This window comes from Methyloversatilis discipulorum, assembly GCF_018780585.1.
GTDB lineage: Bacteria > Pseudomonadota > Gammaproteobacteria > Burkholderiales > Rhodocyclaceae > Methyloversatilis > Methyloversatilis discipulorum_B.
The window spans coordinates 1-57671 of the sequence record NZ_JADMJL010000011.1 but is presented as its reverse complement, the minus strand read 5'-3'; the positions used below and the strand labels follow the sequence as shown (position 1 = coordinate 57671).

General features: G+C 64.3%; 50 protein-coding genes and 1 tRNA gene (1 of these 51 running past the window's edge). 12 read left to right on the top strand and 39 right to left on the bottom strand.

The window, feature by feature from the left end; all coding sequences use genetic code 11:
- Positions 1–530: the 5' portion of a selenoneine biosynthesis selenosugar synthase SenB gene (gene senB / locus IV112_RS04285; protein WP_304001180.1), read on the bottom strand. The gene continues 460 nt to the left of window position 1, outside the view; the window shows 530 of its 990 coding nt (coding positions 1–530); the start codon lies at positions 528–530; its stop codon lies off the left edge, out of view.
- Between the two features lie 13 nt (positions 531–543).
- Between senB and senA the strand changes: the two genes are divergently transcribed.
- Entirely contained in the window at positions 544–1755 is a 1212-nt protein-coding gene (gene senA / locus IV112_RS04280) for a selenoneine synthase SenA (protein ID WP_304001179.1), read from the top strand.
- Between the two features lie 11 nt (positions 1756–1766).
- Here the strand turns inward: senA and egtD are convergent, their stop codons facing one another.
- Entirely contained in the window at positions 1767–2732 is a 966-nt protein-coding gene (gene egtD, locus IV112_RS04275; RefSeq protein WP_304001178.1) for an L-histidine N(alpha)-methyltransferase, read from the bottom strand.
- A 94-nt stretch (positions 2733–2826) separates the two neighbouring features.
- On the opposite strand from egtD, the gene IV112_RS04270 reads away from it, so the two are divergent.
- Positions 2827–4167: an ATP-grasp domain-containing protein gene (locus IV112_RS04270; protein WP_304001177.1), complete on the top strand. Its 1341-nt coding sequence runs from the start codon at positions 2827–2829 to the stop codon at positions 4165–4167.
- On the opposite strand, the gene IV112_RS04265 is transcribed toward IV112_RS04270, so the two are convergent.
- The 21 genes from IV112_RS04265 to wecB all read right to left on the bottom strand — a co-directional run bounded on the left by IV112_RS04265 (position 4116) and on the right by wecB (position 32199).
- Entirely contained in the window at positions 4116–5849 is a 1734-nt protein-coding gene (locus tag IV112_RS04265) for a sulfatase-like hydrolase/transferase (RefSeq protein WP_304001176.1), read from the bottom strand. The genes IV112_RS04270 and IV112_RS04265 overlap by 52 nt on opposite strands.
- Positions 5846–6493 carry a class I SAM-dependent methyltransferase gene (locus IV112_RS04260; RefSeq protein WP_304001175.1) on the bottom strand — a complete coding sequence of 216 codons (648 nt, stop codon included), beginning with the start codon at positions 6491–6493 and terminating at the stop codon, positions 5846–5848. Before IV112_RS04260 ends, IV112_RS04265 begins: the two co-directional genes overlap by 4 nt.
- A 60-nt stretch (positions 6494–6553) precedes the next feature.
- Positions 6554–8284 carry a sulfate adenylyltransferase subunit CysN gene (cysN, locus tag IV112_RS04255; RefSeq protein ID WP_304001174.1) on the bottom strand — a complete coding sequence of 577 codons (1731 nt, stop codon included), beginning with the start codon at positions 8282–8284 and terminating at the stop codon, positions 6554–6556.
- The gene (gene cysD / locus IV112_RS04250) at positions 8285–9187 is read right to left on the bottom strand and encodes a sulfate adenylyltransferase subunit CysD (protein WP_304001173.1); all 903 of its coding nucleotides are present in this window, start codon (positions 9185–9187) and stop codon (positions 8285–8287) included. It abuts the gene before it with no gap.
- Between the two features lie 170 nt (positions 9188–9357).
- The gene (locus IV112_RS04245) at positions 9358–9771 is read right to left on the bottom strand and encodes a phasin family protein (protein WP_304001172.1); all 414 of its coding nucleotides are present in this window, start codon (positions 9769–9771) and stop codon (positions 9358–9360) included.
- Between the two features lie 494 nt (positions 9772–10265).
- Complete coding sequence (locus IV112_RS04240; protein ID WP_304001171.1) at positions 10266–10820, bottom strand: sugar transferase; 555 nt, start codon at positions 10818–10820, stop codon at positions 10266–10268.
- The gene (locus IV112_RS04235; RefSeq protein ID WP_304001170.1) at positions 10804–11751 is read right to left on the bottom strand and encodes a UDP-glucose 4-epimerase family protein; all 948 of its coding nucleotides are present in this window, start codon (positions 11749–11751) and stop codon (positions 10804–10806) included. Before IV112_RS04235 ends, IV112_RS04240 begins: the two co-directional genes overlap by 17 nt.
- A complete protein-coding gene (locus IV112_RS04230; RefSeq protein ID WP_304001169.1) occupies positions 11748–12938 on the bottom strand; it encodes a glycosyltransferase family 4 protein in 1191 nt (396 codons plus the stop codon). Before IV112_RS04230 ends, IV112_RS04235 begins: the two co-directional genes overlap by 4 nt.
- A gap of 3 nt (positions 12939–12941) precedes the next feature.
- Positions 12942–14411: a heparinase II/III family protein gene (locus IV112_RS04225; RefSeq protein WP_304001168.1), complete on the bottom strand. Its 1470-nt coding sequence runs from the start codon at positions 14409–14411 to the stop codon at positions 12942–12944.
- Between the two features lie 161 nt (positions 14412–14572).
- A complete protein-coding gene (locus IV112_RS04220; protein WP_304001167.1) occupies positions 14573–16714 on the bottom strand; it encodes a bi-domain-containing oxidoreductase in 2142 nt (713 codons plus the stop codon).
- A gap of 25 nt (positions 16715–16739) precedes the next feature.
- A complete protein-coding gene (locus IV112_RS04215; RefSeq protein ID WP_304001166.1) occupies positions 16740–18176 on the bottom strand; it encodes a hypothetical protein in 1437 nt (478 codons plus the stop codon).
- Positions 18176–19879 carry a glycosyltransferase family 4 protein gene (locus tag IV112_RS04210; protein ID WP_304001165.1) on the bottom strand — a complete coding sequence of 568 codons (1704 nt, stop codon included), beginning with the start codon at positions 19877–19879 and terminating at the stop codon, positions 18176–18178. Before IV112_RS04210 ends, IV112_RS04215 begins: the two co-directional genes overlap by 1 nt.
- Before the next feature lie 2 nt (positions 19880–19881).
- On the bottom strand, positions 19882–20697 hold the full coding sequence (locus IV112_RS04205) for a class I SAM-dependent methyltransferase (RefSeq protein ID WP_304001164.1): 816 nt from the start codon (positions 20695–20697) through the stop codon (positions 19882–19884).
- Positions 20690–21907 (bottom strand): oligosaccharide flippase family protein, encoded by a 1218-nt coding sequence (locus tag IV112_RS04200; protein ID WP_304001163.1) that lies wholly within the window; start codon positions 21905–21907, stop codon positions 20690–20692. Before IV112_RS04200 ends, IV112_RS04205 begins: the two co-directional genes overlap by 8 nt.
- 4 nt (positions 21908–21911) lie before the next feature.
- Positions 21912–22742 (bottom strand): class I SAM-dependent methyltransferase, encoded by an 831-nt coding sequence (locus IV112_RS04195; protein WP_304001162.1) that lies wholly within the window; start codon positions 22740–22742, stop codon positions 21912–21914.
- On the bottom strand, positions 22739–24808 hold the full coding sequence (locus IV112_RS04190) for an alginate lyase family protein (protein ID WP_304001161.1): 2070 nt from the start codon (positions 24806–24808) through the stop codon (positions 22739–22741). The genes IV112_RS04195 and IV112_RS04190 overlap by 4 nt, the downstream gene beginning before the upstream one ends.
- Positions 24801–25667, bottom strand: coding sequence for a class I SAM-dependent methyltransferase (locus IV112_RS04185; RefSeq protein WP_304001160.1), 867 nt, complete (start codon positions 25665–25667; stop codon positions 24801–24803). Before IV112_RS04185 ends, IV112_RS04190 begins: the two co-directional genes overlap by 8 nt.
- Positions 25668–25678: 11 nt before the next feature.
- Positions 25679–27694, bottom strand: a complete 2016-nt coding sequence (asnB, locus tag IV112_RS04180; protein WP_304001159.1) for an asparagine synthase (glutamine-hydrolyzing) — start codon at positions 27692–27694, stop codon at positions 25679–25681.
- Positions 27694–29844, bottom strand: coding sequence for a bi-domain-containing oxidoreductase (locus tag IV112_RS04175; RefSeq protein WP_304001158.1), 2151 nt, complete (start codon positions 29842–29844; stop codon positions 27694–27696). Before IV112_RS04175 ends, asnB begins: the two co-directional genes overlap by 1 nt.
- Positions 29841–31091, bottom strand: a complete 1251-nt coding sequence (gene wecC, locus IV112_RS04170) for a UDP-N-acetyl-D-mannosamine dehydrogenase (RefSeq protein ID WP_304001157.1) — start codon at positions 31089–31091, stop codon at positions 29841–29843. Before wecC ends, IV112_RS04175 begins: the two co-directional genes overlap by 4 nt.
- Complete coding sequence (gene wecB / locus IV112_RS04165) at positions 31081–32199, bottom strand: non-hydrolyzing UDP-N-acetylglucosamine 2-epimerase (RefSeq protein ID WP_368500317.1); 1119 nt, start codon at positions 32197–32199, stop codon at positions 31081–31083. Before wecB ends, wecC begins: the two co-directional genes overlap by 11 nt.
- 798 nt (positions 32200–32997) lie before the next feature.
- On the opposite strand from wecB, the gene IV112_RS04160 reads away from it, so the two are divergent.
- Positions 32998–33288 carry a hypothetical protein gene (locus IV112_RS04160; RefSeq protein ID WP_304001155.1) on the top strand — a complete coding sequence of 97 codons (291 nt, stop codon included), beginning with the start codon at positions 32998–33000 and terminating at the stop codon, positions 33286–33288.
- A gap of 3 nt (positions 33289–33291) precedes the next feature.
- Here IV112_RS04160 and IV112_RS04155 read toward each other — a convergent pair.
- Positions 33292–33367, bottom strand: a tRNA-Ala gene (locus IV112_RS04155).
- Between the two features lie 120 nt (positions 33368–33487).
- On the opposite strand from IV112_RS04155, the gene IV112_RS04150 reads away from it, so the two are divergent.
- Entirely contained in the window at positions 33488–34204 is a 717-nt protein-coding gene (locus tag IV112_RS04150) for a DUF3108 domain-containing protein (RefSeq protein ID WP_304001154.1), read from the top strand.
- On the opposite strand, the gene IV112_RS04145 is transcribed toward IV112_RS04150, so the two are convergent.
- From IV112_RS04145 to IV112_RS04130, 4 genes are all read right to left on the bottom strand, one after another.
- Positions 34191–35171 carry an L-threonylcarbamoyladenylate synthase gene (locus tag IV112_RS04145; protein ID WP_304001153.1) on the bottom strand — a complete coding sequence of 327 codons (981 nt, stop codon included), beginning with the start codon at positions 35169–35171 and terminating at the stop codon, positions 34191–34193. The two genes, IV112_RS04150 and IV112_RS04145, sit on opposite strands and share 14 nt — an antisense overlap.
- Before the next feature lie 4 nt (positions 35172–35175).
- On the bottom strand, positions 35176–36321 hold the full coding sequence (locus IV112_RS04140; RefSeq protein ID WP_304001152.1) for a 5-(carboxyamino)imidazole ribonucleotide synthase: 1146 nt from the start codon (positions 36319–36321) through the stop codon (positions 35176–35178).
- 123 nt (positions 36322–36444) lie between these two features.
- Complete coding sequence (gene purE / locus IV112_RS04135; protein ID WP_304001151.1) at positions 36445–36951, bottom strand: 5-(carboxyamino)imidazole ribonucleotide mutase; 507 nt, start codon at positions 36949–36951, stop codon at positions 36445–36447.
- 161 nt (positions 36952–37112) lie between these two features.
- Positions 37113–38426 (bottom strand): DEAD/DEAH box helicase, encoded by a 1314-nt coding sequence (locus IV112_RS04130; protein WP_019918114.1) that lies wholly within the window; start codon positions 38424–38426, stop codon positions 37113–37115.
- A gap of 416 nt (positions 38427–38842) precedes the next feature.
- Between IV112_RS04130 and IV112_RS04125 the strand changes: the two genes are divergently transcribed.
- A complete protein-coding gene (locus IV112_RS04125) occupies positions 38843–39406 on the top strand; it encodes a sigma-70 family RNA polymerase sigma factor (protein ID WP_304001150.1) in 564 nt (187 codons plus the stop codon).
- Positions 39403–40110 carry an anti-sigma factor gene (locus IV112_RS04120; protein ID WP_304001149.1) on the top strand — a complete coding sequence of 236 codons (708 nt, stop codon included), beginning with the start codon at positions 39403–39405 and terminating at the stop codon, positions 40108–40110. Before IV112_RS04125 ends, IV112_RS04120 begins: the two co-directional genes overlap by 4 nt.
- Before the next feature lie 215 nt (positions 40111–40325).
- Here the strand turns inward: IV112_RS04120 and IV112_RS04115 are convergent, their stop codons facing one another.
- Positions 40326–41129: a DUF3014 domain-containing protein gene (locus tag IV112_RS04115; RefSeq protein WP_304001148.1), complete on the bottom strand. Its 804-nt coding sequence runs from the start codon at positions 41127–41129 to the stop codon at positions 40326–40328.
- Between the two features lie 327 nt (positions 41130–41456).
- Between IV112_RS04115 and IV112_RS04110 the strand changes: the two genes are divergently transcribed.
- A complete protein-coding gene (locus tag IV112_RS04110; RefSeq protein ID WP_304001147.1) occupies positions 41457–42980 on the top strand; it encodes a GGDEF domain-containing protein in 1524 nt (507 codons plus the stop codon).
- A 25-nt stretch (positions 42981–43005) separates the two neighbouring features.
- Here the strand turns inward: IV112_RS04110 and IV112_RS04105 are convergent, their stop codons facing one another.
- The 7 genes from IV112_RS04105 to IV112_RS04075 all read right to left on the bottom strand — a co-directional run bounded on the left by IV112_RS04105 (position 43006) and on the right by IV112_RS04075 (position 48059).
- Positions 43006–44736, bottom strand: coding sequence for a GGDEF domain-containing protein (locus IV112_RS04105; RefSeq protein WP_304001146.1), 1731 nt, complete (start codon positions 44734–44736; stop codon positions 43006–43008).
- A 220-nt stretch (positions 44737–44956) separates the two neighbouring features.
- A complete protein-coding gene (locus IV112_RS04100) occupies positions 44957–45154 on the bottom strand; it encodes a CsbD family protein (RefSeq protein ID WP_019918505.1) in 198 nt (65 codons plus the stop codon).
- A 72-nt stretch (positions 45155–45226) separates the two neighbouring features.
- Positions 45227–45790 (bottom strand): ferritin-like domain-containing protein, encoded by a 564-nt coding sequence (locus IV112_RS04095; RefSeq protein ID WP_304001145.1) that lies wholly within the window; start codon positions 45788–45790, stop codon positions 45227–45229.
- 32 nt (positions 45791–45822) lie between these two features.
- The gene (locus IV112_RS04090; RefSeq protein ID WP_304001144.1) at positions 45823–45996 is read right to left on the bottom strand and encodes a DUF1328 family protein; all 174 of its coding nucleotides are present in this window, start codon (positions 45994–45996) and stop codon (positions 45823–45825) included.
- Positions 45997–46205: 209 nt separating this feature from the next.
- Entirely contained in the window at positions 46206–46517 is a 312-nt protein-coding gene (locus tag IV112_RS04085) for a DUF2149 domain-containing protein (protein ID WP_304001143.1), read from the bottom strand.
- A complete protein-coding gene (locus IV112_RS04080) occupies positions 46514–47047 on the bottom strand; it encodes a MotA/TolQ/ExbB proton channel family protein (RefSeq protein WP_304001142.1) in 534 nt (177 codons plus the stop codon). The genes IV112_RS04085 and IV112_RS04080 overlap by 4 nt, the downstream gene beginning before the upstream one ends.
- 28 nt (positions 47048–47075) lie before the next feature.
- Positions 47076–48059, bottom strand: coding sequence for a tetratricopeptide repeat protein (locus tag IV112_RS04075; protein ID WP_304001141.1), 984 nt, complete (start codon positions 48057–48059; stop codon positions 47076–47078).
- A gap of 165 nt (positions 48060–48224) precedes the next feature.
- On the opposite strand from IV112_RS04075, the gene IV112_RS04070 reads away from it, so the two are divergent.
- Both IV112_RS04070 and rnk read left to right on the top strand, forming a co-directional pair.
- Entirely contained in the window at positions 48225–48542 is a 318-nt protein-coding gene (locus tag IV112_RS04070; protein WP_304001140.1) for a cupin domain-containing protein, read from the top strand.
- Between the two features lie 367 nt (positions 48543–48909).
- A complete protein-coding gene (rnk, locus tag IV112_RS04065; protein ID WP_304001283.1) occupies positions 48910–49335 on the top strand; it encodes a nucleoside diphosphate kinase regulator in 426 nt (141 codons plus the stop codon).
- A 36-nt stretch (positions 49336–49371) separates the two neighbouring features.
- Here rnk and IV112_RS04060 read toward each other — a convergent pair whose 3' ends face one another.
- The 3 genes from IV112_RS04060 to IV112_RS04050 all read right to left on the bottom strand — a co-directional run bounded on the left by IV112_RS04060 (position 49372) and on the right by IV112_RS04050 (position 52904).
- A complete protein-coding gene (locus IV112_RS04060) occupies positions 49372–50403 on the bottom strand; it encodes a CobW family GTP-binding protein (protein ID WP_304001139.1) in 1032 nt (343 codons plus the stop codon).
- Positions 50404–50510: 107 nt separating this feature from the next.
- Entirely contained in the window at positions 50511–50705 is a 195-nt protein-coding gene (locus IV112_RS04055; protein ID WP_024300478.1) for a YbdD/YjiX family protein, read from the bottom strand.
- Positions 50706–50837: 132 nt separating this feature from the next.
- A complete protein-coding gene (locus IV112_RS04050; protein WP_304001138.1) occupies positions 50838–52904 on the bottom strand; it encodes a carbon starvation CstA family protein in 2067 nt (688 codons plus the stop codon).
- 582 nt (positions 52905–53486) lie between these two features.
- Here IV112_RS04050 and IV112_RS04045 point away from each other — a divergent pair.
- The 3 genes from IV112_RS04045 to IV112_RS04035 are packed head-to-tail and all read left to right on the top strand — an operon-like array spanning position 53487 to position 57617.
- On the top strand, positions 53487–54836 hold the full coding sequence (locus tag IV112_RS04045) for a cache domain-containing protein (RefSeq protein WP_304001137.1): 1350 nt from the start codon (positions 53487–53489) through the stop codon (positions 54834–54836).
- Between the two features lie 13 nt (positions 54837–54849).
- Positions 54850–55476 (top strand): response regulator, encoded by a 627-nt coding sequence (locus IV112_RS04040; protein ID WP_304001136.1) that lies wholly within the window; start codon positions 54850–54852, stop codon positions 55474–55476.
- 26 nt (positions 55477–55502) lie between these two features.
- Entirely contained in the window at positions 55503–57617 is a 2115-nt protein-coding gene (locus tag IV112_RS04035; protein ID WP_304001135.1) for an FUSC family protein, read from the top strand.
- Positions 57618–57671 lie beyond the last annotated feature (54 nt).

Sequence of the window (57671 nt, the reverse complement as noted above, 5' to 3'; positions counted from 1 at the left end):
TGGTCGATGCGGATATCGGTGCGCATGCGCAGCCGGCGCACCGCATCGAACAGCGTGTCCGGCGCCTTCTCGATGCGCAGGTGGCCTATCATCAGCGCGCGCAGATGGCGCGTCGGCGGTGCAACGCGTGCGCGCACCGGCGTCGATTGCAGCAGCACGCTGCAGCGTGCGCGCAGCGCCGGCGGCAGCGCACGCGCGCCGAGCGTGTTCAGCGTGATCAGGCGATCGGCAATGGCGAGCGAATGCCGGGCCGAGGCGTCGCAGTCGATGTCGCGGTACAGATCGGTGCCGGTCAGCGCGAGCAGCAGCGGACGCGACGGGTGTGCCTTCCGCCACGCAGTGGCGGCTGCGGCGGAACGGCGGGCGTGCAGTGCGATCATCAATACCTCGTCGCCGCCCTGCCAGTCGGATACCAGCCGCACGTCAAAACGCGGCCGCAGCATGGCGGCCCAGCGACGTGCGGTGCGCCAGTTGCCGTTGTTGGCGTCGGCCAGCGCCGGCGTGACGATGACGATGGATGGACGGGACATGGACGTGTGTTCGATGGAGGCCTCAGATCAATCGGCGGTCGCGCGTCGCGGAGACCGCACGGCTCTCGCGGCAGCGCTGCGCGCGAGCCGCGATGACACGCTGGCCCGTTTCGCCGACTATCGGCGCGCCCGCCCGACACTGCGCATTCCGGTCCACGAAACGCTGAATCCGCCGCTGTGGGAGCTGGGTCACATCGGATGGTTCCAGGCGTGGTGGACGCTGCGCAATCCGCTTTATCTGAAGGGCGTGCGTGCCGACCCCGACGTCGCGCGCACGCCGCCGCTGCGGGCCAACGCCGACGCGCTGTACGACTCCAGCCGCGTGCCCCACGCGAGCCGCCCCACCCTGCCGCTGCCGGACGCCGATACGACGCTGGACGATCTCGCCCGGCAACTGGACGGTGTCCTTTCGCTGCTGGCAGGCGTGCCGGACGATGGCGACGACGCGCTCTACTTCTTCCGCCTGTCGTTGCTGCACGAGGACATGCACCACGAAGCCGCGCTGTACATGGCGCAGCAGCTTGACATCGCGGTGGACGACCCGCGCTGGCAGCCGACAGCGGCCGGCGCACGCGACACGCTGTCGGTGCCCGCAGCCCGCCACCTGCTCGGCAGCAGCGAAGACGGCTTCGCCTTCGACAACGAACTGTGCGCGCACACGGTGAACGTGCCGGCGCTGGACATCGACAGCGCCGCAGTGAGCTGGCGCGACTACCTGCCCTTCGTCGATGCCGGCGGCTACGAAGACCCGCGCTGGTGGAGCGCCGACGGCTGGCGCTGGCGCATGGCGCAGGGGCGCACGCAGCCGCGCTACCTGAGACGCACCGGCAGCTGCTGGGAGCGCTGCACATACGGTCGCTGGCAGGTGCTGGGCGCGGACACCGCAGCCTGCCACCTGAGCGCCTACGAAGCCGAAGCGTGGTGTCGCTGGGCCGGCCGCCGGCTGCCGACCGAAGCGGAGTGGGAGTGTGCTGCACTGAGCGCGCCGGATCGCTTCCGCTGGGGCGCCGTATGGGAATGGACGGCCAGCGACTTCCTGCCCTACCCCGGCTTCGCGCCGCATCCCTATCGCGACTATTCGGCGCCGTGGTTCGGTGACCGCCGCGTGCTGCGCGGCGCCTCCTTCATGACGCAGCCGCGCATGCGCGACCCGCGCTACCGCAACTTCTTCCGGCCCGAGCGCGACGACGTGCCGGCCGGCTTCCGCAGCTGCGCGATCCGCTGACACGGCACGTCTCAGGCGCATGCGAGGAACACGCCGAACCGGTCGCACGCGTCGGTCCAGCAGCTCATGTCGCGGAAACCGGCTTCGCGCAGCAGCGCGTCGAAGCGCTCGCGCGTCCATTTCCATGAGTGTTCGGTGAGGATGCGCTCGCCAGCGGCGAAACGGCGCTCGCCGCCCGGCCAGTGCACGGTGAGCGACTGGCGCGCCTCCAGGTGCATTTCGATGCGCGAACACGCCGGATCGAAGAAGGCGACGTGGCGCCAGTCGGCGATGCGGAAATCGGTGCCGGCGATGCGGTTCAGATGGCGCAGCACATTCAGGTTGAATGCGGCGGTCACCCCGAGCGCGTCGTCGTAGGCGGCGTCGAGCACGGCCTTGTCCTTGACCAGATCGACGCCGATCAGCAGCGCGCCGCCGCGGGCCACCGTGCGCGCTTCGCGCAGCAGGCGCAGCGCCTCGTCCGGCGCAAAGTTGCCGATGCTGGAGCCAGGGTAGAACACCAGCGCCGGCCCGTCGTACACCGCGGCTGGCAGTGCGAGGGCGGCGGAGAAGTCGAGGCCGACACCCACCATGTCCATGTCCGGATGGGCGCGCTGCAGGCACTCGAGCGAGTGCTTCAGGAAGTCGACCGAGATGTCGACCGCGACGTAGCGGTGCGGCGCGAACAGCGGAAACAGCTTCGCCGCCTTGGCACAGCTGCCGGCACCGAGGTCGATCAGATCGTGCGCCGGGCCCGCGTGCGCGCGCAGCCGCGCTGCCATGTCGGCGGCGTGGGCGTCGAAGATGGCGGCCTCGGTGCGCGTCGGGTAGTACTCGTCCAGTTCGGTGATCGCCTCGAACAGCCGCGAACCCAGTGCGTCGTAGAAATACTTCGGCGACACCCGCGCCACCGGCGCCTGCAGACCGCCCCACAGCGCCGGCATCTGCCCCGCGTCGTCGACCGGCTGCAGCTGGATGAAACGCGGCGTGCGCACCATGGTCCATTCCCCTCGTATTCTGTGCACTGCGCGGGCGGCCGATTGCCCGCAGTGGATCCCGCCGGCGCGACCGGCCACTCGCCAAGGATGATACGTGCCCTCCAGACCGCGCGCCGGCCTGCTGTTCGCCTACGACTGGGATCGCATCGGCTTCGCGCGCTCAGGCGCGGGCCACGACTTCGACCACGCGGGCTTCGATCTGTTTTCGTTCCCGTCCAGTCTGCGGTTGATCGGTTTCGACCTCGAACGCTTCGCCGAGCGCACCGCGGCGCGCGCACGACGGCGCGGCTGGTCGGCAGTGCTGTCGCACCAGGAGGCCTTCGGTGCACTGGCAGCCGCGCTGGTCGCAGAAAGGCTGGACCTGCCCTGCGCGCCGCCCGAAGCCATCCTGGCGGCGCAGCACAAGCTGCACGCGCGGCGCGTGCTGCAAGCCGTCGCGCCAGAGGCCTGCCTGCGTTTCGCCGCGCTGGACATGGCGTGTGGCGACGACGTGCCGACAGGGCTGCCGGCCGGCTTTGCCTACCCGGTCTACGCGAAGCCGATCAAGGCGGCCTTTTCCGTGCTGGCGCGCGAAGTCGGCAGCCGCGAGGTGCTGCAGGCGCACACCCGCTTCGACGTGGCCGAGCGCTGGATCATCCGACGTTTGATCGAACCTTTCGACCGCGTCTGCCGCGCGCGTCTGTCCGCGGCCGGCAGCGCGCACCGCATGCTGCTGGAGGAGCCGATCGATCCGGCGACGCCGCAGTTCAATCTCGACGGCTGGGTGTTTGACGGACAGGTGCATGCGCTGGGCGTGGTCGACGCCATCATGCACCCGGGCACCCAGGCCTTCATGCGCTGGGAACTGCCCAGCCGGCTGCCCGCCTCGGTGCAGGTGCGCGCGCTCGACGTGGCACGCCGCTTCCTTGGCGCGATCGGCTACGACCACGGTTTCTTCAACCTGGAGTTCTTCTACGACGATGCGCGCGACCGGCTTACCGTGATCGAGTGCAATCCGCGTCTGGCGTCGCAGTTTTCCGACCTCTACCTGCGCGTGCACGGCATCGACGCCCACGCCTGGTCGCTCGCACTGGCGCACGGCGAGGACCCGCGCCTGCTGCGTCGTGAGACGCCACGTGCCCGTGTCGCGGCCAGCCTGGTCTATCGCGCCTTCGACACGGCCACCGTGCCGCCGATGCCCGACACGGCGCGGCGTGCGCGCTTCGCCGAGGCCTTTCCGGACGGCCTGCTGTTCGCTTTCGGCCGCCGCGGCCGGGCGCTGCGGCGCGACCTGAAATGGACCGGCAGCCACCGCTACGGCATCGTCCATCTGGACGGCGCCGACGCGGCCGAACTGCGCGCACGGGCGGAAACGGCCAGTGACCTGCTCGGCTGGCGCGCGCCCTATCGCGACGACGCAGTGGAAGCAACACCGGCCGCGCTCGACGTCGCCTGAGCGGTCAGCGCCGAAGACTGCGAGGCGAGGCCGAGCCGCGCGATCGGCAGATCGCCGGACGCGCGCAGCAGCAGGGTCGTCAGGTCGTGCAGACCGCCGACGGCTGCGCGCGGCGGCGTCAGCCCGGGCTGGAAGCCCTGTGCGACGAAGCGCGCGAGCAATTCGGGGTCGCGCGACACGATGTGCACCGGCACGTCCCACGACGCGCCTTCGCCGCTGACGCCGGCCACCGGCTGGTGATCGCCGGCCAGCACGTAGAGCGTGTCGCGCGGTGGCGCCCGTCGCAGGTGGTCGCCCAGCCAGCGGTAGGTGTACTCGATGGTTCCGATGTAGTCCGGGAACATGTTCAGCCAGTCTGGCTTCTTCGCCAGCGCGCGTGCCGCATCGACCGGATCGAAGGGCGTGTCGCCGAGCAGGCGGTCGATGTCGGGCTGGAAGGGCGGCACCGGCGAGAACGGCAGATGGCTGGTGATGGTCGGGAAGAACACGAAGCGCGGCGGCGCGTCGGCCTCACGCGGGTGCAGCTGTTCGAATCGCTCGGCCGAATACTGGTCAGGAATCTTCCAGTAGCCTATTTCGGGACCCGGGTAGCGCAGGTCGCGGCCGTCGATGAACACGTCGTAACCGTAGAACACGCGTTCCGGCCACTCCCAGAACAGCGCCGGATAGAAGCCGTACGTGCGGTAGCCGTTGCGCCGGAACAGGGTGATCAGCGTCGGTCGCTCGGTCGTGACCAGCAGGTCGTGTCGCCGCGGGTCACTCAGATCGAGGCCGGAGAGCATGCCGAGCTGTGCAAGATCGGACGCGCCGCCGAAGGTGGGCGAGCGCATGAAAGCCGACACCACCTGCCAGCCGCCGGCAGCCAGGTCCTGCGCAAGACGGTCGCGCGCCGGCTGCAGCAGACGCGCCGCCTGCGCATCGTCGTAGACCACGGCGCCGTAGGACTCGAGCGGCATCAGATAGACGTCGCGACCGCGCAGCGCGCTCAGCGCACGGCCCGGCGGCTGCGCCAGCGCGTCGTTCAGCGCCGGCACCTGCGGCAGCGCGCGCGCCACCGCCTCCGGCGACATCAGCGTGGCAAGCAAAGTGGCCTGCCGCCAGTAGGTCGGCGTGATCGGCCGCGACACCACCGGCCAGGTTGCCTCGACGCCGGCCAGATTGGCGGCCACCAGCAGCATCGCCAGCGCGGTCGCGACGCGCGACCAGCGGTGACGCAGCGCATACGGAACCGCCCGGTGCGCGATCTGCCCGACCAGCGCACGCGCGCCGCGCCACAGTGCCCAGCTGAGCAGCGAAATCGCTGCCAGCGCACCGACGCTCACCCACCAGGGCAGGCCCTGCGCCGTCACCCAGAGAAAGCGTGGAATCTGCTGGCCATCCCAGAACAGATTGACCGGCCGGCCAAACAGGCCGGGCACGGTCACGTCGGCATAGCGACCGAGCGCGAACAGCAGGAACAGCGCAGTAAAGACCGTAAGTGCGCGAGCCGGCAGGCGGCCATAGCGGGCAACTACCACCATCAGTGCCAGCCACAGGCCGACGAACTCCGGCGACAGCCGGTGATCCGGCACGATGAAGGGCGTGGGCCACAGATTGTTGGCGCTGAGCAGCGCGTTGCCGAGCAGCAGCGCGGCCAGCGCGACGATGGCCTGCTGCGGGCCCGACGCGCGTCTGTCGGTCATTCCGGCACGCGGCCGCGGGCCAGATAGCCCATGCCGTACTGCGTGATCGTGATCGACCAATCGACCAGGCGCGGTGCGATGCGATCCCACGGCGCACGCAGCTCGCCCGGCGCGCCGTTGTAGCCGTGGTTCTTCAGATAGACCCAGAGGTTGAGCGGCGCCAGCCAGCGCGGGAAATACTTGATGCCGGCGATTGCCACCACGGTGCCCGGTCGCGCGCAGGCCAGCAGGCTGTCGATCGCGCTATGCGAGCGCAGGATGTCGTGGGTGTAGTGGAACAGCAGCGCATCGACCCGGTCCGGCAAGCGCAGGCCCTGCGCCGCGGTTTCGAACAGTTCGACGTTGTCCCAGCCGGCCTCTGCCACGCGGCGGCACGCCTGCGCCAGCATGTCCGGGCTCTGGTCGAAGCCATAGACCCGCCCGGTATCGCCGACGGCAGCCCGCAGCAACGGCAGGCTGAGCCCGGTGCCGCAGCCGACGTCGAGCACCGACTGACCGGCTTGCAGGCCGAGCAGTGCAATCGCGCGTTCGCGGATCGGCCAGGTCGGTCCGCAGGTGGCGTCATAGCCGGCGGCACGCCTGCGGTACTTCTCGATCGACGCGGCGCGGACCGCGTCCTCGTCTGCGGGAGGTTGGGCGCTCATCGCGGCTCCGGCGTCGGTGGGAGGGAGGGCCGGGCGCGCAGCGCGCGTCCGGCCTGTCGCTCAACTCAGACGTCCGGCGCGGCGCAGGGTTTCGACGATCTGTTCGACCACTTCTTCCGCCGCGCCGGCAGCCAGCACGAGACGCTGGCCGCTGGCGTCCAGCGCGGCCTGCGCGGCGCCGGCGTCGATCTTCAGTTCGACGTGCTCGCCAGACGGCAGTGCGGCAACCAGGCTGTCCGGCTGCGCCGAGTCGGCGTCGATCACCACCACCAGACCGGCATCGAGCAGGATGCCGGCGATGCGCGGCAGATCTGCGGTGGCAGCCGGCAGCGTGATGGTGTGGCGGCCGAGCGACATGAGTTTCTGTTCAAGCTTGTCGGCGGCGATGCCTTCGCCTGCCCACAGCAGCAGCGGCGACTGCTGCTTCAGTGCAGCGCGTGCAGCGCGACCGGTTTCCAGGCGCGTCCAGCTCAGGTCGCGCGGTCGGCTGCGAGCGCCATGCAGCAGGCCGGCGCCGACCGTGTTGTTGGTCAGGCGATCGATCAGGATGAAGCTGCCGGTATCACGCACCGACTCGTACGGATCGAAGGCAAGCAGTCGGTCCGTGAGCAGCGACACGCGGCCGATCTCGTTCAGTGCAAGCGCGGCGGTGGCGGAGCGCTCCATCGTATTCACGTTCACACGGTATTCGATCGCATTGACGGTGGCGCCGACCGTACGGGTGCCGCACTTCATCAGATAGCTGCGACCGGTGGCCATGGCTTCATCGCTCATCCACACCAGCGTGGCGTCGAAGCTGTCGCCGATCAGTGCCGGCGTATCAGCGGCGACGATCACGTCGCCGCGCGAACAGTCGATCTCGTCGGCGAAGGTAACGGTGACCGACTGGCCAGCCACCGCTTCGCTCAGATCGTGCGTCGACAGCACGATGCGCTCGACCGTGGTGTCGCGGCCGGACGGCTGCACGCGCACGCGGTCGCCGGGACGCACGGTGCCGGAAGCGATCTGGCCGGAGAAACCGCGGAAGTCGAGATTCGGGCGATTGACCCACTGCACCGGCAGACGGAACGGACGCGCCTGCAGGTCGTCCTCGATCTGCACGGTTTCCAGGTGGTCCATCAGCGCCGGACCGGCGTACCACGGCGTGGCAGCGCTCTTCTCGATGATGTTGTCGCCCTTCAGCGCGGACATCGGGATGCACAGGATGTCGGAGAGGCCGATCTGCGCAGCGAAATCCCGGTAGTCCTTCTCGATGCGCTCGTACACGTCCTTCGAGTAACTGACCAGGTCCATCTTGTTGATGGCGACGACGACGCGCTTGATGCCGATCAGCGACACCAGGAAGCTGTGGCGGCGGGTCTGCGTCTGCACGCCGTGACGGGCGTCGACCAGGATGATGGCCAGATCGGCGGTCGAGGCGCCGGTGACCATGTTACGCGTGTACTGCTCGTGGCCCGGCGTGTCGGCGACGATGAACTTGCGCCGGTCGGTCGAGAAGAAGCGGTAGGCGACGTCGATCGTGATGCCCTGTTCGCGCTCCGCGGCCAGGCCGTCGACCAGCAGCGCGAAGTCGAGGTCGCCGCCCTGTGTGCCCACCTTCTTCGAGTCGGCTTCGAGCGCGGCCAGCTGGTCCTCGAACAGCATTTTCGATTCGTACAGCAGGCGACCGATCAGCGTGCTCTTGCCGTCGTCGACACTGCCGCAGGTGATGAAGCGCAGCAGGCTCTTGTGCTCGTGCTGGCGCAGGTAGGCCTCGATGTCCTGCGAAATGAGGTCGGAAACGTGTGCCATTTAGAAATAACCCTCTTGCTTCTTCTTTTCCATCGAACCGGAGGAATCGTGGTCGATCACGCGGCCCTGGCGCTCCGACGTCGTGGTCAGCAGCATTTCCTGGATGATGTCGGTCAGCGTGGCAGCGGTCGATTCGACCGCGCCGGTCAGCGGATAGCAGCCCAGCGTGCGGAAGCGCACGCTCTTCATCTGCGGCGTCTCGCCCGGACGCAGCGGCATGCGCTCGTCGTCGACCATGATGAGCGTGCCGTCGCGCTCGACCACCGGCCGTTCGGCCGCGAAGTACAGCGGGACGATGGGAATGTTCTCGAGGTGGATGTACTGCCAGATGTCCAGTTCGGTCCAGTTCGAGATCGGGAACACGCGGATCGATTCACCCGGATGCTTGCGCGCGTTGTACAGCTTCCACAGCTCCGGGCGCTGGCTCTTCGGGTCCCAGCGGTGCTGCGCGGTGCGGAAGGAGAAGATGCGCTCCTTGGCGCGCGACTTTTCCTCGTCGCGACGGGCGCCGCCGAAAGCGGCGTCGAACTTGTACTTGTCCAGCGCCTGCTTCAGGCCCTCGGTCTTCCACATGTCGGTGTGCAGCGCCGAACCGTGGTCGAACGGGTTGATGTTGCGTGCCTTGGCGTCCGGATTGATGTGCACCAGCAGGTCCATGCCGAGCTTGCGCGCCATTGCGTCGCGAAACTCGTACATCGCCTTGAACTTCCAGGTGGTGTCGACGTGCAGCAGCGGAAAGGGCGGGACCGACGGATAGAAGGCCTTGGCGGCGAGGTGCAGCATGACGGCGCTGTCCTTGCCGACCGAATAGAGCATGACCGGGTTTTCGGCCTCGGCCACCACTTCGCGCATGATGTGGATGCTCTCGGCTTCCAGCCGTTGCAGGTGCGTCAATGTACTCATCGTGTTGGGGAACCGGAAGGTGCGGAAATAGCGGGCCGCACGGCGTCGGACAGGCCGCCCGTGCGAAAGGGTCAGGATTTTACCGCGGCGCGGGGGTTCCCGGCGAATGCCGTGCAGGTCGCCACCGACAACCGCCGGAACGCATCGAACGGCGCCGCTCGGCGCCTCGGTCAGGCGCTCTGCGAGCGGCTGCGCGCAATCATGCCGCGGCGGTCGGGAAAGTTGATCACCACCGACCGGTGACGCCGGTCGGCAAACAGCACGTTGCCGCTGCTCAATGCCTCGGTCAGCGCCGGCGCCTGCTGCACCACCGAATCGCAAGCCAGGTCGACCAGCTCGTTCTGCACCTGCGACATGATGTGATAGGACTGCCGCGCGTGCTCGGCCATCTCTTCGAGCAAGGCACCGTAAAGCTGCGGCAACTGCCACAGCGCAGACATCGCCTCGGCGACTGTCTGCGGCGGCTCGATGGCCCGCATCTGGGTGGTCAGCGCGGAACTGACCGACTCGGCCTGCAGCTTGAGCAAGCGTTCACCGCCGTCGGCAAGGATGCTGACCAGACGCTTCGGCACGTCTGCAGTCACGGTCTCCTGAGCGTCGTACGCAATCTTCACTGTAACCCCCTGATTCGATCCGCCGTGCTGCCATGAAAAGGGACTTCCCCCGGCAGCACCCACTGCGCACATCATAGGCCGCTCGCGTCCGGATGCATAACCTCGCGCTGGGGTACCGCGACCTTACACAGGTATCCCTCGGGTGATGACGACAAATGCGCCACGACGGATCGCCCCGCAAGGCAAGCCAGCAGACGGTGAGTTCCGATCAGGACAACCAGTAGAGCTGCCACGGGCTGGAAAGGCATCCTTAAGTTGCAACCGTTGCGGCCGAGCATGAGCTGCCGCGGTGACTTCCGCGACTAGGTCATGGCCGAGAGCTTCTTCCAGTTCCGCAAGCGCGAACACGCGATCCGCCTGGGATACTCCGCCCAGCCATTCCCGGCAGACATCGAACGCCAGTGCCTCTTTGATCAACGGGAACCGTCGAGAAAGCCGGGGACGATGCGGACTGCCCCTCCGTCTCACCGAGGCATGATCCGATCGCCGCTACCCGACCCACCAATCGTTCTGAGGATGTAAGTGAAGTAAGACGTCAAATTCATCTCCCTCAGCATAAGTGCATCGGTTTCTGCAAGCAGTCTGGGCGTGGACATATCTATTCCCTTGATCTGAGCCAGGCCGGTGATGCCTGGCCGCGCATCGAAAACCCCTCGCGATGCGCGTTCGGTAATCAACTCGGTCTGATTGAACAAGCATGGCCTCGGGCCCACCAGACTCATTTCGCCCTTGAGTACGTTCCACAACTGTGGCAATTCATCCAGCTTGGTGCGACGCAAGATACGCCCCAACCTGGTCACGGCCGACGCATCCGCCAAATGAGAGGCTACGGATGCCGTACCTGGCCGCATGGTCCGGAACTTCACCAGAATAAATGGAGTTTGATGACGCCCCACGCGCTCCTGCCGGAATAGCGGGGACCCGGTGTCAAACAACCCCAACAGCCACAAAGGCACCAGAACAGGTACCCCCAGAATCAGTCCTGCCAGGGAAAGAACAACATCAAACAAACGAGTCATGCGTCGCCATCTTCTCTAATTGCTGATCCATCGAAACGACTGGCCCCCACCCGAGCAGCTCTCGCGCCTTAGAACTATCGACCACCAAGGACCCCAATAACCGGTCGGCCACCGCGCTCTTGCCCAGCGCGCAGGCAACTACCCGCATCAAGCGCCTCGGCACCGGTATCAATCTCGGACGTACGCCGTATGCCTTCGCAACCTTGCGCAAGAGTTCGACTGTCGAAACATCCTCACCATCTGAAAGCAAGAACACCTCATTCGCAGCGCGAGGAGATCGCTCGGGATCTGCGCACAGGGCGATGAAATCGGTCAGATTGTCCAGCGCCAGCAGCGAGCGCAGATTGCAGACGGCCCCCAGCGGCAAGGGAATGCCCCTGCGCAGCCAACGCGCCATGGAGGCGAAGTTGCCTTTGACGCGCGGACCATAGACCAGGGGAGGTCGGATAATCACAACTTCAATTCCGGTTTCATGGGCCAGAGCCATCAAGCCTTGCTCGGCTTCAAGCTTTGACTGTCCATAAGCATCTTCGGGCGCAGGTTCATCGCTTTCCCGAAACGGCCGATCTGGTGTCGAACGCTCACCGTTTACCTTGATCGAACTGATGAAAACGAAACGTCGCACACCCACCTGCGCGGCCTGCCGAGCCAAGGCCAGCGTGCCCCGCACATTGACCTTGCGGAACTCCTCCAGTGGATTCGGAAATTCTTCATTCATTACATGTACCCGCGCCGCGAGATGAATAACCGCGTTGCAGCCAGAGAGAACCTCCATCCATTCGGATTGGCCATCAATCTCGGGAATAATCACCTCGCCGCTCATTCCGGCACTGCGCCTGACCACTGGAACCATCTGATGGCCGCGTGCGCTCACCACCTCACACAATGAACGACCCACAAATCCAGCGGCCCCGGTAATCAGCACTTTCACGGATTACCGCCACGGCCAACCGAAACAATGTCCATGGCCAGTTCCCGCATGATTGCCCGTCTTTGATATTTACGGACGAAATCCTTGCGACCGACCAGCCTCATCTGCAGTCGGGCTAAAGCCTGAATAGCTCCATCCACGTCGCACGGCGGAAAAACTTGCGCATTTTCAACTTCTTCACTGATGAATTTGGCGGCATATCCCGCCACACCTGCGCAGATCGGCTTCCCGGTCGCCGCATATTCGAAAATTTTGGAGGGCAGAACCTTACGGAATGCATTGTGATCGTTCAGATGAAGAAAAAGCACATCAGCATTTTGATAGGCCACAATCAGCTCATCGCGATTGACCGGATCCAGCAAGGTTACGTTATCGGCCTCATGTTCTTCCAGCGCCTTTTTCAACTGGTTCTTGCGACCACCATCTCCTATGACCGTGAAGTTCGCACGTTCCCGCAACGCTCGTGCCAATCCGGGCAATATTGAATGCAGCCCCTGCCCCTCCCCTAGATTGCCCGCATACAGCACTGAAAGCGGCCGATCCAACGACGAAATTCCGTCTGTAGGCGCCAGTGTAGACACGATGAACTCATCGTCAATTCCATTGGGAAAGAACGAAAACTGCTGCCTGGAATATCGCTGTGAAAAGTAGGGTTCGAATCCGCGCGACACCAGATTCACCTTGGCTGCAGTACCAATGGCATAACGTTCCAGAAACGAAAAAAGCCCTCCGAGCGGAAGGGCCAACCACCGCGGCAGTATGTCCCGGATCGTATCGACAAAGATGTCACGAATGTCCAGATACAGCGGCGCCTTCTGACTGCGGGCGATACGGGCGCCAAGCACGGCGGTCATCAGTCTGGATGACGTAGCGAAGACCAGATCGTATTCGTGATTGCTCACATACGCGTGCACCCTGCGCGCATAGGTCAGAAAGACCTTCGATTGATCCCGCATTCCGCTCTTGTGCGATGGCAGAAGAATCCGGCGAACGGAGATCCCCTCAGCGTCTTCGATCTCTGGGGCCTCTGCACTGTAGCTGGAGTAGCGATTCGGCATGGTGGTGATGACGTCGATCTGGGAGCCAGCCGGAAGCTGCGCCCGCAGGGCCCGGATCAGTGCCGCCGCACGGAACGAGCCCGCGCACAGGTCCGGCGTGTAATAGAAGCTCAGGAAAAGGATGCGCATGTGTCAGGCCGGCCAGGTGAGTCTGGTCAAGAACTGCGTTGGCAATGGTCCCTCATAGACTCCCGAGAGGCAGACGTTAGCCTCTGAAACGCCGAAACGTGGGTGCCAGGATCCGCACTTCACTGACCAGCGCAGCCGGTCGTCACCTACGAAGTCAAGCGCGAACACGCCCCTGTTGCACAGGACCACGAAAACATTGGGGCCGGCTGCTTGAAGGTGGATGCTCGGGTGAAAGTGAAAAAAGACCTCAACCAGATGGTGGCCGTCCCCCTCAACGACGTCCTTCACTTCAAAACCTTGATCGCCCAATGCCCAGTACCGTCGGTGAATGGGATGGCCGCAAATTCGCCGGTATCCGTCGTGCGCAGCCTGCAACTGGCATTCTGGCAACGCATCAAATCGCTCCACTGTAACGCGGGCCCTGCGTGCGACCCGAAAACCGGACCAGACCTCGGATGAATCGACGCCGTCCAGCCGCAGGGTATTGTGAGCCGCGGTTCCTCGCTGCCGCAGGCGCTCCGTCCCGAGGCCATAGACGGACGTTCCCGAATTGACCAGAACACGCCGTCCATGGAGCGAAAACTCGAAACTCAGGCTGTCGGCATGCGCGTGACCGGGCAAATAGTCAGGCCCAATCGCCGCGACGTCCGCGAGCACAACGGCGCCGTTTCTCTCCAGTCGGGCATAGCCGCTCGCCTCAAGCAAGCGGGAGCCGGCCCCTTCCGGTCTCTGCACAAAACCGAGGCCAGCCGCATAGTGCTCCAAGTCTTCGAGACGAGGTGCCACGCCGAAGGCTGCGTCATTAAAAAAGGAGATTCCTCCATCTGGATGGCACATCACTCTGAGCCAATCGAACATACGCGCCGTAGCATCCTGCCAGGCGTCAGGAGGTTGCATTTGGAACGCCGAATGGAGATTCATGAGGTCCAGAAGGCCTTCGAGGATCAGGCCGTGATACATGGGACTCAGTTCGAAATGCCCCCCGTCGGGCAATATCTGCTCCTGAATCTGCCGATCAAGCAGCTTTCTCCCGAGTGAGAACCACTCCAGAGCCTCCTTTCCTGAAAAAAACAGCCCCGCAAAAACCAGTGCTTTGGCGTTTTCGAACAGGTGATTGCCCAACAGGTGGAATTCAAGCCTCCGGCGCAAGTGCCGGACCTGAACTGCGAGGCTGTGAGCCGCCTGCGAGCTCAGGTCATGCCCCGCCAGCGCCCACTTGATCCAGTTCACGATGCGCAGGGAAAGTGGGTAAGGCTCCCAGCCATTTCCATGTACTGGAGGATTCTCGCAAATCCAGCGTTGGATCACGCCGTCATGCCAGGCTCTCCGCTCTTCGGCGTCCCTCGCATTCAGGTCATCGAAGTAATGCAGGTTATAGAGCCAGAGCTTGTCGAGATCGGTGCCATTCCAAGCATCGGGAAATGTGAGCGCTCTTTCGTCATTCAGAAAACGAAAGCGCGTCGGCCCCAGCATTGCGGGCTCCCGCCAACGATGCACGTGCCAATGTCCCCCAACAAGTCGCCGTGGAGGTGGAACGCGCAGATCCGGTCGCGGCCGATGCAGACGGTGACGGATACGGCCAGCGATCTGCGCCGGCCTGAGATGCTTCAGCGTATGGTAGTAACGAAACAACATCAAAGCATCGCAGCGTCCATCACCTCAAGACTCACCCGCGCAACTTCAAGCAGTTCGTCGAACGGGATAGGCGCCTCCCCTCCGTTGCGAACGGCCTCGACGAAAGCGCGGACACACGCCGCATTCCCCTTATCCTGGCGCCAAAGATTCATTTTTCTGAACGCAGGCCAACCCCAGCCCGTCAACTTCCGGAAATTGTCCAGCTGGAGTATCCGCCCTCCGCAGAATGCCTCGATGCGCTCCTTCGGGAAGGACTTGTTCCCATTGGCGAGATAATGCACGGTGCCGAAAGAGCCATCAGCAAAACGCAGCGTAAAGCTCATCTTGTCCTCATGCACAGCAACGGCTTCGCCTCCCCCGATCATCGTGGCCTGACATCCCGTCACCGGATGACCCACGAGATGGCGCAGGAGGTCGATGAAGTGACAGGCTTCTCCGACGATGCGCCCGCCTCCGACGTCGGGATCCTGGGTCCAGTGCTCCGGCGGAATTGCGCCTGCATTCACCGTCACGATGAAGGACTTCGGCTCCTTGACGGAGTCAAGCAGTTCCTTCATGCGCACAACTTGAGGCGCAAATCGACGGTTGAAACCTACGGCCAGGATTTTCCTCTCCTGAGCATCTGCACGCTGGTAGGCGTCCGTAATCTCGTTCAACTGTTGGCGGCTGAGCGCGAGCGGCTTTTCCACGAACACGTGCTTGCCCGCCCTCAGCGCAGCGCACACCTGGCGAGCGTGTGCATCATGGCGAGTGGCAATGGCAACGACATTCACCTCCGGATCGGCAAAGATGGCATCGAGGTCTGTGGTCGCGCTCTCGAAACCGTTTCTGCGTCCAACGTGAACCCCGCTGACGCCCCCCGCTGAGGCCACCCGCTTCAATCTTGCCCCGGCATCGCGGAAAGAGGGCACCAGCACTTGCCCAGCATAGTTTCCCGCACCGATGAAACCCACTACAGGCCCATCGCCTTTTGGCACTGTATCCGACAGGGCAACCGTGCGAGCGATCACCTTCCGCGTCGGTCTTTCCGCTTCGGCCGGGTAATCCAGAACGATGCCCAGCGACGGCCCTGCGCCGCCCACCAGTGCATAAGCCTCCTGGAAGTCGGCCAAGGCGAATCGATGCGAAATCAGAGGGGTCACATCAATGCGCCCTTCGGCGAGCATGTCCAGCACCGCTTCGAAGTTGCGCTGTTCCGTCCAGCGCACGAAGCCCAGCGGATAGTCCTGGCCCTTCTCCTCATATTCCGGGTCATATCGCCCCGGCCCATATGAGCAGGACACCTGGAAGCTCAGTTCCTTCTCGTAAAAATCAGCACGCGACAACTCAAGGCCCGTCACTCCCACCAGCACGATGCGACCACGCTTGCGGCACATCTGCGCCGCTTGGTGAACCGGCTCATTGCTCTTGGTCGATGCCGTGATGAGCACCCCGTCCACACCACGACCGCGCGAGAAGACCTGCGCTGCAGCAAGAACATCCTCGCCGCGCGAAGGATTGACCGTAGTTGCACCGCATCGCCGGGCAAGGGCCAGCTTCGAGTCGTCGAGATCGACGCCCAGAACCCTGCAACCATGCGCTCGCAACAACTGCACCGTGACCAGACCGATCAGTCCCAGCCCGATCACGACGAAGCCCTCACCCAGAGTGGGTCGGGCCAGTCGGATACCCTGAAGGGCGATCGCACCGATCACGGTAAAGGCCGCCGCTTCGTCGGTCACGGCTTCCGGTATCCGCGCCGCAAGTATCGCCGGAACGCTCACCACTTCGGCATGCTTTCCGTTGGACGCCACGCGGTCGCCGATCGCAAAACCTTGCACGCCTGGCCCGACATCAATAACAACACCGGCGTTGCAGTAGCCCAGTGCAAGCGGCTGGTCCAGCTTGTTCTGCACAGCCGTTAGCGTCGGCATCAGACCATCTGTCCTGATCTTGTCCAGCACCATACGCACTTTGTCCGGCTGCTGACGCGCCTTGTCCAGCATATTGGCCTTTCCGAAGTCCACCAGCATGCGCTCGGTGCCTCCGGATATGAGACTGGATCGGGTGCGGATCAGCAACTGGCCGGGGCCTGCCTTCGGGCACGGTATATCCGCCAATTCAACCGAGCCATTCTTAAGGCTTTGGAGAATCTGTTTCAATTTTGATATCTGTCAGCTCAGTTCATCAGGCGGGTTTGAATTGCTGCCTGGACCCGAGCAGTCGGCCGATGAGGAAAGAAATTATGATGAATGCCCAGGCCCAAATGAGGCCATAGCTGGCCAGTAGTCCGCCTCGAATGGAATCGATTGCGAGATAGATGCCGTAAAGCACAAGCACCGCCCCCATCAGGCTGCGCCATATGCGGCTGATGCCATCGGTCAGTACCGCCTGCCACATCACCCCCAGCGCGAGGCCGACGGTGACGCACAGCAACAGGGTCCAGATCACACCGACCTGACTGTACAGAGCGAACTGATAGGGCGCCCCGGCACTTCCGCCAGGCAGATCCGGATACATGTGCTTCCAGATCACGATATTGTCATCGGGCATCCCGCCAAACCCAAGGATGTCCTGACCGAAATCAAGGCCATAGTAATCGTGATGTTCCGGAAAAACGATCGGATAGTACATCGCTGGCAGTGATGTCCTCGTCATTGGCGCCAGCAGCACGTAGGACATCACGTGAGCACTTCTTTCGGTTCCGATGTACGAAACGACCTCCCTGCATACCTGTCTTGTCTTTTCTGGGGTACCTGTCTTCTCACAGGGCTTATGGCGAGCATCGTTGCTCCCGCTCTGCTCAACCAGAGCTTCGTTGGCGGTTCGCGATGTTTCCGAATAAATGGGCAACACGACCAACACGAAATACACCATGGCAAGCAGACCTGCGGTGGTAATAAGCAACCACGTCAGGCGCCTTGTCCATGCTCCGGCAAGGACACGGTGTAGCAGCACCGCGCCGAAAATGAGAATGAGGGAAACGATCAGCGCTTTCTTCTGGAACAGGAAAAGAGTCAGTGCAACGACAATAGCCAGAGGAAGCAGGCGCATCACCAAGACTTTCCACCCTCGCCCCGGAATAGCCAGAATCAGCCATGTGGTCGAAACCGGGAGAATCAGATAAAGATTAACGAAGCTGAAATAGCCCAGGGTAGCGAAGAGCATCCAGCGTCCCTCAACCCATGCACCGTAGTCACTCCACGCGCCCAACCGAGCAAAGGCTCCTGCGCGAGTCAGGTCATGTGCGCCAACGCCCGCTGCTGCTGCAAAAAGCAGAAACGGAATCCAGACCGGAATCTCCTTGTCACTGCTTCCGACAAGCCGTCGCAGCAAGCTGGAAACGCCCTCCAGCCTGATTCGCATGGCCGCAACGAATCCGAGTGAGAGCAAGGCAGGAGCCCCGAGCAAAAGCGCCCACAGAACCGCCGCCTGTCGGAGCGAATACTCCGTCGGCACGATCGCCCCGGAAAAATACTCGACAAGGGCCAACGCCGGCCTGTGACCGGAGTAGAAGAAGATCGCCGCAATCAGGCAGGTCACCGCGTAGACGGACAGATGAGCCCAGAGTGGCGCGTATCCCACGAGAACACCCAATGATCCCGCGTGATTCCTATGGTCCATCAGGACTGCTCCGCCCGATTCAAACCATCCAGGATCGCCTGGACATGATGACCCCATGTGTACCTGTCCAATGTGCGCCGCCGCGCATTCTTACCCAGAGCCCCCCGCCAGTCCGGGCGCTCGACCAGGAATCTGATGCCCTTGATCAACTCCTCCAGATTCCCCGGTTCGCAAAGGACGGCCAGTTCCCGACAGTCGGCACCGGCCTCACCGGTGGGCAGTGCACCAGCATCGAGTCCCGGCGAGAGGACCTCTCCGATCTGGTCCAGGTTCGACGCGACGATGCCCTTCTCCATGGCCATGTACTCGAAAAGTTTGGTCGGCGAACCGAAGAACCGGGTCCCGTCTGGATTGGGCACATGAGGTGAAACGAGAATGTCCGCTGTCGCCAGATGCACGGCGGCCTGATCCTGGGGCACCAGCCCGGTCAATGTGCACACGTCCTGTGCGCCCGCTTGCTCGATAATGGCGCGCACTTGCGGCATCTTCAGACCGTCTCCGACGAGCAGGAAATGCACCTTGTGGTCTGCGAGCCACTGACGTTCCCGGAAATGAAGATAGGCGATCGCCTCCGCCAGCATCTCTGCACCGTGCCACTGTCCGAAAGTGCCAATAAAAGCGAGCACGGTTGAATCAGACGCAATGCCATAGCGCAACCGAAGCGACGCCCGCTCACCCGGTGAGAAACGCTGGGGATCGAACACCCTTGGATCAATGCAATTGGGATAGCAGACGATGCGCGCGGGTTCGATCCCCCGCTCTATCAGTTCATCGCGCAGAACTTCCGAAATGGTCACCACCAGATGCGCGTGTCGCAGCATCGACTCCTCGGCCATTTCCGCGAGCTTCTGAAACTTCATGCCCCGACCCCAGTGCTTGGCCACCCAAACCTCGGAACCGTTATATTCGACCACTAGCGGCAGACGATGACGACGTGACAGCGTAACGCCCAGGTAGTTGGCGGCGGAGAGGCGCTGATAGATCAGATCAGCCGAGGTTACTGCCGCACCGGCTTCCAGCGTGCGCTCGAAGCCATGCTGAAAACGGTAGTTGTTGAGTTCATAGGGCAAGCCAAATGCTCTGGGCGGCTGTACCGCCAGGACGTTCACGCCGTCATCGATCATCACTGGTGGCTCAGCAGACGCGAAGGTCAGCGGATGACCCAGGCGCCTAAGCCCATTGACCACGCCGGCGATATGGCCGACAGACCCGCCAGCCTTGATGCCGAACCATAGATTGGTTTTCAGATAGAGCACCGCCCCCTGCACGGTCAGGGCGCGAGGCGTAATACGGGGCTGCGCCAGCAAGGCAGACAGCTCGCGCCGAGAACGATACGCCGCCCACAGACATGCCAGGCTCGCGGCCGCAAAACGCAGGCCGTCTCGGGCGATATGCCATCGGCTTATCGTCTCGCGACGGAGATCGGGATGTACGACGCATATCGAACGCGATCGCGTACAAGCCGCGAGCAGCTTGAGCACCGGCAACAGCGCGGCACTGTTCTCCTCCTCTATGGGCATCACGATCGGGTCACCACGCATGCTCCAAAGCTGGCGCAACAGCCCCACCATGCCCTCAGAGCGCAATTGAGCAATAGTGATTGTCTTGGTGTCCTGGCTGAAGAGTCCGCGTACAGCGCGCTCGAAAGAGGCTGACAGGGGATACGCCGTCAGGATCAGCGAAACGTGAGTATCGAAAGTCATTGTCATTTGAAAGCCGCATGCGGCTTGAATCCTTGGTAAGTGACGTACCAGCCCATGCGTGGCTCGAGCCGTTTAAGATGGTTTCGCGCCAGTCGCCCCACGAAGGATGGCCAGAAGTGGTCCTCGTGCAGCTGATGGATCGACAGGTCATGCTGCTCGAAAACCTTCATGAGACGACATACCTCGGCCTTGCTATATAGCCGCACGTAAGGTTTCGTGGTGATGCCGTCGGCGCCCATCTCAATGGTGGCCAGCAGTCCATCGTAGCCTCTTGTAAACAGCCATCCGTTACGAAGGCCGTTAGCCAGCAGCTTCCAAAACAGATGGAAGGCCGACCACTTGTAGTACAGCGCGATCATCACGCGCCCGCCTGGTTTCAGCACTCGATAGATTTCGCTGACGACCTGATCAATCTCCGGAATGTGATGCAGCACGCCGAACGAGTAGACGCAGTCCATCGAGTTGTCCGGAAACGGCAGGCGGGTCGCGTCCTGTTCGTGCAGATCGACCGTGATGCCGCGCAACGTCGCATTCAGTGCGGTCAGCTTTAGATGATTCGCGGTGATGTCCACGCCGTGGCAGACAGCACCCGCCTGCGCGAACTGCATCATGTCAGTGCCCTGTCCGATACCGATCTCCAGCACGTGCTTCCCGGTGAAGCGCTCGTACCTGAAATAGTCGTGCATCCAAGGCTGCTGAAGATATCTGTCGCGCGCAACAGCATCAAAGTAGTCGATGGACTGTTTATCCCCCGGAAGTTCGCCGCACGCGCGCGCGTTCCACTGCTTCTGGGCCTCGACCCGGGCGTCTTCATGCATTTCTGTTTTCCCTGTGTGCGCTGCGATGACGGGCAGCCAAAGTCCAGACCATCCCAAGAATGGTCAGATAGGCAGCCGAAAGTGACACCATCGCTCCCACACCGCCGCTCATGGGGATCAGCCACATGGCCATAGCCAGTTCCACCACCAGTCCCGCAAGCCAGATCCAGATCAGGGCGAGCGGGATGCCCACCGACGCAAGATACTGGGAAAGTATGCTCGTCAAGCCAAGAGCCCAAGCACCCGGGAGCCCCCACAACAACATCGTGGAAGCCCCTGCGAAATGTTCTCCATAGACGATTGTGATCGCGCCATGTCCCAGCCAAGCGGCAATGGCACACACCAGGGCGAGGGCAAGGGCCACCAGACGAAGCTGAGACTGCATCAAATCGTATGGCTGCTCCGACCGCATGATCCGGGGCAACAGAACCAGGGCAATCGTGCTCGGAATGACAATGATGACATCAAGGAGCTGTGCGGCAATGGACCAGATGCCCAGCGCCTCAGCATCCATGTATTGCCCAAGCAGCAGGGCGTTCAGTCGCAAGACTGCAAATCCGATCGCTGTCGCCAGATAGGCACGCATGGCGTAGCCAAAGCCGTCCTTTATCAGACGAAAGCTGGCCTGCCCCTCTCCGCCCAGTACCCGCAATCGGTAATACAGCGGCAGACAGATCAGCGCAGCAACAATGCTCATGCCAACAAGCAGCGCCTGTGGCGTACGCCAGTACCACGCCGCAAAGGACAATGTCGCAAGTCCCAGATACCGGCTGGCCAGTTCAAAACCGTTGTATTCGCCGATGCGGCTATCCGCCACCAGCAGATTCGTGCCCAGCAGGAAATACAGCCCCGACGAAATCATCAGCAAGGCCGGCAGAAGCAGCGGCCATGTGTCTCGCAGAAGTCCGCCGGTCAGCCAGAGGAACAAGGTCAGCAGGCCGCCGAGGACGACGCCCCCGAAAAGTGAAGTCCAGAAGGAATTCGCGGCCAATGTAGACAGGCGCACATGCCCCTTGGCCAAGTAGTAAGTGTTGCTCGAGTGAAGGCCAAGGTTACCGAACTGTATTGCAAGCGCAGCAAGCGTCGTCCAGTAAAAGAAAACCCCACGTCCCTCCGGCCCGAGAAACCGTGCCGTGATGATGCTCGAAATGAAACCTGCGGCAATCAGCAATGCACGGACGACCAACGTCCATAACACTTCACGGGTCACGACATCAATCCTTGGCCTCGGTCTTCCTGCATTCGAAATACCAGGCACTCGCCAGCCAATGCGGCAAACGACTCGCGGAACGCACATTCCATCTGCAGAAGGCCTGCGATGGCGACAGAAGGTAGTTGGTAAAGGGTCCGGCAAGAAAAGACAAACTCTTTGATCCCGCCACCTCCAACCCCGCGCCACGGATCAGACTGATCATTTCGGGTCGTGAAAAGAACTGTACATGCCCGGAATCGGCGTTGTAAGGCAGATCGACCGGGGTCGAGTCCGTCATCCGACTCCATGCCCCCTTCATAATGAACTTGTTGAGCACCGCAACAGACAGGTCGGTCAGCCTGAGAAGCACAGGACCCAGAACCGGAACTCTGGACAAGGCGCTCTCGATCTCGAATGGCCCTCGTCCATTCGGGACGGACGCGAGCAACAGCCCACCCGGCACGAGCCGAGCTGCTGCAGCCGACAACACGGCAAGCGGATCGTCGATGTGTTCGAGTACGTCGGCGAGTACAACCACGTCGTACTGGCCTTCGCTGTATGGCAAAGTCGCAAGATCTGCGCACACGAAACGTAGTTCCTCACCGCCGAAGTTACGTTGCCCGTAGTCGATGGACGGCGCGTACAGATCGATTCCGACCACTCTGTCGCCTCGACGTGGCAGGAATCGCGTCACCGCATATCCGCTGCCACAGCCTGCGTCGAGAACGCGGAGATGGGGGCGTTGCGGCGCACGCAGCCCATCCATTGACGCGCGCAAGCACTCGACCTTGTGCCGGTGACCGAACACGTTTTCCGGCAAGAGGTCCGGATATACAAACGGGGCGAGGTTCATTCTGCCTCCAGCATTGCAGCGACCTGCGACAGGAGGCCCTCCGCCTCGTTCTCCTCGCCCAGAGGTGAAAGCATTACGTACATGCCAACCGGCAGCCGCGCACGGGTGCGCCAGACCAGTCGCGACGTTGCCCTTACGCGCCCGTAGCTGGGCGACATCCTGGCTGGTTCGAGCAGGGGTTCCTCCCCTCCTAATCCTTGCCAAGTCAAAAGGAAGCGCCGGCCATTGGATGCAAGCACTGCATTCCCGGAATCCAGTGACTCGACGCACACATCGGCGTGCAGATGTAGCGGAATCTGGATGTCGTGCTCGCCGTCCCCCAACAGCCGATCAGCCACCAGAAGCGTGTGCGAGGCTTTGTCCAGTACCCAGGCACGGCGAGGCGTGACCGGGCTCGTGAGGCGGTGGTAACCACTATGCTCGCCGCAGAACCAGCTCCGTTCTGCGTCGTCGTGCCAGCCCAGCGCACGCGGCAGGGCATCGTTGTGCAGGTTCCAGAGATAATCCGGACGGATGAAACGGTTGATCTCCTCCTCGTCGATGCGTGGGGTGTTGTGCAGGTCGGTCGAACGAAAACGGTTGCGTTCCTCGAAAGACGCCGTATACAGGTAGGCACCGCAGTCGCTCACGAGCGGTACGCCATCCAGAACGGCTTCGAACGACAGACAGTCGTTGTGCCCGTGCCCGCCTCTGCCTGCGAGGCCGAGCGGCCCGCAATCGATGAAAACGTGGTCCCGCGCACTGCGCATGACATAGAAGCCTCCATCTGGAAAGTCCCGCGACTCCGGGGGAGGTGGCGGGTTGGCGAGCCAGCGGCGTACCGCTTCGGCGCCAAACGTCCACACCACTTCGCCGACTGCAGCCGAGGCATCGTGACACAGGCCCGGCTGCTGCGCATACAGACCGATGAGGGTGTGCAGGTAACGGTGATCATTGATGTCCTGCATGCCGAAAGACAATGCACGCGCGTCGTCTGCATCGCCCCACAGCGGCACGCTGCCGTCTGGACGGCAGTAGGTGCGCGAGAATCGTGCCATGGCGCACAGCCGCTCGATATAGCTTGATTCCACCGCCAGCCCTTGCGCGGTACGGTACATCGCAGGCCACAGGAACAGTTCGGTCACCAACCGGTGGTACGGTACTGAGGCCTCGAAATCCACACCATCAGCGAACACCTGCCGCGGCATTTCCTCACAGAGGATCCGCCAGCCTTCGTTCTGCCAACGTTGCGGCCCGTGGCCTTCGCCGAAGAAAAGGCCACCCACAACGAGCGCGGCCGCGTCGGCGGTGTAATGGTTGCCGTTGACGTCGGAACGTTCGATATGGCGGTCGGTGAACTCCACGTGAAGGTAGAGGGCACGCAGGAAGCGAAAACGGAAATCAGCATCTCGCCAGGACGGCGCATCATGGAAAACATGGAAGAACCAAGTCCAACTGAGGACGCGCAGCGCCGCTTCCATGGTGCAGGACCAGTTGACCGAGGCTCCGCAGGGATTGGCACCTATCCATTGGTCAAGTACATCGCGCACGGCGGAGGCATAGCGATCCTCCCCTGTTAGAAGGAAGGCTTGCCCCACAGGCATGAGCCATTGTAGACGCGACAATTCCCAAGGCACCTTCACGTCGCTAGGACGGTCAGGATTGTTGTACTCGATATCGGCAAAATAGGCCGGAGGCCAGACACATCCCGTCTTGAAGTCGGTGTGCCAATCAATCCGACTGCCCAGTTCGACGGGGCCTGACCCCAACAAATCGACCCGGTGAGCCAACGCATCTTCCGCACGAGACAACAAGGTAAGGCGTTCGCTCGCGCCGCAAAACGTGTCGATGTCGATGGGATCGAGCGGCCTGCACCAAGCAGGAAACGGTCGCAGGGTCAGCCGCTGCCACAGCGCGTCAAGCGAGGAAGACCGCAGTTCCCGAAGCAGCAGACTCTGTGACATTCCAACGCGTCCAGGCAAACGCAAGCGCTCGGTCTGCGTACGCGCCATAGCCCGTACGCGAGCCACTATGACGCGCGGCGGCTTGCGCAGGCCACGGCGGATCTTGCCGATCAGATCAGCCATGGCCTTCCGTCCCTGCCCTACTGTTTGCAGACGGCGCCAGCACAACGGCCAGACACTCACGCATGTGAGGCCGCATCGACATCAACGTCAGCAGCGGATCGGATACGAAACGCTTGATCCACGGGCCCACGAAGGAGTAATTGAACTGCTCCTCGTCTACAACCGACAGACCGGCCAGATCTGCGAGCCGGTACAATTCATTCATTGTGTACTCGTGGTGATGTCCTAGGAAGGGCACTTCCGACTGGAAGATGTCTTCAATGGGAGGCAGTGGGGTACGGCCCTTCAATAAAGCGAGGCGGCGCGGCCAGAAGGCGATATTGGGCACCTCGACGTACAGACGACCGCTCGGCGCCATCATGGATTTCATGAATTCCAGAAAGCGTCGCTGAGAATGTGGGTAGTGTTCGAGCACCGCCATGGCGCTCACCACGTCGAAAAGGCGACCGCCCAATGGCCCCTGTTCGAAAGGATCGTGATCGATGATCTCCACGCCTTCGCCACGCAGGTAGGCGAACAGCGGCGAGAAGGAATCGCTGTAATAGCCTAGGGCTTCGGTCATCACCACGTCTATGCCGAGGCGCCGCAACGTGAGCGGGTAAGCACCGAAGAAGCCACCGACGTCGCAATAGGACATGAACGGTCCGGTCCGCCGCACCACATCGAAGGCGATCCAGTAACGCAATTCGGACAGGCGCAGGTAGCCGCCGATATCCGTCCTCTCCTCGCGCCAGCCTACGTTGTGACGCGACATTTCAGTCTGCATCGACGACGTCCAGAAGCGCAACACGTCGTTGACGCTGCTGAGATACATTCTGCGGAACTGCTCCCGGTCAACGAGTGCCACTTGCTTGGTCATCGTAATCGGCCTCAGTGGGTTCGTCGATCAATCCAGTAGTCATACCAGGACGTGAGGTTGAACAGCGTCCACAGGTACAGGCTGGTGTCGCGTCGCCCGCTGCGGTGATCGTTGAACAATTGCTTCACATGTCCGACGTCAAGGTGCCCCCTGCGCAGCAACGCACTGCTGAGTACTGCCTGTTCGGCCTGGCGGCCGAAATCGCCACGCAGCCAATCAGCCATGGGAGCACCGAAGCCCATCTTCTTGCGGTAAATGATGTTATCCGGAATCAGGCCTTCGACCGCCTTCTTGAGCAGATACTTGGCTTCGCCGTTGCGGGTTTTCCACGCTTCCGGAATGTCCATGGTGAACTCGACGAGTTCGTGGTCAAGAAAGGGCACTCGCGCTTCAAGCGACTCGGACATGGTGATCTTGTCCACGCGCATCAGAAGCAGTTCAGGCAAGCGCAGCTTGAACTCGTTGTAGATCATGCGCGTGAGCGCATCCTGACCTGGATGTGCCTCGTCGAACGGTCCGAGGAAGGAGGAGATCACGTTGAAGGTGTCGGTTTCGAGATAGCCCGGCGGCAGTAAACCGCTGTTGCGCACGGACTCGGGAACCTCCGCAGACCAGTCCGCGTTCGCATTGACCAGATCGCGCTTGAGAGTGTCCCAGAACACCGTGGCTCCGCTCCAGAAATGCTCGCGGTTACGTGCGGCGCGATCGATGATGTCGGCGTACAGCGCCAACCCCGGCTTGAGTTTCGCCGCCGCCTTGGCCGCACCGGCAGCCATGCGCTGCAACGGTTCGGGCACATAGCGCCTGAAAGGGGACCAGTACTGGTGATACAGCTTGAGATAACCCATGTAACTGGCATAGCCGCTGAATTGCTCATCCGACCCCTCGCCCACCTGGATAACGGTGACGCCGTTGTCGCGCGTGAGCTTGGAAACGAAGTACAAGGGTATGCACACCCAGTCCGCGATGGGCTCGTCTTGATGATGGATGAGCTGATCGAGATATCCGACCATGTCATTTTCGTCGATCAGTATCTGGTGATGGTTAGTCTTGAACTCCCGCGCCACCTGATCGGCATACTCCAGCTCATTCAGATGGGCGTAGTCCTTGAAACCCACCGTGAACGAATCCACCGGACGATCCATAAGGCGACTCATCAGCGCCACGTTGGTCGAGGAATCCACCCCTCCCGAGAGGAACACGCCAAACGGCACGTCAGACATCATGCGGCGCTCGACGGCCTTCTCCAGACGATGACGGATGCCGCTTACGTAAAAGTCCTCGGTGGCCGCCTCAGACAGCCCACGCACCTCCTCAGCAACGATCCCCTGACCGGGCACCGCGTCCCAGTATCGCCAAGCCTTGATCACGCCTTGACGATCCACCGTCATGGCATGGCCCGCAGGCAGCTTGTAGATGCCACGGAACATGGTCAGTGGCGCGGGAGTGGTGAGGAAGCTCAGGTAGTGGTACATCGCCACCGGCTCCACATCGCGGGGCACATCCGGGTGGGCGAGAATGGCCTTGATCTCGGATCCGAACAGAAACTGTTCCTGACCTGCGCGAAAATACAGTGGCTTTACACCGATGCGATCTCGCGCTAATGACAAAAGTTGTGCGCCCTCGTCCCAGATCGCAAAGGCGTAATCGCCTGCTACGCGTCTCAGAAGCCCGTCCAGCCCCCATTCCTCATAGCCGTGGACCAGCACCTCGGTATCGGAGTGATCGGTACGGAAACGATGTCCTGCGGTCTGAAGATCCCTGCGCAATGCCGCGTGGTTGTATATCTCGCCATTGAAGGTGATCCAGACACGTCCGTCCTCGTTCGACATCGGCTGCGTTGCCGCTTCGGACAAATCGATGATGGAGAGCCTGCGGTGCGCAAGACCGACCTGGCCGTCGGGCGAAACCCAATTGCTGCCGCCATTCGGACCACGATGGAACATCGTGTCCCGCATCGATGAAAGCACACCCTCGTCAAAACGTCCGGCTTCGCCCAAGCCCAGAATTCCCGCAATGCCGCACATTATTCAACCCACATTTCGTTGCCGCCAATCAGCCGCTCAATCTCGAAACTGATGCGACTCACCTGCAGTTGCTCTTCCAGACTGATCGGCCAGGGAGCGCCTTTAAGCAGGGTCGCAGACAACGCCTCGAGTTCCTCCATCTGCCCCTTCTGCACTGCGGTCGCCGACCAGCCCTTGTGTTTGCTGCCGTGCACCGAGACGGACTTGTAGTCGTCCATCATCAGCACCTTGCCATCAGCGAATACCTCCATCCTCTCCTTCGGATAGGACTTGTCACCGAGCGCTGTATAGGTAAGGGTGCAGACTGAACCATCCACATACTTAAGCGTCGCAACAAAATTGTCGTTGCGACGCCATTGCGGCGTACGGGGAGCAATCGAGTGGGCAGTGACGGCTTCAACCTCGGACGTACCGGTCAGGGCATTGAAGAGGTCGTAGATATGACAGGCTTCACCGATATTGCGACCGCCGCCTTCCGGACCATGAACCCAGTGATCCAAAGGAATGTAGCCGGCATTCATCCGATAGTTGGCGATGATCGGGGTTGTCCGGTCCGCGAGAATACGGCGCATGGTCTGCGTGGCGGGAGAGAAACGGCGGTTGAAACCCACCATGAGCAGCGGACCATCGGGGTGCTCGGTGTAGAAACGCTCGATCTCGGCGACCTCCGCTTCCTTCAGGGCAAGAGGTTTTTCCACGAACACGTGCTTTCCTGCGCGTAGTGCCTGCAGCACCATGGGGCCATGTAGATCATGTCGGGTGGCCACCATGACCAGATCGACGTCATCGTCCCCGAGGATGTCCTCGTAGGCGGAGGTGCAGTAGGCCGCCTCATACTGCGTGGCCACGGCACGGGCGTTAGCGCCGGTACGGCTCATCACTGCCTGCAAGGCAAAGCGATCCCTGAGCTTGACCATATTGGGCAGATGCATGCCTTGGGCAAAACTCGAGGCTCCCGCCAGAGCGACACGGATCCTGTCTGATCTGGCCCCGGGCTTACTCAACGCCACCCGTGTGACGCGAAGCCCTTCCCTCTCGGGGTACTCCAGCAGCACCAGCAGCGGCTTCTCGCCATCGCCCTTGAGCGCATCGTAGGCCTCGCCCGCCTTGTCTATGGGATAAGGCGGATGATAGAGATTGCCCAGTCTGACCCTACCCTTGGCAAGAAGGTCGATGTACGCCTGCATGTTGCGGTTTTCGGTCCAGCGCACATAGGCAATCGGATAGTCCTGCCCGCCCTCCTCGTAGAAGGGGTCGTAGCGCCCCGGCCCGTAGGAAGTGGAGATCAGGAAATCCAACTCCTTCTTATAGAAATCGCCCCGATTCAGGTCCAGCCCCACGTCGCCGACAAGTACAACGCGGCCCTTCTTGCGGCAGGACTGCATGGCCTCGCTGATCACCTGATTGCTTGCCGTGGCGGCCGTGACGATCACCGCATCCGCACCAAGGCCATCGGTATGCTTGCGGACACGCTCGACGTAGTTGTCGATAGCGGGGTTGATGCCGACATCCATTCCGTTGTCGAGTGCGAGCTGCACCCGTTTGGCATCAAGATCCACGCCGATAACCCGACAACCGTTAGCCGAGAGCATCTGGGCAGTAATCTGCCCCAGGATGCCCAGCCCGACGACGACGAAGGTTTCACCCAGCGTCGGTTGGGCTCGGCGGATGCCTTGCATGGCGATCGCGCCCAAAGTAACCGTCGAAGCGAGGCCCGAATCGAGCCCATCGGGAATCCTAACGGCCAAGTTGACCGGCACATCTATCACCTCGGCATGATTGGCAACACCGGCACCTGCGCACGCAACGCGATCGCCGACTGCGAAGCCTTCCACGTCATCGCCCAGTTCAATGACAATCCCTGCCGCGGAGTAGCCTGTCGCGCTGCCAGCAGAGAGCTTGCCTGTCACCCGATCCATGGTGCGCTTGACGCCCTGGTCGCGCATCATTTCGAGGACCCGCTTTACGTTTTCGGGCTGCTTCAATGCGCGCTGATAGAGCGGCAAGCCGGACATTTTCACGCCGGCCATTTCCGTGCCGACACTGATACACGAGTGCGTAACCCGGACCAGAATGTTCTTCCGGCTGACCTGCGGAGCCGGCACGTTCTCGACAACTGCTGAGCCGCTCTTTATGAGTACCTGCTTCATTGCCACACTCCGCGCGTATCGATTAGCTGTTTGTCCTGCAGCATGGTCCTGTCTATCTCATAGAAGGAACGATGGCTGACAAGCATGACGACGATGTTTGCACGTCGAATCGCGTCCTCCGGAGAGGTCAACTCGATGTTGCCGAACCCAGCCAGTGATGCCGGCACTTCTGCTATGTGAGGCTCCACAGCAAGAATCCGTCCGATCTTGCGCGCGGCCAGCAAGTGAACCACTTCCATCGCCGGACTTTCCCGCAGGTCGTCGATATCTGGCTTGAAGGACAGTCCGAGACAGGCAATGACCGGGGCGTCCACCGAGGCCGCGGCGGCCACCACTTGATCCACTACGTAATGCGGTTTGCCGTCATTGACCTGTCGCGCCGTGTGAATGAGACGAGCGGCATCCGGGGTCTTGCTCACGATAAACCAAGGATCAACAGCGATGCAGTGCCCGCCCACCCCAGGCCCCGGCTGAAGGATATTGACGCGCGGGTGGTGGTTGGCCAGCTTGATAAGTTCCCAGACGTTAATGCCGAGCTTGTCGCAGATGATCGACAGCTCGTTGGCAAAAGCGATGTTCAGATCCCGGAAGGAGTTCTCCGTCAGCTTGCACATCTCGGCTGTTCGTGCTGTGGTCGGGATGCATTCGGCCTCGACAAAGTTCTTGTAGAGCTCCGTGGCGCGCCGCGAACAGCGTGCCGTCATCCCGCCAATGACCCTATCGTTGCTGACAAGCTCATGCACAACCCTGCCCGGAAGTACCCGCTCCGGGCAGTAGGCGACACTTATATCCGCCTGCTCGCCTCGCTGATGGGGGAAAGATAAATCTGCCCTTGCTTGCGCAAGCCAAACCGCCATCTGCTCGGTAGTGCCGACAGGCGACGTTGACTCCAGAATTACGAGATCACCTCTCTTGAGAACGGGTGCGATGGATTTCGCGGCAGCTTCGACATAACTCAGATCCGGTTCGTGATCGCCCTTAAATGGCGTTGGCACCGCGATCAAGAAAGCGTCCGCGGGCTCCGGACGAGTGGTAGCGCGCAGGTAGCCTTGGGTGACGGCTGCTTGAACGACAATATCCAATTCAGGCTCGACGATATGTATTTCACCGCGATTGATGGTATCCACAGCAAGCTGGTTGACATCCACACCAACGACCTTGATTTTCCTGGAGGCCAGCATGGCTGCAGTGGGCAAGCCGATGTAACCTAGACCTATAACGGACACACAGCGAAACTCATTTTTCATTATTTCGACTCAGAATATTAACGATTCTCTTCGCAGCCTGCCCATCGCCGTATGGATTATGGGCATGACTCATACGGTCGTATTCGGCAGGATTGTCCAACAGCCTCTGCGTTTCCATCACGATGGTCTTTGGGTCAGTACCGACCAGTCTTACAGTCCCGGCCAGCACGGCCTCAGGACGTTCGGTAGTATTCCTCATAACAAGTACGGGCTTGCCGAGGGACGGCGCTTCTTCCTGAATCCCGCCTGAATCAGTCAGCAGGATATCGGCGCGATCCATCAAATAAACAAAGGGGAGATAATCCAGAGGCTCTATGAGGTAAATATTCCTGCAATTTCCGAGCAAACGCTTCACCGGCTCCTGGACATTGGGATTGAGGTGAACCGGATATACAATCTCGACGTCATTCCGCTCACTAATCCTGCTCAGTGCTGTACAAATGTTATCGAAACCCGCTCCGAAATTCTCGCGGCGATGTCCGGTAACCAAAACCAAGCGCTTCCGTGAGTCCAGAAAACGAAAACGCTCATCCATGCCGCCCCGCAGCTCCGCGTCGGCACGAAGACGCTGCACCACCTTAAGCAGTGCATCAATGACTGTATTCCCGGTGACATGAATGGCGAAGTCATCAACGCCCTCACGCAAAAGATTCGATTTTGCGGTTTCTGTGGGCGCAAAATGAACTTGTGAAACCGACCCAGCGATACGTCGATTCATTTCCTCCGGCCATGGCGAGTAGATGTTCCCAGTTCGCAGCCCGGCCTCAACATGACCCACAGGAATTTTTTCATAATACGCAGCGAGGCTGGTCGCGAGTGTGGTAGTTGTATCGCCGTGCACCAGTACGTAGTCTGGCCGCCATTTCCTAAAAACACTGCGCATCCCCAACAGCACGTTGGATGTAATATCCGTCAGATCCTGCCCCGGCTTCATCAAGTCGAGATCGAAGTCCGGAACAATATCAAAGAGGCTCAGCACCTGATCCAACATTTGCCGATGCTGCGCGGTAACGCACACTCTCGCTTCAATGGATCTGATATCGGCCAGAGCCTTGACAACCGGAGCCATTTTTATGGCCTCTGGTCGAGTACCAAAAACAGAAAGCACTCTCAAAGTTAACCTCTTCGATTTCTCGCAAGCCCCGACGAAAAGACACCCGTCAGCATGACAGCGAAGTACCGCATCGCGATCTAGCAATGTTCCACAATTGCATCAGGGTGAACGCAAAGCCCAGCGGGTGGCCCCTGACTCTCGCCCCAGCAGACATGCACCGACGTTTATCATGCCGAGGGATAGCGCAGGACTTCAAACTGGATCTATTCCCGGAACAAAGGTGAGCACCTCATGCCGTGACTCTTGCTTATCTTGTCGTTCTACCCAATTCGGCAGGAAGTTGGTCAATAACAGATAGCCTAGGGAAGAGTGTCGGTCGGCGCACCCGGTTGCGGAACCTCACACCGAGCCGGGACGGGTCGCTCGCAGAGTTCAGGCGAGTCGGCGGGTTCGCGTGGCATCCCTCGACAGGAAAGTGACGTTTCCGAAGCGACTTGCGATCGCACTTCATCCTTGTACGATCCTAGGTGAGACGTAAGTCGGCGCGCGTCGTCTCAGACCAGCCTCGTCAGACGGGCGCCTCCGCCTATTAACAGAGTTTCCCGCAGGACGGATAAAAGGAGTAAGAATCTGCCCCACATCTAATCGACGCCAGGCATTTTTCAGTGCAGAAAAACATGCCACTAAAACTTGTCGTGGTGTCCACTTCCATCTCGAACGGTACGATCGGGACACGCCACCGAAAATACTGCGCCCCTCGATCGGCAACGATTCGCTGACTTCGTCTGGATTCAGTGAAAACGGCTTCGTCGCCCTTACCATGCTGCGGAGTTCGTAGCTGACCGCGCTTGGATGTTGAACGATCATGGCCGTGCAGCCGAACTGGCCAACTTGCGTGACGGCCATTGTCTCAAACCCGACCGCGCTCGCCTCCCCCGAAACCCGCATTACGCCGTTCTTCCTGCTGCAGCATCGAACTTACGGCGACTACGCTGGACGACGGAATTCATGGACCAACTCAATCGGCATTTCCTTTGCTCGCATCCCGGTACCATGGCCGGCATTTCCAGCCAGCTTCCCGAGACGATGCCGAAAGCTTTGCAGGATGAAGACCCGATATTCATCGGATCCTTGCAACAATAAGGTTGGTGGAGAGGAGGAGGATCGAACTCCCGACCTTCGCATTGCGAACGCGACGCTCTCCCAGCTGAGCTACCCCCCCAACGGCTGCGGATTATAGGGCCTCGGATGCCGGTTGTGAAGGAACATCGAACAGAATCACACGGTCGCAGCATCATCACCGGTACGGACTTCAGACACGATGAAACAAGAAATCGACGGAATGGATCGCAGGCGCTTCATCGGCGGCAGCGCAGCGGGCGCGCTGCTGGTGGCGTCGCCGCTCTGGCTGGCCGGCTGCGCGACGGCGCGGCAGTACGAGCAGGCCGAGCACATGGCGGCGCAGCTCGCCATCGGCGACGAGTGGGTGTACGAAGAACTGAATGGCTACAACCGCGAGCGGCAAGCCGGGATCCGCTACGTCGTCGAGCAGGCGGACCCGCCGCGTCTGCGCGTGGAAGTCGATGGCAAGCCGCTGAGCAGTCTGCGCAGCGGCCAGTTCGAGGAGTACGCGGCGCCCTGGGTGGTCAGCCGTGACACCGTCTATGACCGCGACAACCGTTACGACGCGCCGCTACCGGTGCTTCCGGCGCTGCTGGAACCCGGCGTGCGCGAGGCGTGGCAGTCGATGGTGACCACCGATCCGAAGGAGCGGCCGCGCCGCTGGCACGTGCAGATCGACACGCTCGGCTACGAGCGCGTGACCGTGCCGGCGGGTGAGTTCGAAGCCTTGCGCGTGCGTCGGCTGATCAAGTTCGAACATCCGGATTTCTTCCGCACGCAGTCGGAACGCGTCGAACACCTGTGGTTCGTACCCGAGGTGAAACGCTGGGTGAAGCGCGAGTGGCGTGGCCAGTACATGCCCAAGCTGCGCAGCCGCCATCCGCTGCTGCGTGAGGACTGGATCGTGTGGGAGCTGACCCGCTTTACTGTGGCGTGATGCCGGCGCCGGCGAGCGCGCGTCCGAGGCGGTCGTTCACCGCGGCCCACTCAGGCGTTTCCGGAATGGCTTCGATCACGATCATCGAACCTCCGACCGCATCCGCCTCGCGCATCGCGGCATAAAGACCCCGCGCGTAACCGGCCGGTTCGGCCGGCAGCATGAACCAGCGATGCGGGCAGTCGGACAGCGGCGGCTGACTGTGTGCAATCACCGCACAATGGCGACCGCTGTGGCGGAAGGCATTCAGGAAATCGCGCAGCCGGGCCGGCGCGATCTTGCGCATCGCGCTGCGCGGCGCGTAATGCGCAGCCAGCGCACCGGACACCCGCGGTGAATTCTCATCGCCCTTGCCTGCCGGCACGCGACCGATCACGGCAGCAATCTGACCGGCGCTGATGGCGCCCGGCCTGAGGATGCGCGGTGTGTCTCCGGACAGATCGAGTATGGTCGATTCGATGCCGACCTCACACGCGCCGCCGTCGAGCACGGTGACCGAGTCACCGAACTCATCGCGCACATGCTGCGCCGTGGTCGGGCTGATGCGACCGAAGCGGTTGGCCGATGGTGCAGCGACGCCGCCGCCGAAGGCGCGCAGCAGCTTCAGCGCGACCGGATGCCCCGGCACGCGCAGCCCCACCGTGTCCTGACCGCCGGTCACCTCGAGCGGTACGTCTTCCTCCCGCTTCAGGATGAGGGTGAGCGGCCCCGGCCAGAAGGCCTGCGCCAGCGCGATCGCCTCGCGTGGAATGTCGCGCGCCCAGACGGTCATCTGTTCGGCGTCCGGCAGATGCACGATGAGCGGATGGTCGGCCGGCCGCCCCTTTGCCTCGAATATGCGGCGCACCGCCGCCGGGTTCATCGCGTCGGCACCCAGCCCATAGACGGTCTCTGTCGGCAGCGCGACCAGTTCGCCGGCGCGCAGCCGGCGCGCTGCGTCGGCGATGTCGGCATCCGACGCGCTCATTGCGTCAGCCGGCAATGCCGATGGCGCCGCGCGCATTCATCGCGGTGTCGATGACCGGATCGCCGCTCTCGCCCAGCACGGTGAAGTGGCCCATCTTGCGGCCGGGGCGTGCGTGATGCTTCTGGTAGAGATGCAGCTTCAGACCGGGGTGGCGCAACAGGCGCGACCAGTCCGGCTCATGGGCGTGATGAGCGTCCTGCTGGTACCACAGGTCGCCGAGCAGATTCACCATCACCGCGCGCGAATGCTGGCGTGCGTCGCCCAGCGGCAGGCCACACAGGATGCGCACCTGTTGTTCGAACTGGTTGGTGACGCAGGCATCGATCGTGTAATGGCCGCTGTTGTGCGGCCGCGGCGCCATTTCATTGACCATCAGACGGCCGCCGGCGATGAAGAACTCGACACCGAGCACACCGACGTAGCCCAGTTCGGCGGCGATACCGGACGCCATTTCGGTCGCCTCGGCCGCCAGTGCGCCGCTGATGCGCGCCGGCGCGATGGTCACGTCGAGAATGCCGTTGCTGTGGCTGTTCTCGGCCACCGGAAACGGTGCGACACGGCCGGCTGCGTCGCGGGCCAGCACCACCGACACTTCCAGTTCGAGCGCCAGCATCTTCTCCAGCACGCAGGCTTCGCGATTGAAGCTCTCGAACGCCGCCTTCGCTTCGGCGACATTGGCCACCCTCGCCTGCCCCTTGCCGTCGTAGCCGAAACGCGCCACTTTCAACACGGCCGGAAAAAGGGACGGATCGGCCGCCTCGATGTCCGCCACGCTGCGGATCGCGGCAAACGGACCCACCGAAAAGCCGCGGTCGGACAGGAAGGTCTTTTCCGCGATGCGGTTCTGCGCCACCGCGACACAGGCGGCGTTGGGACGGGTCGGGATGAATTTGGACAGGTGATCCAGCGTGTCCGCCGGCACATTCTCGAACTCGGTGGTCACCGCAGCGCAAGTCTGCGCCAGTCGTTCCAGCGCCTGCATGTCGTCGTAGGCGGCGCACAGGTGCTCGTCCGCTGCCTTGCCGGCCGGGCTGTTGCGGTCCGGGTCGAGCACGACGACGCGATAGCCCATTTCGTGCGCAGCCAGCACGAAGAAGCGGCCGAGCTGACCGCCGCCGAGCATGCCGAGGGTTGCGGGAGGAAGAATCATCTGCAATGGCTCCGAAAGATCCGGCTCAACTTCTCGTGACCGCGGACGGATGCGGATGTGGCGGATGAACGCGGATTAAAACCTGAAAATGGATGCAGCGGACGGCAGACGCAGCGACGGCTGTCAGCCGTCGAGCTTCATGTCCAGCACGGTCTGCGCCTGCCGGGCGCGGAAGTCCTCGAGCGCCTGCGCAAGCGATGCATCTTCGCCCGCGAGCAAGGCCACCGCAAACAGTCCGGCGTTGGCTGCACCGGCCTCGCCGATGGCGAAGGTCGCGACCGGAATGCCCTTGGGCATCTGCACGATGGACAGCAGCGAATCCATGCCGTTGAGCGCCCGCGACTGCACCGGCACGCCGAGTACCGGCACCGTGGTCTTGGCCGCCAGCATGCCCGGCAGATGGGCAGCACCACCGGCACCGGCGATGATGGCGCGCAGGCCGCGACTGCGTGCCTCCTCGGCGTAGGAGAACAGCAGGTCCGGCGTACGGTGCGCCGATACGACGCGCGCCTCGAACGGCACGCCGAACTGTTCCAGCATGGCGCAGGCGGCGCGCATGGTGTCCCAGTCGGAGTTCGATCCCATCACGACGCCAACCAGCGGCGTGCGGGCGTGGTCTTCAGCACTCATCGGCTTCATCCTTCGCCGGCCTCGTCGGCCCGGAAAAAGGCGCGGATTCTACACCCGCGCGACAGCGAATCGACAAACATGGAAAAAACGAAAGGGGCACCGATTGCCCGGTGCCCCTCTGGGGTCTGGTCGACCCTCTGTGCTTCAGCCTGCGACAGCGATCAGTCCGCTCGACGCGCGCGGTCGCTGCGGCCGGAACTGTTGCCACGCCAGCCGCCCTCGCTGCGCGGCGCACCGCCACCCGGACGACGCGGGCCGTTGCCCGGCTTGTTGCCCCAGCTGCCCGGACGACCGGTGCCGGTGCGCGGGCCGCGCGGAGCGGACGTACGCGGCTGCACACGCGGCTCCAGACCCGGAATGGTGTGCACCGGGATGGTGTGACGGATGAAGCGTTCGATCGTCTTGACGCGACGCACGTCGTCGCCGGAAGCCAGGCTGACCGCAATGCCGCTGCGGCCGGCACGACCGGTACGGCCGATGCGGTGCACATAGTCTTCCGCCGACTTCGGCAGATCGAAGTTGATTACGTGGCTGATGCCGGCCACGTCGATGCCGCGGGCGGCAACGTCGGTGGCGACCAGCACGCGCAGCGCGCCGCGGCGCAGGTGACCCAGCGTGCGATTGCGTTCGCCCTGGTGCATGTCACCGTGCAGTGCCGCAGCCAGGAAGCCGTTCTCGCCGAGCTGCTCGGCGATCTGGTCGGCGTCGCGCTTGGTGGCGGTGAACACGATGGCTTGTTCGACGCCCTCGTCACGCAGCAGGTGGTCGAGCAGGCGCTGCTTGTGGCCCATGCCGTCGGCGAACAGCAGACGCTGTTCAATGTTCTCGTGCTGGGCGGCGGTTGCCTGGATTTCGATGCGCTGTGCGTCCTTGGTCAGGCGCTCGGCCAGACGGCAGACGCGCGGCTCGAAGGTGGCCGAGAACAGCAGGGTCTGACGGCTCTGCGGCAGGCGGTCGACGATGGCTTCGATGTCCTCGATGAAACCCATGTCCAGCATGCGGTCGGCTTCGTCGAGCACCAGCATTTCCAGACGGCCGAAATCGATGCGACCGCTGTCCATCTGGTCGATCAGACGACCCGGCGTGGCGACCAGCACTTCATAGGGCTGGGCCAGCAGCTTGTTCTGCATGACGTAGGAGGTACCACCGACCACGCTGACTGCCTTGGCGTAGCGCAGGCCACGGCCATACTTGCGGCAGGCGTCGGTGACCTGGATGGCCAGTTCGCGCGTCGGCGTCAGCACCAGGATGCGCGGGCCGCGGGCCTTGACGGCCGAGTCCTGCGTCAGGCGGTTCAGCGCCGGCCACATGAAGGCGGCGGTCTTGCCCGAACCGGTCTGCGAGGACACCATCAGGTCACGACCAGCCAGAGCGGCGGGGACGGCCTTTTCCTGCACGGCGGTGGGATTGGGGTAACCGGCCTCGACGATTGCGCCAAGAAGGGATTCGTTAAGACCGAGTTCTGAGAATTCCATGTATTTTTTCCACACAATGGCTACCCGCCGCGCTGCGAGAAGCAGTGCGGAAGGAGCGGGTTGGTCGGGCGAAATCCCGACGTTCTATCGGCACTAACCGATCAACCACGCTTGACCAAACAGGCGGGAGAAAAAGACAGGCCAGGGACGATAACTTTCTCGTGCCAGCGCCGGACCAAACCGGGAATGCGTCGCCAGGAGCAGACGCGGGGAAAGCACGAAGGCGCGAACTTTACAGACGGGCATGTATGTTTGCAAGCTCTTTTTCGCATTGCAACAATCGACCGCCAACCCGGCATCGAAAAAAATCGCGTCCGACTGCATCCGTGTAGGCGACTCGCGGGTAAGCCGTGAGAAGCTGGCGCCGGCTCACGGCAGCGGTGCTCGGCGATCCTCCACCCGTTCAAGGCAGAACCATGACAAGCACCACGGACGATTTCGATTTCGAGGCGGCGCTCGGCGCCTGTGCCGCCGGCGAGCGCAGCGCCCTGCGCCGCATATACGAGCGTGAGGGCGGCCGCCTGATGGGCGTGGCCCTGCGCATCGTGCGCCGTCGCGACGTCGCCGAGGACGTCGTGCACGATGCCTTCGTGCGCATCTGGGAAAAGGCGTCCAGTTTCGACGCCAGTCGCGGCAGCGCGCGCGGCTGGATCTACAGCATCGTGCGCCACGGCGCGCTGAACCACATTCGCGACCACGCGCGCGAGGTGCCGGCCGACGAATCGCTGACCGACAGCTTCGAGCACGAAACCTCCTCCAGCGTGCCGGACCCTTATCAGCAGGTACTGCTGTCCTCGGAGGCCGGCATGCTTTACGACTGCCTTGGACGGCTCGACGCCGCGAAGCGCTCCAGCATCCTGCTCGCCTACCTCGAAGGCTGCACCCATACCGAAATCGCCGACCGGCTGGCCACGCCGCTCGGCACGATCAAAGCCTGGATACGCCGCGGCCTGCAGGCACTGAAGGAGTGCCTCGCATGATCCAGACCCCCGAAGACATCGCCGGCCTCTATGTACTGGGCCTGCTCGACGCCGCCCGCCGCAATGAAGTCGAGCGCGACATGGAGAACGACGCGGCGCTGCAGGCACGCGTCGCCGACTGGGAGGAGCGGCTTCTGCCGCTGACACGCATGGTCGAACCGGAACCGCTGCCGCCCGGGCTGTGGTCGCGCATCGAACGCAGCCTGTGGCCTGCGCCGCGCGCGGGCGCGGCATCGGTGCCCTCCTCTCTTTTCAGCCGGCTGTGGGACAGCCTCGCGTTCTGGCGCTCGCTGGCCGCCACCGGTTTCGCTGCCGCCATGCTGCTCGCCGTCGTGGGTCTGCCCGGCACGCAGCCGGCCGGCGAGCCCAAGTTCATGGTGGTGCTGGTGGCACCGGACGACAAGGCACCGGGCTGGGTGGTGCAGGCCAGCACCGAACAGTCGCTCAAGCTCATCCCGCTTGGCGTGACCGACGTGCCGCAGGCCAAGGCGCTGCAGTTCTGGACCAAGGGCGACAAGTGGAAGGGGCCAGTCTCGCTGGGCCTGGTGCAGCCGGGCCGCCCGCTCGACGTGCAGATGAAGGAACTGCCGCCGCTGGAGCCCAATCAGCTGTTCGAAATCACGCTTGAACCCGAATACGGTTCGCCGATTGGTCGCCCGACTGGCCCCATCCTGTACATCGGGCGCGCGGTGAAGGTGATGTGACCTCTTGGGCCCGACCGCCCCACGTCACCGGGACGGACTCAGCGGGTGACGACGACGCGGCGCAGACGGGGACGAACGCCGAGATCGAGACCAACGCATCTTAGCGAGCCAACCGCGTCTCATCGTAAGTGCGACCACGCCTATGTTGTGGCGGCTCGTTGCAGAACGTCCGCTCCACTGCCCCGGCATTGAGCCAAGAACTCGATGACGTTCACCTATTGTGCACTCCGCGTATGCTTCGTCACCGCCGCCCGTATCTCCCGCAGCTTCGCCTTCACCCGAGCCGCGTTGTCCGGACCCATGCGCAGCATGATCTTCTGGCCTTCCGACAGCTTTTCCAGCTCGGGGTCGGCGAAGGTGTAGAGCACCTTGGGCTGGGCAAGGCGCAGCGGCCCGGCAAGTTCTGGGGCGGCCAGCAGGTGGTCGATCACCTCGACCAGGCGGTTGTTGAAATAGCCGTCCGGGTAGCCCAGTTCGACGTAACGCTGCTGGAACGCCGGGTAGTTGCGCACATAGGCGTCGACGACGGCCGCGGTCGGTACGGTGTCGACCAGATGAATATATGTGCGGTAGCGGGCGGCATTGGATTCGTCCAGCACCAGCGCGTCGCCGCTACCGGCGGTCGCCATCGGGCCCGGCACCGGTTTCACCGGCATCAGGCGGCGCGCCACCTTCTCGCGCGGCAGGTTGTCCACGGTGACGACGATGCGCCGCACGATGTCGGTCGTGATGAACAGCGTGTCGACCGAGGCACCGAACAGCGCGCGCAGCGCGGCCAACAGCTTCGCGTCCGGATCGACCTCGGCACCTGCAGCCTCGGGCACTTCTGGCGCGGCGATCGGGTAGTGCGGCGCCGGCTCCGGCGCAGGCGCCGGAACCTCGGGTGCCGCGGCGACGGGCGCCTCGACCGGGGCCGGCGCATCGGCCGGCGCCGCCTCGCGCTGCTGCCAGTAAAGGTAGCCGCCCACGCCCGCCACAGCCAGCACCACTGCCGAAACTGCCGCCGTTGATTTCTTCATGTCTGTCTCCTCCCCGGTTGCGGTTCAGCAGGATGGACAGACTGGGGGCGGCGAATATCCGGATAAAGCTTTTCGGGATGTGGCAGACCGCCGTCCAGCCACGCCTCGGCATCGGCCGCAGCCCCCTTCTCGCCATATTTTTCCCGACGGATCAATACCTTGACGATGATTCGAGAATCGACCCGTCGTGCTCGCCTGCCGCGTATTCATCGCTCTCCGGCCGTCTCACCCCGGTCCCGGACGGTGACTTTTCGTCGCATGTCTCGCCATGTACCGGCTGTTCGGGCATGCTGGCGCGCCTTGAGCACCCGACGCCCCCGAGACGCTGTGGCCCTCACCGCTCCGCCTTCCGCTACGGTTCCGTCGCGCCCCGACTGGCGCGTGTTCCTGCTGCTGCCCTTGCTGCACTTCGCCAGCGTGAAGCTGACGATGTCGCTCGCGATGTCGCCGGAGAACGAGGTCGTGGTGTGGCTGCCGAACGCCGTGCTGCTGGCCGCGCTGCTGCACTGGCAGGGCGCGCGCGGTGGCTGGATGGCGGCGCTGGTGCTGGCTTCCGACATCTACGCGAACATCCCCGCCTTCCCGCCTTTGCAGGCGACGCTCGTCAGCCTGTGCAATCTGTCCGAGGTGGCCTTCACCTATCTGCTGATGCGCCGGCTCGGTGTTTCACCGGGACTGGAGCGCATCCACGATTTCGGCCGCTTCCTGCTGGCCGGGCCGCTGCTCGGGTCGCTCGGCGCCTCGCTGCTGGCCGGTGTCGTGCTGCTGACGCTGGACCGGGTCAGCGCACCCTACTCGACGCTGACCCTGCTGTGGTGGTTCGGCGACGCGCTCGGCCTCCTGATCTACACGCCTTTGCTGCTGGCCTTCCTGCGCCCCGACCCGGAGGGCGCGCGCGGGGGCCCGGCAGGTATCGCGATGGTGGCGCTGACGCTGGCCTTCGCCGCCCTGCTGTTCACCCAGCCGGTCAATGCCGGCGCCGCCTTCCACGTCGCGCTGACGCCGCACCTGCTGCTGCTGCCGCTGCTGTGGGTGGCGGTGCGCTGCGGCACGCGCTGCACCGCGCTGACGGTGGCGCTGATCGCGCTCGGCGCCGCATGGTCGGTCACCACCGGACACCAGCCCTTCGGCGCGGCGTCGCCGCACGACACCATACTGCGCGCTCAGGAGTACATCCTGACGCTGAGCATCATCGGCATGGGGCTGTCCATCCTGCTGCGCGAGCAGCGCGCGCTGGCACACGAGCTTGAGGACAAGGTGCGCGAGCGCACGGTCGAGCTCGAAGCGTCGAACCGCCGTCTGGCCGAGCTGAGTGCCACGGACAGCCTGACCGGCATCGCCAACCGCCGCCGCTTCGACGAAACGATGGACGCCGAGTGGGCCCGCGCGCGTCGCAGCGGCGAACCGCTGGCGCTGTGCCTGCTCGACGTCGACCTGTTCAAGCCCTACAACGACCACTACGGCCACCTGGCCGGCGACGACTGCCTGCGCCTGGTGGCCGAGGTGATCAACGCGCACGTACGCCGCGCCAGTGATCTGGTGGCGCGCTACGGCGGCGAGGAATTCGCCTTCATCATTCCCGGTGTCGATGCCGACGGCGCGCTCGCCACCGCGCACGCCGTCTGCGCCGCGCTGCAGGCGCGCGGCCAGCCGCACGTGCGCTCGCCCTTCGGCGTGCTGACGGCCAGCATCGGCGTGGCCGTCATGGTGCCGACCGACGACGACACGCCGGACCAGCTGGTGCGGCTGGCCGATCAGGCGCTGTACGAAGCCAAGCGCGCCGGCCGCAACCGCGTGGTGCGGGTGGCCAGCGAAGACGTCGAGGTATTGCGCGCGGTGCGCCGCGGCTGACACGGCACCGCGCGCGCGGCAACGCTCAGGCAGCGGCGCACACCACGCGATTGCGCCCCTGCCGCTTGGCCCGGTACAGGCACTCGTCGGCGGCGGCGATGGCGGCGTCGAGCGAATCGTCGTCCGGCCGGCAGGCGGCGACACCAAAACTGGCGGTGATGCGCAGTTCGCCGCCGTCATCGAGCGGAATGCGCAGCGCCTCGATCGCGCTGCGCAGGCGCTCGGCGTGCTGGATGGCGCTGGCGACGTCGGTGTGCGGCATCAGCACGACGAACTCCTCACCGCCGTAGCGCGCCGCCACGTCACCGCGCCGGCTCTGCTCGCCGCACAGCCGCGCCACCTCGACCAGCACCGCGTCGCCCACGACGTGGCCGTAGCCGTCGTTCACCTGCTTGAAGTGGTCGATGTCGAACAGCGCGACCGCCACCGGGTAGCCGTGGCGCTGCTGGTTCGGAATGTGCCGCTCGGCCAGCGTGAAGAAGCCACGCCGGTTCGGCAGCCCGGTCAGGAAGTCGGTGTTGGACTGGTCGCGCAGCTGCTCGACCAGACGCTGGCGCTCATCCTCCAGCGCGACGCGCGCGATGCTGTTGGCGCGCAGCACGCTGATCGCCTGCAGCACGTCGGCCACTTCGTCGCGGTAGCGCGGGCTGGGCACCGTGCGCTGCAGATTGCCCTGGGCGATCGCCACGAGCAGATCGGCGGTTTCTTCGAGCGGCCGCACCACACGGTGATGCACCACCCACAGTGTCAGGCCGAGCAGGCCCAGCGTGAGCAGGCCGCCGGCGCCGATCCAGATCAGCGCAGTGCGCGCCTCGGCGTGACCGCTGCGCGCCTGATCGAGCGCTTCGTCCATCAGCACGTCGCGCAGCGTGACGATGGAATCCATGTCCGGCACGTAGCGCGCGGCGAAGCCGGCGGCGTCCATGCCGTACTGTGCGTCGTCCAGACCGTGTGCGGTCAGCGCCTCGACGAAGGGGATGGCGGATTCGAAGTAGCGCAGCTGCATCGTCGCGGTGGCGGTCTGTACCGGCACGCGGTCGGGTGCCGCTTCGGTGCGCTGCACCAGCAGCTTGCGCAATTGCTCGACCCGGCCGCGAAGCCGTTCGATTTCGACATGTTCGGCGTCGCGCAGCGGCTGCCGCGAGGTCAGCGCCACCGTGAACTGCGAACCGAGCTGACCGGCGTATTCGCGCAGGTCGGCGGCGATGCGGGCGCCGATCAGCGCATCGGCAGCGCGCGGGTAGGCCGCCACCGCTTCGTTGGTCAGCCGCATCAGCGCCGGCGACAGGTCGTCGATCACGGCGAACATCTTGCCGATCGCCTCGCTGATGTCGGCCGGGCTGCGACGCGCTCGCGGCAGGGCGGCGGTGCGGTCTATCGCTTCGCGCGCGTGGGCGAGTTGCAGCGCGGCGCGCGCAATCAGTGCGCGCACCTCGTTGCGCGGCGCCGCCGGCGTACCCACGGTGCGTTCCAGCACGGCGAAGGCGGCGTCGGTGCGCGCCCGCGCCTGAGCCAGACGCTCGCGCTTCGCCGGGTCACCGGGCAGGTCGTCGCCGAGCACGCCGTTGGCCGGCCCGCGCTCGCGCGACGCCATCTCGGCGGCCAGCAGCAGATGGCGCAGATGCTCCATCGCCTCCAGGCCACTGCGCGCCTGCGCCGCCCGAGACCATTCGACCACGACGATGCGCAGCGACAGGCCGAGAACGGCGCAGGCGAGCAGGAGGCTGACCAGCCAGAAAAGTCGGTGGAGGCGCATTCGGGACGGAGAACGCCATGCAAGGACTGCACGGCGCGGATATCAGGTCGGTTCTTCTTGTGCTTGTCGGAAAAGGAGGATCGGGTTCCGGGCACTGCGGAGGGTGCCCGGAAGGGCGCCCAGTGTAGCCCGGCCGGCTGCGCCTGCAACGACCTGGATCAAACACCGGGCACGCGACCGGACCCGGCCGGCGTCGCCGAAGCAACGCCGGCCAACTCGGTCAGAGGCGCTTTTCCCACTCGCGAACCTGCCGTTCGGCTTCGTCCTTGGCGATGCCGTAGCGCTCCTGGATCTTGCCGGCGAGCTGTTCGCGGCGGCCGGCGATGACGTCGAAGTCATCGTCGGTGAGCTTGCCCCACTGTTCCTGCACCTTGCCCTTGATCTGCTTCCAGTTTCCCTCGATACGATCGGTATTCATGGCGATTCCTTTCATGGATGGACGGAAGGTTCCGGTCGGCGCGGCGTGCGCGCCGGCGGATCGGTAGACCGGTCAGCGTTCGAGCAGACCGGCCAGTTCGTCGGCATGCTCTTCCTCATCAACGAGGATGTCTTCGAGCAGACGCCGGGTGGTCGGGTCCTTGTCGGCAACGAGCGCGATCATCTGGCGGTAGGCTTCGACCGCCACCCGCTCGGCGAGAAGGTTGGCGCGCAGCATGGACTTCAGGTCGAGCGCCGCGTCATAGGCGGCATGGCTGCGGTCAAGCAGACCCTCGGGACTGAAATCGGGCTCGCCACCGAGTTGCACGATGCGCGCGGCAAGACGGTCGGCGTGCCCTGCCTCTTCGTTCGCGTGCACCATGAATTCGGCGGCCACTGCCGGCGCATTGAGTCCGGTCGCGGTGAAGTGGTGGCGCTTGTAGCGCAACACACAGACCAGTTCGGTGGCCAGCGCCCCGTTGAGCAGCCGCACAATGTCGGCCGCCCAGGGGCTCATGGCCGGCGTGACGGCGCCATCCTGCATCTGCTGGTGGACGCGCTGCAATGCCGCGTGGTCAAGCTCGAGCGGCCGCGTCACGGGCGCCGGATCGGATAGCGGAAGGCTTGCGATGTTCATGAGATTCTCCTTGGCGTTTCAACGTGCCGGGCTCAGTCGAGTGCCTTGAGGCCCAGCAGACCGAGCACGAGCAGTACGACGAAAATGGCGACGAACACGAAGAACAGAATCTTCGCGATACCGGCGGCGCCGGCAGCGATGCCGGTGAAGCCGAACAGACCGGCGACGATGGATACGATCGCGAAAATGAGTGCCCACTTCAGCATGACGATCTCCTTGCGTGAGGAAAGTCGGTACCGGAGCGGAGGCTGTGGCGCCGCCGCTGCATGACCGAATCATGGGCGTACGGCGCCTTGAAGCGTATAGGTGATCGGGCAGCGCCCTGTAGGCGCATCCCCGTGTCGTGTCGGTGTGGTCCGACGCGGGCAGTTGAGCGGTGGCGGCGGTGTGAGCGGTGTGGGCGGCTGCGGACGCCCTACTCCGGCACGTAGACGAGCGAGCCGTCCTCCATCCGGTAGGCGGTGCCGGCCTTGACGCCGCGGCCTGCCCCCGCCTCGCCCTCGCCGCGGAAGCGGCTGAGCTGGTCGCCCTTCTTCACGACGATTTCCATGTCCGGCTGGCCGGCGTTTCGGATCACCGTCAGGTCGCCGGCGGCGAAGGGATTCAGCGGGTGGCGCGCCACGGCGATCAGCAGCGCGGCGATGATGACCAGGAACACGTCGATCAGATTGACCACCGACAGGATGGGGTCGTCGTCCTCGGTGTCGTCGAGCAGGCGCGTCCTCATCGTGCCGCCTCCGCCTGCAGCATCGGCACACGATGCTCGGCCAACGCGTCACCGGCGCGCTCGCGCTCGATGCGCAGCAGGTCGGCGGCGTACCAGCGGCGCCGCACCTGGGCCACGGCATAGGTGATGGCCGAAGCAATCAGCGCCAGGATGACCGCCGAGAACGCCACACCGAGCCCGCCGGACACCGCCGCCAGATCGCCGTCGCCGAGCGCGGCCAGCGCCGGGCCCATCGGAATCATGGTGGCGACCAGACCGAGCAGTGGCGCCACGCGGGTGGCGATGCGCACGCATTCCAGGCGCTGCGCTGCGATCACTTCGAGTTCGCCGCTGCCGATGCGCGGGTCGGTGCGCACCACCTGGCTCAGTTCGAATCCGGCCGCCTGGCCGGCACGCCGCTGCAGCGCCTGCACGACGAAGGCGCCGAGCGCAAAGAAGGCGTACAGGAACAGCGCGGCGATCGCGAGCAGCACCGGGGTCAGGAAGAACTGGCTTACGCCGTACAGCGCGCTTTCAATGGAGGGCGTCATGTCTGCTCTATATATATGCGGAAGGAATTCAGGCGGCGCGGCGCAGCGGCAGCGCGCGGTGTTGCGGTTCCGGCGCCCGCGCGGGCGCCGGGCGTTGCCGCAGGCGGGCAAGCGCGCCTGCGACGAAGGCTGCCAGCAGGGGCAGCAGCCATGCGCCGTCCGGCCCGGGCGTTGCCGGCGGCTGTGCCGTGACCTCGACCAGCCGGCGGCCGGCGGGCTGCGCGATTTCGGGGGCAGAGACCGGCGCGGGCAGCGGCGTCACGGCCGGTGCAGGCGCGGCGGTGTCGGCGCCCCCCATGCGTCGCGCGCGCACCGGTGGCGCCAGCGCCGCGTCGGTGCGGGCGACCGCCAGCTGAAAATCGGCCGCCGCGAGGTCGGCGCTTGCCTCGGCCGTCATGGCCGGTTCCGGCGCCTCACCCACGCCCTGCCCGCTGCCGTCGCGCACCGCGGTGTGGTGGCCGGTGCGCAGGAACTCCTGCGCCGATTCGTCGCCCTCGGCCGCCGCCTCGCGGAACCAGCGCATCGCCTCTTCGACGTTGCGCTCGACGCCCCGCCCCTGATAAAGCGCGGTGGCGTAGTGCATCTTGCCCAGCGGCCCGTAATACGGGTCGCCGCTGTTCGCCGCGCGCAGCAGCATTTCGGTGGCCTTGACCGGATCCTGCGGCACACCGTGCCCGTTCTCGTACATCAGCGCCTTCCAGATCAGTGCGCCGGTGTAGCCGGCGGCGATGCACTTGTCGAACACCCTGTTCGCCGTTTCGTGGTCGCCGCATTTCGACAGCAGGTAGCCGGCCGCGCAGCTGACCGGCCCGGCCGGCTGCGACGCCACATACTGCAGCGACAGTTCGCCGACCGCGTTGTCGAGATCGTCCGGCGACGCCGGCTGCATCGCGCCACCGCAGAAACGATTGCCCTCGTCGGCACTCAGCAGTGGTGCGGCAAGCTGCGCGAAGAACGCGACGAAGACGGGCAGCAGGCGGCTGCATCCGCGCTGCCTGGGTGATGCACTCATACAGAAACTCCCGGAACGGACCGGGACAGAATCTAGGCTTCGCGACGCTCGGGGTCGTGCGCAATATCAATCCGGAATGACGGGCAAAGTCCACGGCGGGCACTGCGGTCACCGACGGCAACGAAACGCGGCACACTTGCGGCTTGTCTTCCGCGGAGATCCGCCATGCTGGTCAACAAGGCCGCCACCCGCAGCTGGGCCGCCACCGATTTTCCGGGCATCGAACGCAGCCTGTTCCGCAACACCGAGCACGGCGGTCGGGCTTCCTTCGTGCGGCTGGCGGTCGGCAGCCGCTTTCCGCGGCACACGCATCAGGGGGGCGAGGAGGTGGTGGTGATTGCCGGTCGCGTCGCCATCGGCGGCGTCGAGCTGGAGGCCGGCGACTATCTCCACACCGAAGCCGGTGAGGAACACGACGTCGTGGCGCTGAGCGACGCCGTCATCTTCGTGTCGTCGCAGAAGCCGACGCCGCTGGTCGAGTGATGAGCGCGGCTTGCCGCCGGCGCACTTCGATGCTACGGTCCATCCCTTCGCACGATCCCACCCCTCGCCCGCTCCCGTGAACGTATTGCGCACCTCTGTCCAGCCGAATCCGACCGCAGCCCTGCTGCGCGCCGGCACTCGTCTGTCGTGCGCGGCGCTCGCGCACCGACTGCATGAGGTGAGCGCCTGCGAGGCTGACCCGGCGACCGTCTGTAGCTGAAGCTGTACCAGACCGTCGCCGCCTGACGGGCGCGCGTGCCCGACACCGGCCACTTCCGGCCACTTTCCCGAATTTCCGCCGCGCTGCGCAATGATGCGTCACGCGGCTGCTCGTCCTTGCGACGAGCCCCGCATGAGGACCGAATACATGACCAAGAAGCCGAACATCAAGCCCAATATCACGCTGACCGAACTGGACGCCGATCGCCTCGACGCGCTGCTGTCGACCTTGCCGGCGCGCAACATGCCCGGACGCGACGCGCTGGCCGCCGAACTGCTGCGCGCCGACATCGTGCCCTCGCGTGAAGTGCCGCCGGACGTGGTGACCATGCACTCGACCGTGCGCTTCAGCATCGCACCGGCGAACGAAACACAGAGCCTGACGCTGGTGTTTCCGCGTGAAGTGGGCGACGGCAACGGCACGGTGTCGGTGCTGGCTCCGGTCGGCAGCGCGCTGCTCGGGCTCAGCGAAGGCGACGAGATCGACTGGCCGGGACCGAGTGGCGGCACGCTGCGCGTGCGCATAGACAAGGTGGTGTACCAGCCCGAACGGGCCGGCGATTTCGCGCGATGAGCAGCGCAGGCGCCCGCACGGCGGGCGCCTCGCGCGTCAGGCCGCTTCGGCCGCCGGTGCGGCGACCGTGGCGAGAAAGCGGGCGCGCAGTGCTTCTGCCGGCAGATGGCGGCCAATCAGCACGACGCGGCTCATGCGCGCCTCCCCCGCCTCCCACGGCCGGCCGTAGTCGAAACCGGCAATGCGGTGCACACCCTGGAAGATGAGACGGCGGTTCTCGCCCTCGATCGACAGGATGCCCTTGTAGCGCAGCAGATCGACCGAGTGCTCGTTGATCAGCGTATCGACGAAGGCCGACACGCGCTCCAGATCGAGCGGCGCCTCGCATTCGAGCAGCAGCGAGCCGACCGCGTCGTCCCACGACTTGCGCGCCATGCCGGCGATGCCGGAAATCGCGCGCGGCGACACCGGGTGCCAGCCACGCACCGGCAGACCGCGTTCGTCCAGCGAAAAGCCCTTGATCGAGAACAGATCGCGCCAGCTCTCGTCGGCGCTGCCGGCGACGATGAGCGGTGCGCGCGCATTGACGCGCTGCAGCCGCGTACAGAGTTCGTACAGCGCTTCCGGCGTCACCAGATCGGCGTGCGAAATGAGCAGCCGGTCGGCGAAGGCGACCTGCGAGGCGGCGACCCGCTCGCGCCGGAACTGGCCGTCGAAATGCACCGCGTCGACCACGGTGACGACGCCGTCCAGACGGTAGCGCTCGCGCAGCCGCGCGTCGTTGAAAAAGGTCTGCACCACCGGCGCCGGGTCAGCCAGACCGGTGGTTTCGACGATGAGCCGGTCGAAAGCCAGGTCGTCTGCATCGCGCCGGGACAGCAGGCCGGCCAGCGCGTCACCCAGCTCGCCCTGCACGGTGCAGCAGATGCAGCCATTGGACAATTCGACCACCGACACCGCGGCACGGTCGAGCAACGCGCCGTCGATGCCGGCGGCGCCGAACTCGTTCTCGACCACGGCGATGCGCTGGCCGTGATTGGCAGCCAGCAGGCGATTCAGCAGCGTCGTCTTGCCGGCGCCGAGGAAACCGGTCAGCAGGGTGACCGGGATGGATTCATGAGGGGTCATCGAGACTCTCTCCAAAAAAGATGCCGGGGAAGGCTTGCGCCGACCCCGGCCAATAGGAGGAGGGTGGTACATCGGTGAAAGCCGTCGTCGTCGTCGTCGACGCCGGCCTAGCAACATTTGCCGGAGGCACCGCCGAAGCGCGCCTCCTGGCGTTCACGGAAAAATTCCTCATACGTCATGGGCACCTGGTCCGGGTGCTTCATGCGCATGTGCTGGACATAGGTATCGTAGTCCGGCAGCCCGACCATGAGGCGGGCAGCTTGCCCGAGGTATTCGCCCATGCGCGCGAGGTCCTTGAACATGGCGGCGCCCTCAGTGCATGCCCTGCCCGCCGCGCGCCCGCAGGATAAGCAGGCGCGCGGCAGACACGACGGCCAGCCCTTGTGAGGCAGACCATCGACCGGAGGACATGTTCATGCGCATCACGAAGGACCTCAGGCCTTGACGGTCTCGCCGTGCACGCCGTGATGCGTCTCGCGCACCGTCGGGTGCTCGTGGCGCAGCGCCTGCAGCACCTTGCGGATGCCAAAGAAGGTGATGGACAGCACGACCAGCACGAACATCGACGCGAGCGCGGCATCGACGTAGTCGTTGAAGATGACCTGCTGCATCTGCTGGATGCTCTTGGCCGGCGCCAGCACTTCGCCGTTCTCGGCGGCGGCGCTGAACTTGGCGGCGTGCGCGAGGAAACCGATCTTCGGGTTGTCGCTGAAGACCTTCTGCCAGCCGGCGGTCAGCGTGCAGGCGAGCAGCCACACGGTGGGCATCACCGTCACCCACATGTAGCGCTGCTTCTTCATCTTCACCAGCACGACGGTGGCGAGCACCAGTGCCACGGCGGCCAGCATCTGGTTGGCGACGCCGAACAGCGGCCATAGCGTGTTGATGCCGCCCAGCGGATCGACCACCCCCTGGTACAGGAAGTAACCCCAGGCGGCGACGCACAGGCCGGTGGCGACCAGGTTCGGCACCAGTGCCTCGGTGCGCTTGAAGGCCGGTACGAAGGTGCCCATCAGGTCCTGCAGCATGAAGCGGCCCGCCCGCGTGCCCGCGTCGACCGCGGTCAGGATGAACAGCGCTTCGAACAGGATGGCGAAGTGGTACCAGAAGGCCATCATGCCCTGCCCGCCTATCACCTGATGCAGGATGTGGGCCATGCCGACGGCCAGCGTCGGTGCGCCACCGGCGCGCGAAATGATGGTCGATTCGCCGACGTCGGCCGCGGTCTGCGTCAGCACTTCCGGCGTCACCACGAAGCCCCACTGCGAAATCACGGTGGCCGCTTCCTGCGCGGTCTTGCCGATCAGCGCTGCCGGGCTGTTCATCGCGAAATAGACGCCCGGATCGATGACCGAGGCAGCGACCAGCGCCATGATGGCGACGAAGGACTCCATCAGCATGCCGCCGTAACCGATCAGCGGTGCGTCGGTTTCGCGGTCCAGCAGCTTGGGCGTGGTGCCCGACGAAATCAGCGCGTGGAAGCCCGACACCGCGCCGCAGGCGATGGTGATGAAGAGGAAGGGGAACAGGTTGCCCGACCACACTGGACCGCTGCCGTCGATGAACTTGGTGATCGCCGGCATCTGCAGTTGCGGTGCAACGATGAAGATGCCCAGTGCCAGACCGACGATGGTGCCGATCTTCAGGAAGGTGGACAGGTAGTCGCGCGGCGCCAGCAGCAGCCACACCGGCAGCACCGAGGCGACGAAGCCGTAACCGATCAGCATCCAGGTCAGTTCGGTGCCGTCGAAGGTGAACATCGGACCCCATATCGGATCGGCCGCGACCCAGCCGCCAACCACGATGGCCGCCATCAGCAGCAGGAAGCCGACGATGGAGATCTCGCCGATCCTGCCCGGACGGATGTAGCGCATGTACACGCCCATCAGGATGGCGATCGGGATGGTCGCCGCCACCGTGAAGGTGCCCCACGGCGAATGCGCCAGCGCCTTGACGACGATGAGCGCCAGCACCGCGAGAATGATGACCATGATCATGAAGGCGCCGAACAGCGCGATCACGCCCGGTACCTCGCCCAGTTCCGACTTGATCAGGTCGCCCAGCGAGCGGCCGTCGCGACGGGTCGAGATGAACAGCACGATGAAGTCCTGCACCGCGCCGGCGAACACGACGCCGGCCAGAATCCACAGCATGCCCGGCAGATAGCCCATCTGCGCCGCGAGCACCGGCCCGACCAGCGGTCCGGCGCCGGCGATGGCGGCGAAGTGGTGGCCGAACAGGATGTTGCGGTTGGTCGGCACGTAGTCGAGGCCGTCGTTCTTGGCCCAGGCCGGGGTGATGCGATTGCCGTCGACTTCGAGCACGCGGTAGGCGATGAAGCGGGCGTAGAAGCGGTAGGCGATGAAATAGACCGAAATCGCAGCCAGCACGATCCACAACGCGCTGATCGTTTCACCGCGCGACAGTGCGACCACGCCGAGCGACGCGGCGCCAAGCAGCGAGAGTGCCGCCCAGCCCAGTTTGGGAAGAAGGTTGTTCATGTGTCTCCTCTCGGGTGCGACCGGTGAACCCGGCCTGCCGACCGCCTCTTTGCGGCCTGCCCGGAGTATGGTTTTCATACAAGACCTGCCGCATCGGGGGCACTACGCAGGCGAGATCCGTGCAAACACGTAGGGGAAAACCCTGGGGCGGGTGCGTTGTGGGGGTGGTTCTGTTGTCGAAGCAGGGGTATCTGAGGGAGGGGTCTTGACCCCGACAGCGGCCCGTATCGAGGCATTCGGACTGCAGCGGCCGCGTCGCGGCCAAGGCCGCTACCACAGGGATCGCGCCCGACCCGCGGCCGGAGCCCGGGTTCTGTGGGAGGGGTCTTCTGACCCCGACAGTGGCTTGGATCGAAGCCCGCGGAACGCAGCAGCCGCGTCGCGGCCAAGGCCGCTGCCACAGCGATCGCACCCGACCTGTGACCGGAGCCGGGATTCTGTAGGACGGGTCTTCTGACCCCGACAGCGGCGGTGATCGGAGATACCGTCGGCCCCCTCTCCGGCACCAACGCAATCAGCGGACCGCTCATTTCAGGCGCTGCGCAGGCCTTATCATTCCGCTTCCGCCATCCGCCCTGCCCCATGCAACTTCGCCTCAAATTCGTGCTGCTGGCCATCGTGCCGCTGCTGCTCGCCATCGCGGCGGTGGCGGCGGTGGTGAAGCTGCAGTCGCAGGCGCTGACCGATGCCGAGCACGCCATCGTCGAACCGGCGCTGATGGATTCGCGCCGGCATGAACTGCAGAACTACGTGACGCTGGCGCTGGCCAGCATCGCCCACCTGACGGCCCGCGACGAACCGGCGGCACGCGACGAGGCGCTGCGCGTGCTGCGTCAGCTGGAGTTCGGCAACGACGGCTACTTCTTCGTCTATGACCTGTCGGGCCAGGTGCTGATGCATCCGCGCCAGCCCGATCTGGTCGGGCAGAACCTGTGGGAACTGCGCGACCCGCAGGGCCGGCCGACCATACAGAACCTCGTTTCGCGCGCGCGCGACGGCGGCGGCTTCGTGGACTTCATCTGGCGACGCCCCTCCACCGGTCGCATCGAGAACAAGTTGGGCTATGTCGCCACCGTGCCGCAGTGGGGATGGATGGTCGGCACCGGTCTCTACACCGACGACATCGTCGCCGCGCGCGAGCGCATCGACCGCCAGGCGCGCGTCGCCATACGCAATACGATGGGCGTGATCGCCGGCATTGCGGTGGTGGCGACGCTGCTGGTCGCACTGGCCGGGCTGGCCCTGAACGTGTCCGACCGCCGCGATGCCGAGCTGAAGATGCGCGAACTGGCGCGCCAGGTCGTGCGCTCGCAGGAGAACGAGCGGGCGCGGGTCGCCGGCGAACTGCACGACGGCGTCAGCCAGAGCCTGGTGTCGGTGAAGTTCCTGCTCGAATCGGCGCAGGCGCGGCTCGAACAGCCGGCCGCCGACGCGCTCGACGCGGCCCGCCGCACCCTCGCCCGCGGCGTGGCCGGCGTCGAGGAGGTACTGGGCGACGTGCGGCGCATCTCGCACGGGCTGCGCCCGACCATGCTCGACACACTCGGACTGGTGCCGGCGATGAAGCAGGTGGTGGACGAATTCGCGCAGCGCAGCGGCGTCGTCGTCGACATGCAGGCCGACGCCGACATCGTCGCCCCCGGTGACGCCGGCACCGCGCTGTTCCGGCTGCTGCAGGAGGCGCTGAACAATATCGAGCGTCACGCGCGTGCCAGCCGGGTCGAACTGCGGCTCGGCCGCGAGCCGGGCGCCATTGCGCTGAGCATCCGCGACGACGGCCGCGGCTTCGACGTCGAGGCAGTCTCCGCGTCGCCACAGCGCGGCCTCGGCCTGAGCAGCATGCGCGAGCGCGTCGAAGCGCTCGGTGGCCGCTTCGACCTTTCTTCCGGCAGCTCCGGTACGCTGCTGTCCGCCCGCCTGCCCGTTGCCTGACCCGATCCGCCCGATGACCGCCCACTTCCGCCTGCTGCTCGTCGATGACCACCCGCTGGTGCGCGACGGCCTGCGCGCACGACTGGAAGCCGTTGCCCGCTTCGCCGTCGTCGCCGAAGCCGGCAACGCGACCGAAGCGCTCGACGCGGTGCGCCGGCATACGCCGGATTGCGTGCTGATGGACATTTCGATGCGCGACATCCACGGCATCGAACTGACGCGCCAGCTGCATCAGAGTGCGCCCGATCTGAAGGTGATCATGCTCACCATGCACGACGAACCGCAGTACGTGATCGAGGCCTTCCGCGCCGGTGCGCGCGGCTATGTGCTGAAGGACAGCCCGTCGGCCGAGATCATCGCCGCGATCGATGCGGTCTGTGCCGGCCAGCGCTGGTTCAGCGCCCGCGTCGCCGACGCACTGGTCAGCGCCAGCCTGCCGGAGTCGGGACTGACGCCGCGCGAACGCGACGTGCTGGACCTGATCGCCGACGGCCTGGGCAACAAGGAGATCGCCACCCGGCTCGACCTGTCCGTCCGCACGGTCGAAAGCCACCGCATCAATATCAAGCGCAAATTCGAACTGGACAGCAGCGCCGCGCTGATGAAGTTCGCGATGGAGCGCCGCCGCGAGCGCGGCTGAACGCCGACCACTCTGCCCTCCGACTCATGCTGCGTCGCTTCGCCCACCGCATCACCCGCAACCCGCTGCTGGCGCGCCAGCTGCGCAACCATCACGCACTGAGCGGCTTCGGCTGCTCGCTCGGCGTCGCACTGGTGGCCCTGCTCGCCTGGGCGGTGGCCGACACGCGGACGGCCATTGCCATGGCCGCGGGCGCACTGGTGGTGAGCCTGACCGACATTCCCGCTCCGCGCCGCAACAAGCTGCCGCTGCTGCTCGCCAACCTGATTCAGATGCCGGTGGTCGCGCTGCTGGTGCTGGCCACCCATGACACGCTGCCCGTGTTCGCCGCTGCAATCCTGCTGATCGCCTTCGCCTCGGGCATGGCCACGGCCTGGGGCAAGCCCGGCCTGCCACTGGGCTACGGCATGATGATGACGATGGCGTTCACGATGGCCCAGCCGGATCTGCCGCCGCGCGAACAGGCGGCTCACCTGGCGCTGCAGTTCGCCGGCGGCCTGAGCTATCTGCTTTACGCGCTGCTGATGGCGCGTCTGACCGACACCGCGATGCGCCGCCGCGCTGTCGTCGACGCGCTGTACGCCTTTGCCGACTATGTACGCGGCAAGGCGGCGCTGTTCAACCCGGCCAACGACCTCGATGCGGTATATGCCGAACTGGTGCGCCGGCAGGCCGCGTTCGCCGAGCGGCTGCAGACCGCACGCGACTTCGTGTTCGTCGACCGCTGCTCGCCGGAACAGCAGGCGCTGACCAACGGCCTGCTGGCGCTGATCGACGCCCACGAAGCGGTGCTGGCCAGCCAGGGCGACTACGCACCGCTGCGCGAGGCCTTCGGCGATCACCGCGTCATGCGCCTGCTGGCGGCGATGACGCACGCCGCGGCCGACGACGTGCTGCGTCTCGCCCACGGCGGCCTGTCGGGCAGCCGTCCGGTACTCGACGACACGCCCTATCGCAACACGCGCCCTGCGCTGGAGCGGGAGGTCGCCGCGCTGTCGGCCGATCCGGCGCTGGACCACAGCGCCGCCATCGCGGTACTCGAAGCCGGGCGACGCAAGCTGCTCGGCGCCATCGACGGCCTGCGTCGCGTCGATCGCGCGCTGCGCGAGCCCGCGCAGGTCGACGACGAGGACATGAGCCGCTTCCTGTCGCGCTCGAGCTTCACGCCGCGTGCGCTGCGCGACGAGTTCAGACTGGATTCGCCGGTACTGCGCTACGCGCTGCGGCTCACGCTGGCGATGGCCGCCGCCTTGGCGCTGTCGCGGTGGCTACCCTGGGCCGGCCATGGCTACTGGATACTGCTGACGGTATCGCTGGTCATGCGCGCCAGCTTCAGCCAGACGCGCCAGCGTCAGACCGACCGGATGATCGGCAATGCGCTCGGCTGCCTGTTCGTGGCCGTGATACTGCATCTGGTGTCGGCACCGGCGGTGCTGCTGGGCATCGTGTTCGTGTGCATCGGCATCGCGCACGCCTTCATCACCGTGCGCTACCGCGTCACCGTCACCGCCGCCTGCGTGATGGCGCTGCTGCAGCTGCACCTGATCGCCCCTGGCAGCTTCCACATTTCCGAACGCTTCTTCGACACCGTCGTCGGTGTCGCCATCGCCTGGCTGTTCAGCCGCGTGCTGCCAAGCTGGGAGCGCGACAGCGTCACCGCACTGGCCGCCCGCCTGCTCGGCGCGCTGCGTGAATACGTCGAACTGGCGCTGACGCCGGACACCCGCGACATGCACTACCGGCTCGCCCGCCGCCATGTGCAGGAAGCGCTCGGCACGCTGTCCGACGCGGTCGTCCGCATGCGCGACGAGCCGGCTTCGCAGCAGCAGCCTCTGGCTACGTTGAACGTGCTCACCACGCGTGGCTATTTGCTGCTTGCCCACATCGCCGCGGCGCGCCGACTGAGCGCGCGGCCGGACGCATCGAATGTCGAAGCGCGGCTCGCCGCCGGGCGCCGCGAACTGGCAGCGCTGCTCGCCAGCGATGCAAGCGGCACATCCGCATCGCCGCCCTCCGACCCCTTGTCGCGCCGCCTCGAAGCCGCGCGCACCGACGCGCAGGCAGTCGTGACCGCCGCCCGGACGCTGGGGGTGCTTTCCCCGAAATCGGCGATCTCGATCGAGGCTACTGACTCGGGTTAAGGCCGCCATCGCGAGCAAGCTCGCTTGTATGTTCTGCCCTGGCAAGCGTAGGAA

Excerpts from the sequence above, each read along its gene's own strand:
- IV112_RS04105 (WP_304001146.1), bottom strand. The coding sequence starts at position 44,736 with ATGCGCCTCCACCGACTTTTCTGGCTGGTCAGCCTCCTGCTCGCCTGC.
- asnB (WP_304001159.1), bottom strand. The coding sequence starts at position 27,694 with ATGTGCGGCATTGCGGGAATTCTGGGCTTGGGCGAAGCCGGACGTTTT.
- IV112_RS04210 (WP_304001165.1), bottom strand. The coding sequence starts at position 19,879 with ATGACTTTCGATACTCACGTTTCGCTGATCCTGACGGCGTATCCCCTG.
- IV112_RS04040 (WP_304001136.1), top strand. The coding sequence starts at position 54,850 with ATGACCGCCCACTTCCGCCTGCTGCTCGTCGATGACCACCCGCTGGTG.
- IV112_RS04120 (WP_304001149.1), top strand. The coding sequence starts at position 39,403 with ATGATCCAGACCCCCGAAGACATCGCCGGCCTCTATGTACTGGGCCTG.
- IV112_RS04095 (WP_304001145.1), bottom strand. The coding sequence starts at position 45,790 with ATGAACATCGCAAGCCTTCCGCTATCCGATCCGGCGCCCGTGACGCGG.
- cysN (WP_304001174.1), bottom strand. The coding sequence starts at position 8,284 with ATGGCACACGTTTCCGACCTCATTTCGCAGGACATCGAGGCCTACCTG.
- IV112_RS04185 (WP_304001160.1), bottom strand. The coding sequence starts at position 25,667 with ATGACCAAGCAAGTGGCACTCGTTGACCGGGAGCAGTTCCGCAGAATG.
- IV112_RS04060 (WP_304001139.1), bottom strand. The coding sequence starts at position 50,403 with ATGACCCCTCATGAATCCATCCCGGTCACCCTGCTGACCGGTTTCCTC.
- cysD (WP_304001173.1), bottom strand. The coding sequence starts at position 9,187 with ATGAGTACATTGACGCACCTGCAACGGCTGGAAGCCGAGAGCATCCAC.
- IV112_RS04215 (WP_304001166.1), bottom strand. The coding sequence starts at position 18,176 with ATGGACCATAGGAATCACGCGGGATCATTGGGTGTTCTCGTGGGATAC.
- IV112_RS04150 (WP_304001154.1), top strand. The coding sequence starts at position 33,488 with ATGGATCGCAGGCGCTTCATCGGCGGCAGCGCAGCGGGCGCGCTGCTG.
- IV112_RS04085 (WP_304001143.1), bottom strand. The coding sequence starts at position 46,517 with ATGAGGACGCGCCTGCTCGACGACACCGAGGACGACGACCCCATCCTG.
- IV112_RS04140 (WP_304001152.1), bottom strand. The coding sequence starts at position 36,321 with ATGATTCTTCCTCCCGCAACCCTCGGCATGCTCGGCGGCGGTCAGCTC.
- IV112_RS04090 (WP_304001144.1), bottom strand. The coding sequence starts at position 45,996 with ATGCTGAAGTGGGCACTCATTTTCGCGATCGTATCCATCGTCGCCGGT.
- IV112_RS04240 (WP_304001171.1), bottom strand. The coding sequence starts at position 10,820 with ATGACTCGTTTGTTTGATGTTGTTCTTTCCCTGGCAGGACTGATTCTG.
- IV112_RS04260 (WP_304001175.1), bottom strand. The coding sequence starts at position 6,493 with ATGAGCGCCCAACCTCCCGCAGACGAGGACGCGGTCCGCGCCGCGTCG.
- IV112_RS04205 (WP_304001164.1), bottom strand. The coding sequence starts at position 20,697 with ATGCATGAAGACGCCCGGGTCGAGGCCCAGAAGCAGTGGAACGCGCGC.
- IV112_RS04145 (WP_304001153.1), bottom strand. The coding sequence starts at position 35,171 with ATGAGCGCGTCGGATGCCGACATCGCCGACGCAGCGCGCCGGCTGCGC.
- IV112_RS04070 (WP_304001140.1), top strand. The coding sequence starts at position 48,225 with ATGCTGGTCAACAAGGCCGCCACCCGCAGCTGGGCCGCCACCGATTTT.
- IV112_RS04160 (WP_304001155.1), top strand. The coding sequence starts at position 32,998 with ATGTTGAACGATCATGGCCGTGCAGCCGAACTGGCCAACTTGCGTGAC.
- egtD (WP_304001178.1), bottom strand. The coding sequence starts at position 2,732 with ATGGTGCGCACGCCGCGTTTCATCCAGCTGCAGCCGGTCGACGACGCG.
- IV112_RS04195 (WP_304001162.1), bottom strand. The coding sequence starts at position 22,742 with ATGAACCTCGCCCCGTTTGTATATCCGGACCTCTTGCCGGAAAACGTG.
- purE (WP_304001151.1), bottom strand. The coding sequence starts at position 36,951 with ATGAGTGCTGAAGACCACGCCCGCACGCCGCTGGTTGGCGTCGTGATG.
- IV112_RS04045 (WP_304001137.1), top strand. The coding sequence starts at position 53,487 with ATGCAACTTCGCCTCAAATTCGTGCTGCTGGCCATCGTGCCGCTGCTG.
- IV112_RS04055 (WP_024300478.1), bottom strand. The coding sequence starts at position 50,705 with ATGTTCAAGGACCTCGCGCGCATGGGCGAATACCTCGGGCAAGCTGCC.
- IV112_RS04080 (WP_304001142.1), bottom strand. The coding sequence starts at position 47,047 with ATGACGCCCTCCATTGAAAGCGCGCTGTACGGCGTAAGCCAGTTCTTC.
- IV112_RS04050 (WP_304001138.1), bottom strand. The coding sequence starts at position 52,904 with ATGAACAACCTTCTTCCCAAACTGGGCTGGGCGGCACTCTCGCTGCTT.
- IV112_RS04265 (WP_304001176.1), bottom strand. The coding sequence starts at position 5,849 with ATGACCGACAGACGCGCGTCGGGCCCGCAGCAGGCCATCGTCGCGCTG.
- IV112_RS04225 (WP_304001168.1), bottom strand. The coding sequence starts at position 14,411 with ATGCTGGGGCCGACGCGCTTTCGTTTTCTGAATGACGAAAGAGCGCTC.
- IV112_RS04175 (WP_304001158.1), bottom strand. The coding sequence starts at position 29,844 with ATGAAGCAGGTACTCATAAAGAGCGGCTCAGCAGTTGTCGAGAACGTG.
- IV112_RS04100 (WP_019918505.1), bottom strand. The coding sequence starts at position 45,154 with ATGAATACCGATCGTATCGAGGGAAACTGGAAGCAGATCAAGGGCAAG.
- IV112_RS04125 (WP_304001150.1), top strand. The coding sequence starts at position 38,843 with ATGACAAGCACCACGGACGATTTCGATTTCGAGGCGGCGCTCGGCGCC.
- IV112_RS04190 (WP_304001161.1), bottom strand. The coding sequence starts at position 24,808 with ATGGCTGATCTGATCGGCAAGATCCGCCGTGGCCTGCGCAAGCCGCCG.
- IV112_RS04130 (WP_019918114.1), bottom strand. The coding sequence starts at position 38,426 with ATGGAATTCTCAGAACTCGGTCTTAACGAATCCCTTCTTGGCGCAATC.
- IV112_RS04035 (WP_304001135.1), top strand. The coding sequence starts at position 55,503 with ATGCTGCGTCGCTTCGCCCACCGCATCACCCGCAACCCGCTGCTGGCG.
- senA (WP_304001179.1), top strand. The coding sequence starts at position 544 with ATGGAGGCCTCAGATCAATCGGCGGTCGCGCGTCGCGGAGACCGCACG.
- IV112_RS04075 (WP_304001141.1), bottom strand. The coding sequence starts at position 48,059 with ATGAGTGCATCACCCAGGCAGCGCGGATGCAGCCGCCTGCTGCCCGTC.
- IV112_RS04230 (WP_304001169.1), bottom strand. The coding sequence starts at position 12,938 with ATGCGCATCCTTTTCCTGAGCTTCTATTACACGCCGGACCTGTGCGCG.
- rnk (WP_304001283.1), top strand. The coding sequence starts at position 48,910 with ATGACCAAGAAGCCGAACATCAAGCCCAATATCACGCTGACCGAACTG.
- IV112_RS04115 (WP_304001148.1), bottom strand. The coding sequence starts at position 41,129 with ATGAAGAAATCAACGGCGGCAGTTTCGGCAGTGGTGCTGGCTGTGGCG.
- wecC (WP_304001157.1), bottom strand. The coding sequence starts at position 31,091 with ATGAAAAATGAGTTTCGCTGTGTGTCCGTTATAGGTCTAGGTTACATC.